The sequence below is a fragment of the Mucilaginibacter antarcticus genome, assembly GCF_042686155.1.
In the GTDB taxonomy this organism is placed as follows: domain Bacteria; phylum Bacteroidota; class Bacteroidia; order Sphingobacteriales; family Sphingobacteriaceae; genus Mucilaginibacter; species Mucilaginibacter antarcticus.
In genome coordinates this window covers 57,672-115,342 of record NZ_JBHUON010000011.1, presented here as the reverse complement: position 1 = coordinate 115,342, position 57,671 = coordinate 57,672, and the positions used below count along the sequence as shown (strand labels likewise).

General features: G+C 44.4%; 46 protein-coding genes and 1 tRNA gene (2 of these 47 cut by a window edge). 29 read left to right on the top strand and 18 right to left on the bottom strand.

The window, feature by feature from the left end:
- On the bottom strand, window positions 1-791 hold the beginning of the coding sequence (locus ACFSYC_RS11025) for a helicase-related protein (protein ID WP_377127150.1). The gene continues 2,518 nt to the left of window position 1, outside the view; 791 of the gene's 3,309 nt are visible here — the first part of the coding sequence; the start codon lies at window positions 789-791; its stop codon lies beyond the left edge, outside the window.
- A gap of 467 nt (window positions 792-1,258) precedes the next feature.
- Between ACFSYC_RS11025 and ACFSYC_RS11020 the strand changes: the two genes are divergently transcribed.
- Window positions 1,259-2,266, top strand: coding sequence for a YncE family protein (locus ACFSYC_RS11020; protein WP_377127147.1), 1,008 nt, complete (start codon window positions 1,259-1,261; stop codon window positions 2,264-2,266).
- Window positions 2,267-2,317: 51 nt separating this feature from the next.
- Here ACFSYC_RS11020 and ACFSYC_RS11015 read toward each other — a convergent pair whose 3' ends face one another.
- From ACFSYC_RS11015 to ACFSYC_RS10995, 5 genes are read right to left on the bottom strand one after another with little or no spacing between them, the layout of a single operon-like run.
- Window positions 2,318-5,380 (bottom strand): efflux RND transporter permease subunit, encoded by a 3,063-nt coding sequence (locus ACFSYC_RS11015; protein WP_377127144.1) that lies wholly within the window; start codon window positions 5,378-5,380, stop codon window positions 2,318-2,320.
- Window positions 5,377-6,312 carry an efflux RND transporter periplasmic adaptor subunit gene (locus ACFSYC_RS11010; protein WP_377127141.1) on the bottom strand — a complete coding sequence of 312 codons (936 nt, stop codon included), beginning with the start codon at window positions 6,310-6,312 and terminating at the stop codon, window positions 5,377-5,379. The genes ACFSYC_RS11015 and ACFSYC_RS11010 overlap by 4 nt, the downstream gene beginning before the upstream one ends.
- A gap of 1 nt (window position 6,313) precedes the next feature.
- Window positions 6,314-7,549 carry a TolC family protein gene (locus ACFSYC_RS11005; protein ID WP_377127138.1) on the bottom strand — a complete coding sequence of 412 codons (1,236 nt, stop codon included), beginning with the start codon at window positions 7,547-7,549 and terminating at the stop codon, window positions 6,314-6,316.
- 43 nt (window positions 7,550-7,592) lie between these two features.
- Complete coding sequence (locus tag ACFSYC_RS11000; protein WP_377127135.1) at window positions 7,593-8,843, bottom strand: sensor histidine kinase; 1,251 nt, start codon at window positions 8,841-8,843, stop codon at window positions 7,593-7,595.
- On the bottom strand, window positions 8,843-9,517 hold the full coding sequence (locus ACFSYC_RS10995; protein WP_377127132.1) for a response regulator transcription factor: 675 nt from the start codon (window positions 9,515-9,517) through the stop codon (window positions 8,843-8,845). The genes ACFSYC_RS11000 and ACFSYC_RS10995 overlap by 1 nt, the downstream gene beginning before the upstream one ends.
- An 89-nt stretch (window positions 9,518-9,606) precedes the next feature.
- Between ACFSYC_RS10995 and ACFSYC_RS10990 the strand changes: the two genes are divergently transcribed.
- The 5 genes from ACFSYC_RS10990 (at window position 9,607) to ACFSYC_RS10970 (ending at window position 13,522) form a co-directional block, all read left to right on the top strand.
- A complete protein-coding gene (locus ACFSYC_RS10990; RefSeq protein ID WP_377127129.1) occupies window positions 9,607-9,882 on the top strand; it encodes a hypothetical protein in 276 nt (91 codons plus the stop codon).
- 3 nt (window positions 9,883-9,885) lie between these two features.
- The gene (locus tag ACFSYC_RS10985; RefSeq protein ID WP_377127126.1) at window positions 9,886-10,185 is read left to right on the top strand and encodes a phosphatase PAP2 family protein; all 300 of its coding nucleotides are present in this window, start codon (window positions 9,886-9,888) and stop codon (window positions 10,183-10,185) included.
- A 97-nt stretch (window positions 10,186-10,282) separates the two neighbouring features.
- Window positions 10,283-10,717, top strand: coding sequence for a hypothetical protein (locus ACFSYC_RS10980; protein ID WP_377127123.1), 435 nt, complete (start codon window positions 10,283-10,285; stop codon window positions 10,715-10,717).
- A 102-nt stretch (window positions 10,718-10,819) separates the two neighbouring features.
- Window positions 10,820-13,300 carry a TonB-dependent receptor domain-containing protein gene (locus ACFSYC_RS10975; RefSeq protein WP_377127120.1) on the top strand — a complete coding sequence of 827 codons (2,481 nt, stop codon included), beginning with the start codon at window positions 10,820-10,822 and terminating at the stop codon, window positions 13,298-13,300.
- Between the two features lie 45 nt (window positions 13,301-13,345).
- The gene (locus ACFSYC_RS10970) at window positions 13,346-13,522 is read left to right on the top strand and encodes a hypothetical protein (RefSeq protein WP_377127117.1); all 177 of its coding nucleotides are present in this window, start codon (window positions 13,346-13,348) and stop codon (window positions 13,520-13,522) included.
- A gap of 7 nt (window positions 13,523-13,529) precedes the next feature.
- On the opposite strand, the gene ACFSYC_RS10965 is transcribed toward ACFSYC_RS10970, so the two are convergent.
- Genes ACFSYC_RS10965 through ACFSYC_RS10945 form a run of 5 tightly spaced genes read right to left on the bottom strand, consistent with a single transcriptional unit; the run spans window position 13,530 to window position 21,671 of the window.
- Complete coding sequence (locus tag ACFSYC_RS10965; protein WP_377127114.1) at window positions 13,530-15,167, bottom strand: alpha-L-fucosidase; 1,638 nt, start codon at window positions 15,165-15,167, stop codon at window positions 13,530-13,532.
- Between the two features lie 3 nt (window positions 15,168-15,170).
- Window positions 15,171-16,286 carry a Gfo/Idh/MocA family protein gene (locus ACFSYC_RS10960; RefSeq protein WP_377127111.1) on the bottom strand — a complete coding sequence of 372 codons (1,116 nt, stop codon included), beginning with the start codon at window positions 16,284-16,286 and terminating at the stop codon, window positions 15,171-15,173.
- A 21-nt stretch (window positions 16,287-16,307) separates the two neighbouring features.
- Window positions 16,308-17,168 carry a sugar phosphate isomerase/epimerase family protein gene (locus ACFSYC_RS10955; protein ID WP_377127108.1) on the bottom strand — a complete coding sequence of 287 codons (861 nt, stop codon included), beginning with the start codon at window positions 17,166-17,168 and terminating at the stop codon, window positions 16,308-16,310.
- 9 nt (window positions 17,169-17,177) lie between these two features.
- On the bottom strand, window positions 17,178-18,716 hold the full coding sequence (locus ACFSYC_RS10950) for an MFS transporter (RefSeq protein ID WP_377127105.1): 1,539 nt from the start codon (window positions 18,714-18,716) through the stop codon (window positions 17,178-17,180).
- Between the two features lie 15 nt (window positions 18,717-18,731).
- Window positions 18,732-21,671 carry a PVC-type heme-binding CxxCH protein gene (locus ACFSYC_RS10945; protein ID WP_377127102.1) on the bottom strand — a complete coding sequence of 980 codons (2,940 nt, stop codon included), beginning with the start codon at window positions 21,669-21,671 and terminating at the stop codon, window positions 18,732-18,734.
- A 146-nt stretch (window positions 21,672-21,817) separates the two neighbouring features.
- Between ACFSYC_RS10945 and ACFSYC_RS10940 the strand changes: the two genes are divergently transcribed.
- A complete protein-coding gene (locus tag ACFSYC_RS10940) occupies window positions 21,818-22,687 on the top strand; it encodes an AraC family transcriptional regulator (RefSeq protein WP_377127100.1) in 870 nt (289 codons plus the stop codon).
- 95 nt (window positions 22,688-22,782) lie between these two features.
- Here ACFSYC_RS10940 and ACFSYC_RS10935 read toward each other — a convergent pair whose 3' ends face one another.
- Entirely contained in the window at window positions 22,783-23,235 is a 453-nt protein-coding gene (locus tag ACFSYC_RS10935; RefSeq protein ID WP_377127097.1) for a pyridoxamine 5'-phosphate oxidase family protein, read from the bottom strand.
- Between the two features lie 142 nt (window positions 23,236-23,377).
- Here ACFSYC_RS10935 and ACFSYC_RS10930 point away from each other — a divergent pair, with 142 nt between their 5' ends.
- The 3 genes from ACFSYC_RS10930 (at window position 23,378) to ACFSYC_RS10920 (ending at window position 25,945) form a co-directional block, all read left to right on the top strand.
- On the top strand, window positions 23,378-24,661 hold the full coding sequence (locus ACFSYC_RS10930; protein WP_377127094.1) for an acetyl-CoA hydrolase/transferase family protein: 1,284 nt from the start codon (window positions 23,378-23,380) through the stop codon (window positions 24,659-24,661).
- Between the two features lie 17 nt (window positions 24,662-24,678).
- Window positions 24,679-25,521: a universal stress protein gene (locus tag ACFSYC_RS10925; RefSeq protein WP_377127091.1), complete on the top strand. Its 843-nt coding sequence runs from the start codon at window positions 24,679-24,681 to the stop codon at window positions 25,519-25,521.
- A gap of 76 nt (window positions 25,522-25,597) precedes the next feature.
- Window positions 25,598-25,945 (top strand): hypothetical protein, encoded by a 348-nt coding sequence (locus tag ACFSYC_RS10920; RefSeq protein WP_377127088.1) that lies wholly within the window; start codon window positions 25,598-25,600, stop codon window positions 25,943-25,945.
- A gap of 38 nt (window positions 25,946-25,983) precedes the next feature.
- Here ACFSYC_RS10920 and ACFSYC_RS10915 read toward each other — a convergent pair whose 3' ends face one another.
- From ACFSYC_RS10915 to ACFSYC_RS10905, 3 genes are all read right to left on the bottom strand, one after another.
- Window positions 25,984-26,409, bottom strand: a complete 426-nt coding sequence (locus ACFSYC_RS10915; protein ID WP_377127085.1) for a lactate dehydrogenase — start codon at window positions 26,407-26,409, stop codon at window positions 25,984-25,986.
- Window positions 26,410-26,475: 66 nt separating this feature from the next.
- The gene (locus ACFSYC_RS10910; protein ID WP_377127082.1) at window positions 26,476-27,522 is read right to left on the bottom strand and encodes a response regulator; all 1,047 of its coding nucleotides are present in this window, start codon (window positions 27,520-27,522) and stop codon (window positions 26,476-26,478) included.
- The gene (locus ACFSYC_RS10905; protein WP_377127079.1) at window positions 27,519-28,706 is read right to left on the bottom strand and encodes a PAS domain-containing sensor histidine kinase; all 1,188 of its coding nucleotides are present in this window, start codon (window positions 28,704-28,706) and stop codon (window positions 27,519-27,521) included. The genes ACFSYC_RS10910 and ACFSYC_RS10905 overlap by 4 nt, the downstream gene beginning before the upstream one ends.
- Window positions 28,707-28,862: 156 nt before the next feature.
- On the opposite strand from ACFSYC_RS10905, the gene ACFSYC_RS10900 reads away from it, so the two are divergent.
- The 11 genes from ACFSYC_RS10900 to ACFSYC_RS10850 all read left to right on the top strand — a co-directional run bounded on the left by ACFSYC_RS10900 (window position 28,863) and on the right by ACFSYC_RS10850 (window position 44,798).
- Window positions 28,863-29,732 carry a universal stress protein gene (locus ACFSYC_RS10900; protein WP_377127076.1) on the top strand — a complete coding sequence of 290 codons (870 nt, stop codon included), beginning with the start codon at window positions 28,863-28,865 and terminating at the stop codon, window positions 29,730-29,732.
- Between the two features lie 107 nt (window positions 29,733-29,839).
- Window positions 29,840-30,445, top strand: coding sequence for a YceI family protein (locus ACFSYC_RS10895; RefSeq protein WP_377127073.1), 606 nt, complete (start codon window positions 29,840-29,842; stop codon window positions 30,443-30,445).
- Window positions 30,446-30,476: 31 nt separating this feature from the next.
- Window positions 30,477-31,856, top strand: coding sequence for a hypothetical protein (locus tag ACFSYC_RS10890; protein ID WP_377127070.1), 1,380 nt, complete (start codon window positions 30,477-30,479; stop codon window positions 31,854-31,856).
- A 56-nt stretch (window positions 31,857-31,912) separates the two neighbouring features.
- The gene (locus ACFSYC_RS10885) at window positions 31,913-32,320 is read left to right on the top strand and encodes a hypothetical protein (protein ID WP_377127067.1); all 408 of its coding nucleotides are present in this window, start codon (window positions 31,913-31,915) and stop codon (window positions 32,318-32,320) included.
- Between the two features lie 10 nt (window positions 32,321-32,330).
- Complete coding sequence (locus ACFSYC_RS10880) at window positions 32,331-32,903, top strand: YceI family protein (protein WP_377127065.1); 573 nt, start codon at window positions 32,331-32,333, stop codon at window positions 32,901-32,903.
- Window positions 32,900-33,952: an alcohol dehydrogenase AdhP gene (gene adhP / locus ACFSYC_RS10875; protein ID WP_377127062.1), complete on the top strand. Its 1,053-nt coding sequence runs from the start codon at window positions 32,900-32,902 to the stop codon at window positions 33,950-33,952. Before ACFSYC_RS10880 ends, adhP begins: the two co-directional genes overlap by 4 nt.
- Window positions 33,953-34,132: 180 nt before the next feature.
- Entirely contained in the window at window positions 34,133-34,420 is a 288-nt protein-coding gene (locus tag ACFSYC_RS10870) for a hypothetical protein (RefSeq protein ID WP_377127059.1), read from the top strand.
- A gap of 310 nt (window positions 34,421-34,730) precedes the next feature.
- Complete coding sequence (locus ACFSYC_RS10865; protein WP_377127056.1) at window positions 34,731-40,337, top strand: alpha-2-macroglobulin family protein; 5,607 nt, start codon at window positions 34,731-34,733, stop codon at window positions 40,335-40,337.
- On the top strand, window positions 40,337-42,739 hold the full coding sequence (pbpC, locus tag ACFSYC_RS10860; RefSeq protein ID WP_377127053.1) for a penicillin-binding protein 1C: 2,403 nt from the start codon (window positions 40,337-40,339) through the stop codon (window positions 42,737-42,739). The genes ACFSYC_RS10865 and pbpC overlap by 1 nt, the downstream gene beginning before the upstream one ends.
- A gap of 419 nt (window positions 42,740-43,158) precedes the next feature.
- Window positions 43,159-44,562, top strand: a complete 1,404-nt coding sequence (locus ACFSYC_RS10855) for a YeiH family protein (protein WP_377127050.1) — start codon at window positions 43,159-43,161, stop codon at window positions 44,560-44,562.
- 2 nt (window positions 44,563-44,564) lie between these two features.
- Window positions 44,565-44,798 (top strand): hypothetical protein, encoded by a 234-nt coding sequence (locus ACFSYC_RS10850; RefSeq protein WP_377127047.1) that lies wholly within the window; start codon window positions 44,565-44,567, stop codon window positions 44,796-44,798.
- Window positions 44,799-44,969: 171 nt separating this feature from the next.
- On the opposite strand, the gene ACFSYC_RS10845 is transcribed toward ACFSYC_RS10850, so the two are convergent.
- Both ACFSYC_RS10845 and ACFSYC_RS10840 read right to left on the bottom strand, forming a co-directional pair.
- A tRNA-Cys gene (locus ACFSYC_RS10845) sits at window positions 44,970-45,041 on the bottom strand.
- 19 nt (window positions 45,042-45,060) lie between these two features.
- Complete coding sequence (locus ACFSYC_RS10840; protein ID WP_377127044.1) at window positions 45,061-46,518, bottom strand: S10 family serine carboxypeptidase-like protein; 1,458 nt, start codon at window positions 46,516-46,518, stop codon at window positions 45,061-45,063.
- Window positions 46,519-46,864: 346 nt separating this feature from the next.
- Here ACFSYC_RS10840 and ACFSYC_RS10835 point away from each other — a divergent pair, with 346 nt between their 5' ends.
- Window positions 46,865-48,199, top strand: a complete 1,335-nt coding sequence (locus ACFSYC_RS10835; RefSeq protein ID WP_377127041.1) for a Gfo/Idh/MocA family protein — start codon at window positions 46,865-46,867, stop codon at window positions 48,197-48,199.
- 478 nt (window positions 48,200-48,677) lie between these two features.
- Window positions 48,678-49,295, top strand: a complete 618-nt coding sequence (locus ACFSYC_RS10830) for an HAD family hydrolase (RefSeq protein ID WP_377127038.1) — start codon at window positions 48,678-48,680, stop codon at window positions 49,293-49,295.
- Here ACFSYC_RS10830 and ACFSYC_RS10825 read toward each other — a convergent pair.
- The gene (locus tag ACFSYC_RS10825) at window positions 49,292-50,008 is read right to left on the bottom strand and encodes a GntR family transcriptional regulator (protein ID WP_377127035.1); all 717 of its coding nucleotides are present in this window, start codon (window positions 50,006-50,008) and stop codon (window positions 49,292-49,294) included. The two genes, ACFSYC_RS10830 and ACFSYC_RS10825, sit on opposite strands and share 4 nt — an antisense overlap.
- Before the next feature lie 171 nt (window positions 50,009-50,179).
- Between ACFSYC_RS10825 and ACFSYC_RS10820 the strand changes: the two genes are divergently transcribed.
- The 6 genes in view from ACFSYC_RS10820 to ACFSYC_RS10795 are tightly spaced (at most 60 nt apart) and all read left to right on the top strand, a layout consistent with a single transcriptional unit that may run on beyond the window.
- The gene (locus tag ACFSYC_RS10820) at window positions 50,180-52,417 is read left to right on the top strand and encodes a GH92 family glycosyl hydrolase (RefSeq protein WP_377127033.1); all 2,238 of its coding nucleotides are present in this window, start codon (window positions 50,180-50,182) and stop codon (window positions 52,415-52,417) included.
- A gap of 60 nt (window positions 52,418-52,477) precedes the next feature.
- The gene (locus ACFSYC_RS10815; protein WP_377127030.1) at window positions 52,478-53,311 is read left to right on the top strand and encodes a class I fructose-bisphosphate aldolase; all 834 of its coding nucleotides are present in this window, start codon (window positions 52,478-52,480) and stop codon (window positions 53,309-53,311) included.
- A 27-nt stretch (window positions 53,312-53,338) separates the two neighbouring features.
- Window positions 53,339-54,484: a Gfo/Idh/MocA family protein gene (locus ACFSYC_RS10810; RefSeq protein ID WP_377127027.1), complete on the top strand. Its 1,146-nt coding sequence runs from the start codon at window positions 53,339-53,341 to the stop codon at window positions 54,482-54,484.
- Window positions 54,481-55,053: a D-lyxose/D-mannose family sugar isomerase gene (locus ACFSYC_RS10805; protein WP_377127024.1), complete on the top strand. Its 573-nt coding sequence runs from the start codon at window positions 54,481-54,483 to the stop codon at window positions 55,051-55,053. Before ACFSYC_RS10810 ends, ACFSYC_RS10805 begins: the two co-directional genes overlap by 4 nt.
- Window positions 55,054-55,056: 3 nt before the next feature.
- Window positions 55,057-56,073 (top strand): carbohydrate kinase family protein, encoded by a 1,017-nt coding sequence (locus tag ACFSYC_RS10800; protein WP_377127021.1) that lies wholly within the window; start codon window positions 55,057-55,059, stop codon window positions 56,071-56,073.
- A 20-nt stretch (window positions 56,074-56,093) separates the two neighbouring features.
- On the top strand, window positions 56,094-57,671 hold the 5' portion of the coding sequence (locus ACFSYC_RS10795) for an FAD-binding and (Fe-S)-binding domain-containing protein (RefSeq protein WP_377127018.1). The gene runs 1,260 nt beyond the window's last position; 1,578 of the gene's 2,838 nt are visible here — the first part of the coding sequence; the start codon lies at window positions 56,094-56,096; its stop codon lies off the right edge, out of view.

Genomic DNA, 57,671 nt, shown 5'->3' with positions numbered 1-57,671 from the left:
CCTTGATTGACGGCGTCAATTTGATACGTTAATTTTTTAAAATTTTTAGGTAAATCTCCAACCGAATCAGGATCGTACTCAATGTTTTTCCCGAAATATTCAATCAATAATTTGATGTAAATTTCGAATGGTTTATATAGCTGTCCAATGTGGCTACCATCTTTAACACGATTTACATCGATTGGCAAAACATCTTCCCCTTCTTCCCAAAGTTTTTGAAACTCTGATTCAGCGAAAGCAACTTCTTCATAATCTCTAAGCGCAACGTTAAATTCATAGTTGCCTTCATTTTTTATTCCTAACCCGGCATCGGTGAGATTTGACGAGCCTGTAATAACCTCACCACCGCTATACTCATTAAAATTTTTTGGTAAAAAAATGTAAATCTTAGCATGAAGCTTTTTTGTCTTATGTACTTTGATATGGATCTTTTTATCAATAATATCTTCCATAAAAAGCATAATACCGTCTTCGACTTCTTTACTGTATTCGGCCTCACGTATGTCCTGACGCATCAATTTAACAAACTCTTCTCTTGTACGTTCGGGATCGCCAAAAAAGAGCAAACCCCTTCGTTTAGATTCGGCACTAATTTGGTCTACGTTAATGCCGACTAATATTTTTACCTCAGGTACTTTGTGTAAATGTTCGCGAATGGGAAAATAACCTGAAGCGCGAAAATAGCCTACCACGGCATGAAAAGCATAAATATCAGCCATGTGTTCAACGGCTCCTTTAAACTTTTTGAATAAGCTTTTCTCTTCTCGATTTGTAAAAAACTTTGTTGGCATTAATAAATTATAACCTTAAGGTAAATGTCTGAATTGAATATGGAAAGTTAAGCAATAATAAGGTTTATAAAACATTATCCTTTTATTGATCCGAAATGCGATAAAGATAACAAGGCTAAGAGGTCGCCATACAAATTTTCATACAATATTTTCATTCTTCAATATTGCTGAATCTTCATAAATGAACAACTGGCTTCATTTGTCGGCATCAAGCTTTGTATAACTGTGTATAACTTTTTACAACATTGCATTGATGAAAATTCGAAAAGGAGAACCCTACGGGCTACATTAAAACAAATAGAAATCCTGTAAGTGAATAACTTACAGGATTTTTTGTTTTGTTTCGGACAAATGTCGCACCCTAATTTTTATTTCCCGGTAAAAAGAGCAAATCAGTCACATCAAGAATCCCTTCCAAGATCTCTACAGAATTAGTTTGTATATCGCTTTAAATTAAAATTATTTGCATGAAATACAACAAAATGGTCGCCATCTCATGGGCACTGGCAATAGCAGCAACTAATACCATTGCCCAAACTAAAACCGGCTTTCATATAATTAAAGATATCCCCATTGGCAGAACAGGCGGGTGGGATTATATTACTGTTGATGGTGAAAGCAAACGAATGTTTGTTTCGCATAGCACACAGGTTAATATATTAAGCACCGCCGGCGATTCAATCGGGGTGATCCCTAACACGGCTGGTGTACATGGTATAGCGGTGATCAAATCATTAGGGAAAGGTTATACCAGCAATGGAAAAGCAAACTCTGTTTCTGTGTTTGACTTGCAGACCTATAAAATATTGGCAGATATACCGGTTGGCCAAAACCCTGATGCTATCTTTTATGATGATTTTTCTAAAAAAATAATTACCTGTAACGGGCGCAGCAAGGATGCCACTATAATCGATCCGGCTACCAATAAAGTAGTAGGTACTGTGCCATTGGGTGATAAGCCCGAAACAGCGGTATCAGACGGTAAAGGAAAGATATTTGTGAACGGCGAGACCACAAATGCTGTTATTGTATTTGACGCTATTAATTACAAAGAGGTTGTCCGTTATAAAATTGACGGCGGTGAGGAGCCGACCGGTTTAGCTATAGATCGTGCTACTAATCGTTTATTTATTGCTTGCGCCGGTTCGCAAACAATGGTTGTAATGAATGCCGCTACCGGCAAAACGATAGCTAAATTTCCGATAGGCGATTCGGATGGACTGGTTTTCGATTCGCAAACCAAAATAATTTATACAGCTAATGCCGGGGGCACCATAAGCGCTATAAGGGAAGTGTCGGCAAATAAATATGAGTTTGTTGAAACGATCGCTTCTGAGCCGAGTGCCCGTACTATTGGTATTGATTATATTACACATCACCTGTTTTTGCCAGCAGCTGAAACTGAACCCGCAACAAATGGCGAAAGGCCAAAACAAATACCCGGTTCTTTTCATGTAATTGAGGTAGGGAAATAATAACCCCTAATAACAGCTTGAAAGCCGCTACTGAAACAGTAGCGGCTTTTTTTATAGTTTGATCTTAGCTGGCTCGAAGCTGTGATTGCGGTAAAACACCCGCATCATACTGGGTAGCACAATCAGTAACAAGGGTAAAGCAACAATAAAGCCGCCTATTACAGCAATGGCTAAAGGTTGATGTAATTGTGCACCAGCGCCGATACCAAGCGCTAATGGCATTAAAGCGATAATAGCGCCCAACGCTGTCATTAACTTTGGGCGAAGACGGGTTGATATAGAATAAATGATGGCTTCATCAACACTACTCTCGCGTGCACTTTCTCTGAACTGCCAGAACGTGAATATGGCGTTTTCGCCTATTATGCCTACTATCATGATTAGCCCGGTATAGCTGCCTACGTTTAGCGGGGTATTGGTTAAAAACAGCGCCAGGAAACTGCCGCCAATACCTAAAACGGCAATTACCAATATTAGTAAAGCAATACGAAACTGGCGGAACAGGAAAAGTATAATACAAAACACCAGTAAGCTTGCCGTAACTAAAATGATCAGCAATTCTTTAAACGACTGCTGTTGTTCGGCATAAGCACCGCCATATTCTATGTGGTAGCCGGACGGCAAGTGTACGTTTTGCTGAATTCCTTTTTGAATTTCGCTAACAGCGGTCCCCAGGTCGATGTTATCTAAACGGGCGCTTATTACACCCATGGATTGCAGGTTCTCGCGTTCAATTTCGGCATCGCCGCCACGCAGTTCAACTTTAGCTAACTGATCGATAGGCAACAATCGCCCGTCAGGTAAAAATATATTTAGTTTATCAAGCCCGTTTACATTTTGGGTGCGATTGCCGGGGTAAACTAAACGTATGGGGGATAACTGTTCTTTCTCAAAAACACTACCAACCACATTACCATCTAAGGCAGATTGTACCTGGGTTTGAAACATGGCAGGCGTAATATTGTATTGGGCAAGTTTGGCGTAATCGGGCACCATGGTTACCGATGGGCCGGCTATTACAATGCCATCAAATACATCAGCGGTACCTTTTACATTAGTAACAACTTCAGCTATGTCTTTAGCTATTTGTTGAAGCCCGGCCTGGTTATCGCCAAAAACTTTTATCTCAATAGGTTGGGTTGATGTCATCAAGTCGCCTAACATATCACCTATTACCTGTCCAAAATCAACCCGCAGTGCGGGTTGGGTGGCTTCTATTTCTGTACGTAGTTCACTGGTTACCTCTTCGGTAGTTTTTTGGCGTTTCTTTTTTAATTGTATCAAATAATCGCCGGTATTGGGCTCGGTAATAAAGAAACCCATTTGGGTGCCTGTTCGGCGCGAGTAAGCAGCCACATCCGGATTCTTAATAATGATCTTTTCTATTTCGCGCAGCATACGGTCGGTTTCATCAAGCGATGTACCGGGAGGTGATGTATAATCCAGTACAATACTACCTTCATCCATATCCGGCAGGAAACCTGTTTCCATTTTGCCCGGGATAATTATAATTACCGCTATTAACGCCACTATCATCACCAAACTAATTACGGGACGAAGGATAAAAAAGGAAACCCAACGCTGTTTTTTTACGTGATGCTCTTCTTCTTGTATTTGGTTAGGCTCTTTCTTTTTATGGCGGCTAAGCAGTAAATAAATTACGGGTAAACCTATCCAGGTTACAAGGAAAGAGCAGGTTAGGGTTACTATCATGGTGCTGGTCATTACCTGGAAATAAGCGCCCGCAACACCGCTCATCAACACAAAAGGAATGAAAATAACAATAGTACTCACTGACGAACCAACCATAGCCGGGAACAGGTAGCCTATTGCCTTTTGCAATAAGTTAAGTGTCGGTTCTTCGGGATGCTCCTCATGCGTCCGGTGGATCTGTTCGACCACCACAATGGCATCATCAATAATTAGCCCTATCGCCGCCGCTATTGCCCCCAAAGTCATGATGTTAAAGGTGTAACCTAAAGCGTATAAAATTATCAGTGTGAAACCGAGCGTGATAGGTATTGTTATTAATATAGCCGCGCTTGCTTTTAACGATCTTAAAAAAATAATAGCAACAATTATGGCCAGTGCCAAACCTATCCATAAACTATCGCTTACACTTTTGATAGATTCGTTTACAAAATCGGCTTGTACGTAATATGGTTTTATCGTGACCCCTTGCGGTAATACTTTTTGCAGGGCCGCCACTTTTTTTGTCATGTCGGCTGATAACGTAACCAGGTTAGCATTGGGCTGTTTAATAACGGCTATCAGCACACCGTCGTGTCCGTTAGCGTTGATCTTGGTGTACTCAATGCCGGGATTGATCTGCACCTCGGCAATATCCTTTAGTTGTACTACGCGTTTGCGGTTATTACTGATAACCAACGCTGATAATTGGTCGAGGGTAGTAAGGCTGGCATCCATTACTGTGAGATACAGCATTTTATAATCAGACAGGTACCCATTTGTTTTGATGAAGTTTGTTTGAGCCAGGGTGTTGCTTACCATATCGGGAGTTATACCTAATGAGCTCATTTTACTTGTATTGAGTATCAGCCAATATTCTTTGTTTTTACCCCCAATTACCCGTATTTCTGAGATCCCGGTAACTTGCGACAGGAAAGGCTTAACCGTATAAGTAGCCAGTTGCTTCAATTCAATAGGCGACAGGTTATGGCTCTCTAAAGTGTAACCACTCACCGGTAAAATAGAGGGGTTCATCTTCTCTACTGTAATATTTACATCAGGCGGCAGGGTGCTTTTGATTTCGTTGATGCTTGATTCTATTCGTTGCTGGCTTAGGTCGATATCAGCATTCCAGTTCATAAAGGCCGAAATTTCGCAGCTGCCGCGATTGGTAGTGCTGCGTACGTATTGCAGGTCGGGTACTTGTTTTACCGCGTTTTCTAATGGCTTGGTTACTGTTACCATCATTTTGTTTACAGGCTGCAGGCCGGCATCGGCAATGATCTTTATTTTGGGGAAAGTGATCTCAGGAAACAAAGATGTTTGCAGCCGTGAGTATGCAAAGCCACCGCCCAGCAGAATGATGAGCAATACCAGGCTTATTGGCTTTTTATGCGAAACAAAAAAATTGTTAAACTTACTCATGGCTTAACAATTTTAATTTTAGCAGTATCACCCAATCCATAATTGCCGGTAACTATAACGCGGTCGGCAGGTGCAAAAGTGGGAGATAAGATCTCTACCCTATCGCGCGTTTCTAAACCTTTTTTTACGGAAGTCTTTACAGCAGTTGTATCATTAATCAGTTTCATTACCCAAAAAATGGTTTGTGCTTCATCCGCCAGGATAGCTGTTTTTGGCAGGGTAGCAGCGTTGCTTTTAGCAGATTTGATAAGCCTTGCCTTTGCTATTAAATTTTCTGGCAGTGGCTGCGGGCTGTTTACGTTGATAACAACGCCTTGTGTTTGCGAAAGGGAATCGACTGTAGGCATGGTCGACCTTACCTGCCCGTTAAGTTGTCGCCCGTCCGGCAATGTTAATAGTATAGTTTTGTTAGTCGCCAGCAGGCCGACATATTCGTAAGGCAACTGCAACAGGAATGCAAAGCTGCCCTTATCGCTAATAGCGGCTAATTGCTCGCCATCCTGTACATAGTCGCCTAATTGGTGGTTCAATTGTGTAACATATCCACTGCTTGCTGCACGGATGTAGTTGACCCCCGAAAATTTAAAGGTTGTATCCAGCACATTTATAGCATTCCCTATACTTTGCGCTTCTTTGGTTTTGACTACAAACAATAACTGGCCCTTGTCAACCGATTGACCGGGCTTGATATTTACTTTGGCTATATACCCTGTAGCATTGGCTTTTACAAAGCTTTTTTGCTGAAACGTCGCCGTAGCGCTTAATACTATGGAGTCTGCCATTGATCCGTTGCTTATAGTTGCTACGGTTACCGGTGTTTGCGCTTGCACTGTTGCCTCCTCTTCGGTAGTAGCCGCCCCGCCACTGCAGGCGCATAGCATTAACAACGCTGCTATAAGGGCATGATTGTAATATTTATAAGTAAAGGCCATGTTATTTGCTCCAGTAGTTAAGTTGATTAATGAGGTGTAATTGGCTTATAATATTTTGTGTCAACAGATTTTTTACGGCGAAGTAACTGTTGATAGCCAGCACCAGGTCGGCAATTTTAAGGTCGCCGGTTTGCATGAGTTGAGTATCAACTTTAATAAGCGATTCTGAATATTTAAACTGATCTTGTATGCCGGCCAGTAAAGCATCATACCCACTTATTTGCTGTTGCAATAACTTAACCTGCTGATCATATTGGCGGTCATAAAAACTAAGGTAGTTGCGTCTAGTATCCTCTTTTAATTGCAGTTGTTTATGCGCGAGCTTTTTTTGCCCACCATCATATATCGGTATAACTAATCCAAAGCCCGCGCTTACACCAAAATGTCTATAATATTCGGCAGTCAGATCAGAGTTGTAACCGCCATCAGCAAACACATTCAGTTTCGGCTTGTAGTTGTAGTCTATTAGCATACGCTCGTTTTTTAACCGTAGGCTATCAATTTTAAACTGCTTAAAAAAAATACTGCTTTGTTTATCAAATATATTGCTGCGCGATAACTCGGGCTTTGCTATCGTCTGCATCGTAGTATCAGTTATTCCGGCTAAATAGTTTAAAGTAGCATAGTCGGTTTTATATTGTAAGCGCGATTGTGCCAATTGCAGCTGTGCCTGCTTTAAAGTAACTAGGAAAGTAAGATAATCGCTTTGGCGATAAACGTTGGTACGCGTTAGCTTTTTGAGCAGATCCTCTTCTTTAACTAATAAGTCTACTACATCCTGATAAAACTTTTGCTGCTCCATGCTGCCATAGGCGGCAATATATTGTGTGGTTATGGTTTTACGCAGGTCCTGCTCTAATAGTTTTATAACGTTGCGTAGCGAGTCGCGCTGAAAGCCGATACCCGCGTTTTGAGCATTTAAATAATTTTTACCAATTACAGTTTTATTTACCCCGATCAAAGCATTTAATGATTGCCCGTTGGTTATAGCCTGCGAATACCCAATGCCGTTAATAACCGGCGCATACAATCCACCAGCGTTAGCGGTAACAATAGGTTTAAAGCCCGCTTTTAAACGCACACTATCTAATTGGGCGGATAGTATTTGATTATTCAGGTCTTTGGTTAGCGGACTGTTACGTGATGCCGCCTGCATATAGTCGTCAAGCGCGCGTTGTTGTGCACTGGCTGTAGTAACAGTTAATATTGTTATCAGATATATATATAAATATCGCATAATGATATCTTAAACTAAAAAGTAAAATCTTTAGTAAATTGTGTTAAAAGCCTACAGTAAAAATATGCCTGTTTCCTGCAAAACCGTAAGCCAATGTGAACCCATGATTCGTACAAATTTGCTTTGCTAATGTCAATCCCAGGCCGCTGCCTTCTGATCCCGCAGATTTATAAAAGCGCTGAAAGATCTCAGCAGGTTCCAATGCTTCGGGAGACCCTGTATTTTGTATAACTAAACCTTCATTATTTAAAGTGATGTTTATGTCGCCGCCATAATTGTTGTGACGAACCGCATTCGCAAGCAGGTTGCTCAATAATATCTCCAGCGACACCTTGCTCATTTTAATATCAACAGCTGACAAGTTTAAGCCGATTGTTAATCCTTTATTGGTAAATAACTCCTGGAACTCATTGACAGCGGCTTCTGCAACTGGTTTAATAAGCACTTGTTCACTCTCATCAATCAGCCTATTTTCAATCTTGGTTAACAGCAGCATAGCTTTATTTAAACGGGTTAGTTTGGCCACCGTGTTATATACATCGCTTATTAGCTCACCTTGCTTTTGCGTAAGGCCATTGGTTTGTATAAGTGTGTCCAGCTTAGAGTTCATTACTGCTATTGGGGTCATTAGTTCATGCGATGCATTTTCGACAAATCGCTTCAACTCATCATAATCCTGCCTTACCCGGTCAGACATGGCCATTATTTCCTGGTTCATATCCTTAAATTCGGTAATGCTTGTTTGCAGATTGGTAATGTTGTTTTTATCTGTTAGGTTAAACAGCTTTATCTGGTGCAGCATATCGTAAAAAGGTTTCCAAAGCTTCCTGATGACCACCCGATTAATTAACGCCAATATTACAGTAAGGGCTACAATAATGCTTAATGTGATTACAAATATCAGCCTGATCAGGTCCTCAGCTTCTACCTTCGACGCAACAATGTTGACTTGATATAACGTCCCATTTACTTTTACCGACGTAACCAGGCCTCTGCTCGATTCAACCTCTTTTTCTTTATCATCCCGGTATTGGATATCAATAAATTCTCTTTTAACACTATTTGTGGTTGCAGGCTGGAAGCGGATAATTAATCCCTCGGATTTAAAGACCTGCGGAAGCCGATGGTTTACTTTAACGTAATCAAATATCTCACTTTCTTCTACTAACAACCCGTTATCAACTTGGCCGGTTAAAATGTAGCTGATGGTAAAGTAATATACAAAGCCGGTTATAGCCATTAATACAGCGGTAGCTACCAGGCTTATGCGGTTGTATTTATCGAGCAACTTCATTAATCAGAAAACTTATAACCCATTCCGTAGGCAGAATGGATATGGTCTTTACCACCCGCATCAATTAATTTTTTACGCAGGTTTTTAATGTGCGAATAAATAAAATCAAAGTTATCGGCCATATCAATGCCATCGCCCCAAAGGTGCTCGGCCAATGCATTTTTTGAGATCACCTTATTTTTGTTAGCGATGAAATAAAGCAGCAGGTCGTACTCACGCCGCGTTAGTTTAATAGCCTGATCATTAACAGCAACATTTTTTGCCTGTACATCAACGGTTATTTCATTAAATACTAATAGGTGGTTGCCGTCAAAAGATTTACGGCGAACAATAGCAATTACCCTGGCTCTTAGTTCTGATAAATGGAAGGGCTTGGTCAAGTAATCATCGGCGCCCATACCAAGGCCATCCAGGCGGTCGTCAAGCGAGTTTTTTGCCGAAATAATTAATACACCATCTGGGTGCCTGTTTTGCTTTAATGCACTTAAAATATCTAACCCACTGCCATGTGGTAAGGTAATATCCAGCAAAATGCAGTCATACCGGTACATGTTTATTTTTTGCATGGCGAGGATATAATTTGGTGCCGTTTCGCAAACATCGCCCGCATCGGTAAAATATTCCCGGATACTGTCACGTAAGCCGGCCTCATCCTCAACTATTAGCAGTTTCATTAATTCAAACTTAGCGTAAAAAATTGTAGGAAATCTGTTTAGCCTGTTTTCTACAGAACTTCTCCAGAATTGCCCGTTTCATTTGCGTCATGATAAAACGTCGGGCATATTTATTTATATTGCTATTTGCTGCTTTTTTTAAGGCAGAAGCGCAAACGGCCGACCTGCGTTTGCTGCAAAGCATTAACGGCCCTGCAGCAACTGCTGACCACGCTTGGGCGAATGTATCAAAAGTGACAGGCGTGGTAAGTATGTTAGCCCCTGTAACCATGTTAACTGTGGGCCTGGCTAATAATGATAAGGAACTTACTGTAAAAGCCTTTGAAACAGCGGGTGCCGTAATAATTGCCAAAGGCTTGGCTTAGGGCATGAAACAGCTTATTAAACGCCCACGGCCCTATGACGCCTATCCCAACTTTATTTTTCAAAAGGGGGATGCCTCAGGTTATTCTTTACCCTCGGGGCATACTTCGGTGGCATTTGCTACGGCAACTTCCCTGAGTTTATCGTTTCCTAAATGGTACGTTATAGTGCCAGCATTTACTTACGCAGGTGCGGTAGGTATGCGCGCATGTATTTGGGCGTACATTATCCCACTGATGTTTTGGCAGGCGCGGCTACGGGTGCTGCCTCGGCATTTATTAGCCGGGAGTTTCAAAAGTTATTGAACAAAAAATATCACTATCATTAATAATCCCAAATGCCTACAGAATGTGTCCAGTTTATCTCCAACATCATTAATTAACCTTGTTAAAAAAACAAACGATGAAGAAATTAATTTTTACCATTGCTGCGATCTGTGGGATACAGGGCGGCAGCATTTTAGTAGCACAAGACATTAAAAGCAGCAAGGTGCCTGCTGCAGTAACTGCCGCTTTAATGAAAAAATATCCGGTGGCAACTAAGATCACCTGGGAAAAAGAAAAAGGCAATTACGAAGGCAACTGGGGCGGTAAAAGCGGCGAAGATATGTCGGTGACATTTACACCGGCAGGCGCGTTTGTTGAGCAGGTAGAGGCTATAAAAACAAGCGCATTACCCGCTACTGTAACCAAATACCTGCAGGCTCATTACAAAGGTGTTAAAGTAGACGAAGCCGGCAAAGCAACTGCAGCAAATGGCACTATAACCTATGAAGCGATAGTTAAGCACAAAGAAGTTGTGTTTGATGCACAAGGCAACTTTTTAAAGGTTGAATAAATTAACCCCTATTATCATAAAAACCCGCAAAACTTTGCGGGTTTTTTTATTGCCATTCAGTATAAATCAAATTAATCCAAAGTTGTCCGTTAAGTTTGCGGTATGAATAACACTATTTTTAAAACACCTTTAATAATTTCGTTATTAATTTTCCTTATCAATATTGTTAATGCACAATCAAAGATCAATGGTAAAATAACTGGCAAGGTAACAGACTCGCTTACCAAGACACCTGTCGATTTTGCTACTATTAGCGTCTTTAAACAAGGCGAAACGGTCCCTTTTAACGGCGCGAGTGCCGATGCTAAAGGAAATTTTTCGGTAACCAATATCCCAGCAGGTACCTACCGTATCGCGATAGATTTTCTTGGCTATAAACGTACAACCATTAATCGAGTAACTATCAGCGCTTCGGTGACGGCAGCAGCTCTTGGCAATATTTTACTATCTCCATCGCAAACCCAACTTAATAACGTGGTCGTTACCGGGAAAGCCCCGATAGTTGAAAACAAAATAGATAAACTTGTATATAATGCCGCTAACGATCTTACGTCGCAAGGTGGCGTTGCATTGGATGTTTTGAAAAAAGTGCCTATGGTATCGGTAGATATTGATGGTAATGTCGAACTGCAGGGCGGCCCCAGCATCCGCTTCTTGATAAACGGCAAACCGTCGACAGTTTTTGGGGCAAGTCTGGCCGATGCCCTTCAATCTATCCCGGCAAGCCAGATCAAAAATATCGAGGTAATAACCAGTCCCGGCGCTAAATATGACGCCGCGGGTACCGGTGGTATTATTAATATAGTTTTAAAAGATAGTAAAGTACAAGGCTTTAATGGCAGTGCCAATATTTCAGCAGGGACCCGGTTAGAAAACGAATCGCTCAACCTTAACGCTCGTAAGGGTAATATAGGTATTAATGTTTACATAAGCGGTAACAAACAGCGGCATACCATTGGCAAAAATAATTCGCAGCGTACCTCTTACAACAACAACCGCGACACCATCACAGAATTTTTGCAGGATGGCAGCAATGGATTTGAACGTAGCGGCTACCAAACGGGGCTGAGTTTCAATTGGGCTATTACCAAAAAAGATGAGATCACTGCTTCAATAGGCTATGAAAACTCACGCAATTTAAACGACGGGATTAATAACCAGGACTTGAGCCAGCTTAACCTGTCAAATGCTTTACTCTCATCAATAAAAGGCTTGCGTAACTCAAACAGCAACTCGCATGACCATACTACCGATATCAATTTCGAATACAAAAAGACATTCAATAAAGACGGGCAGGAATTAAGCATACAGTATAATTCAAGCCTTGGTAATAATAAACTGGATGCCTTTCAGCAGCAAAATTATTTTACAGGCGGCTACAAACCATCAGGCACTCAAAGCTATAATCAGGGTGATGAAAATGAAACTAATATCTCTATAGATTACGCCCATCCAGTAACAGAAAGCTTTTTAATTGAGGGAGGTGCTAAAACCGTTATTGAAACTTTAAACAGCAATACACTAACAGATACTTTATTGACCAATGGCGCCTATGGGCGCAATGCTAACCAAACTTATGGCTTTAATTATAGCCGTAATGTATACGCCGCCTATCTGTCTGCGTCGGCAGATCTTTTTAACGATTTTCTCTCGCTAAAAGCAGGCTTGAGGTATGAACGTACAATTACCAAGGTTGATTTTGCGGGTACTAACATCCCCGCGTATAATATTTTCGCTCCATCTATCACCTTATTACATAAAATAGATAAGAGCCAATCCATAAAAACAAGCTACAGCTACCGTATTGAACGGCCGGACTATGGCGAGGTTAACCCATTTTATAATATCAGCGACCCGCGCAACGTCAGCACCGGTAACCCCAATTTAAAGCCCGAGCTTGGCTATAATTATGAGTTGGGTTATAATAAGAATTTCGAAAATGGCGGCAACATATACATTGGCGCCAACGTAAGGCACAACACGGACGATATACAATCATACACCACATTTTACCAGGTACTGCAAATAAACGGTACCACATATACCAATGTCTCTTTAAATCAACGGGCTAATATTGGCTCGCAAACATCTGTAGGGCTAAATGCATTTGGTTCTGTGCCGATAACCAGTATGCTAACCATGCGCAGTAATTTACAGGCAGGCAGCCGCAGTAATAGCAATCCGGGCCTGCCAACTGTTACTGCTTTTGCTTACCGTGTAAACATGAACCTTACTTACGATTTTGGGCATGGCATGGCCGCTGAAGTATTCGGTAATTATAACTCAAAGCAGAAAAACATACAGGGTACGAGGCCGGCGCAAGGCTCCTGTAATTTTGCTATCCGCAAGCAATTGTTGAACAAAAAGGCCAGTATAGGGTTAACCGCTACTAATCCGTTTAGCCAATATATTGATCAGCGCAACACAACCTATGGAAGCAATTTTAACCAAACTAATTTAAGGCAGGTGCCTTACCGCTCGTTCGGTATTAGTTTAAGTTACAAGTTTGGAAAACTTGAATTTAAAAAGGATAAAGAAGACAATAACAATTTTCAACAGGTATTGCCTGATCAGGGAAATTGATAACGCGATAGCAATTTCTCTAGAATTACATAGTAATAGCAGGTTATGGCCGGGGGAAATATTGGCGGCTCAGAACGGCAAAATGATTTTGCTAACTTGCCTGACTATTACCAAACGTTCGTTAGAAATTATGACCAGGCCCTTGGTAGGGTTGTAAGCCTTGACCCTGATACCGAAGTGGCAGAATCGCTGTCTGGTTATCATTATGCGGGTAACAACTGATAATGGGTTAGGTAATTGATCCTTCTATTTTCAGCACAAAAGCGCTTTTTCCCGTTTCTTTTTCCGGTAAGGTTACTTTCAAACCAGTGGCGGTTTGGTCAAAAACAAGATTGTCTGAATTGCCCAGCAACTTAACCCTTTCAACCTTCCCCGACACATTGCTTCTTAATGTTTTTATTAGTGCCGTTTGGCCGGCCGGCCAACCAAGTAATGTAGCGTACAAGGTTTTTCCTTTGGTAACAAAACGTATGTCTTCCCCGGTAAACGGTTTGCCCTTACCTTCGTTAAAGCCTTGAGCGCTTAATGGCGCTACCGATTCCATTGCAGGGCCTTCGCCAAATGTTTTCCAAGGCCGGGTGCTGTAAATACTTTCGCTATTAATTTTCATCCATGCAGCTATTTCCTCAACCACCGCCCGTTCTTTATCATCGACCGTACCGTCGCCCCGCACCGGAATATTGAGCATCAGGTTGCCATTTTTACTTACTACATCTATAAGTGTATGTATCACTGTTTTTGCGCTTTTATACTGGTTGCGATCATAAATGCGACGGTCATAGTGCCAGCCGCCAATACAGGTGTCGGTTTGCCAGGGTTGCGCCTCTATCTGGTTGCTTTGGCCGCGCTCAATGTCCCATACCATGCATTTGCGTTGCTGCTCATCTAATATTTTACCAAAGATGACGGCTTCCAATTTGCCATGTTTTTTAATGTTTGTGTTGTACAAACGCGCGGCAATATGTAGGCCGACATCGCTTGCCGGCCACAATGGTAGTGCGGTGTCATCATAATATATCACTTCCGGCCCATATTTATCAATCAGATCAATGGTGCGCTTGTAAAAGTTTTCGCAATATTCTTTTGATGGTGGTGTTACACCGTTACCCCAATTCCATTGACGGTGGATCATGCCATTGTCCTGACTCTTTTCACTCAAGAGGTGGTTCTGCGCATACAATTCCTGCGGGTTCTCGCCGTTCCACCACTTACCAGCACCTTCAGCCTTGGTAACTTTGCCATCGTAAGGAATGCCTGCCATTGGGCCGTTTTTGTCTGCGCGTTGGGCCGTCTCTAGCCAGCTCCAGGCATGGGCGGCATGTACACTTACGCCAAACTTTAACTCATGGTGTTTTGCGGCCTTAGCCCAACCGCTAACCAAGTCTTTTTTTGGCCCCATCCGGGTGGAGTTCCATTTTTGATATCTGCTGTTATACAGATCAAAATTGTCATGGTGATTTGCCAGGGCCATAAAATATTTGGCACCCGCTTTTTTATAAAGTCCAACCAACTCTTCGGGGTTCCAGTTTTCTGCTTTCCACTCATGGATAACATCTTTAAATCCAAATTTTGAGGGGTGACCGTATTTTTGTACATGATATTTATACTGCGAACTCCCCTCCATATACATCTCTCGCGCATACCAATCGCCATACTCTGGCTGGCATTGGGGGCCCCAGTGCGCCCACATGCCAAATTTGGCATCGCGGAACCAATCCGGAACCTTGTATTGCGTTAAAGAATCCCAGGTGGGTTTAAAAGGGCCGGAGACGTATGGCGCTTTCAAGAGTTTGCCGGCATAACTACTCGAAAGGCATAAAGATGACAGGCCGGCAGCCATTCCCTTAAGTAAGGTTCTTCTTTCCATAATTTAATCAATTAAGGTAAAATCAGGCAGGTTTATCTTTTTACCCCCATCCATTGCCGACTCATGGGCTAAAATACCTACACACGTGATGTTAGCGGATTGCCTCGCATTTGGAAAAGGCTGACGTGTATTAACCAGCGCCTGTACAAACTCATTAACCAAATGCGGGTGCGAACCACCGTGGCCAGATCCCTGTATGAATGACAAATGCTGGTTGCTATTGGCATCGTAAACGCCACCCGTTGTAAATGCCTGGATCTCGGCAGGTAACAGGTGCGCATAATCCGGGATAGTTACCTTTTCAGGGGTTTCGCCGGTGTGGATAACAGATTGCTCATGTTCAACCAGCGTCCACTCAAATGTTTTCTTTGATCCGTACACATCAAAGCTTTCGCGGTATTGGCGTGCAGTATTAAACAGCGACCGGGTAACTTCGGCGGATAAGTCTGAATTTGCAAACTTGATATGGCAGCTTTCCACTGCAAATGGCGATCCGTATTTTGCTATCAATGGCTCATCAATACGGCCCGATCCGAAACAAGACACGTACTCGGCATCGGCCTTAGCCAAAGCCAGCACAGGGCCTACGCAATGGGTGGCATAATGCATGGGTGGCAAACCTTCCCAATATCCCGGCCAGCCAGCCATTTCCTGCTGGTGCGACGCACGCAGGAATTGTAACTTACCCAGTTCGCCATTTTCGTACCGTTCCTTCACAAATAAAAACTCGCGGCTGTATATCACCGTTTCCATCATCATGTAGGTAAGGCCGGTTTCTTTAACTGCTTCTACTATTTGACGGCACTCTTCAACAGTGGTGGCCATGGGCACAGTGCAGGCAACATGTTTGCCGGCACGCAGCGCTTTTATAGATTGCTCTGCATGGCTTTGTATAGGTGTGTTGATATGCACAGCGTCCACTTCAGGGTCGCGCAGCAACTCATCATAATCTGTATATCGTTTAGCTATGCCAAAAGCATCGCCAACCTGGTGCAGTTTGGTATGATCGCGTTGGCAAATAGCATACATATTTGCGTTGGGATGATGCTGGTAAATGGGTATAAACTCGGCCCCAAAACCTAAACCCACAATGGCGATATTTATCTTTTTATTTTCCATGTTCTTACTGATGTATTGAGCTTATTGTGCCCATTGTTTTAAAAATGCTAAACCTTCGGATGCAAACTTGTCCTGGCTTTGTGCCAGCGGGTGCCAAATGCAAACAGCCTGCGCCAGTTCTTTATTATCGGGCGTAAAACTCTCTATAGATACTGTGCCTGTATAATTGATGGCTTCTAACCCGCGGCGATAGGCGGCCCAATTTGTTTGGCCGGTGCCGGGTGTACCGCGATAATTTTCTGCAACCTGAACGTGGATCAATTTATCGCCGGCCAGTTTTATGGCGGCCTCAATATCAGGTTCTTCAATATTCATGTGGAAACCATCCAGTATGATCTTAGCGGCCGGGTGATCAATTTCGTCCACCATCCGTACAACATCCCAAGCCGTATTTACCAGGTCAGATTCAAACCTGTTTAAAGGTTCTAAGGCTATCTCTAAGCCACGTTCGGCAGCCATGATGCAAACTTTACGCAAGTTGGTTACTGCCAGGTTCCACTCCGCTTTACGTTGATCGGGTGGCAGCATACGCGCTTTGCCAACTGCCGAGTACATTGGCCCTGCAAAGAATTTAATATCCCATAAAACACATAGATCCAAGCAATCCGCTATGTATTTAAAGCAGATATCGTGTATGGCAGGGTCCTCATTGGTCAAATCGCGGGTTGGGCCAAAGGCACCGCAAATAATGGCCTTGAGCTTGTATTTGGCTAACGCTAATTTCACCGCTTGCCCGTCTATCAAAGACGGATCCTCGACCGCAATTTCCACGGTGTCGAACCCCATTTGGGCAATTTTTGGAAACAGCTCTGCTATTGACGATGTTTGAAATGGCGAGGTAAAGAGCCAGGTGCTTACACCGAATTTTATTTTTAATGACATATATTTCGTTTAGTAGGGGGTAGACGCTGGTTCGGTTTCTTTAGTAAGCAACACGGCTTTATAACCACCCTTTGATCTGAAATACAAGATGAGCAGGATAAAGCTTACCAGCATAATAAGCGGAAAGGCGACAATGTATCGTAATGCCTCTTTCTTTGCCGCATCGCGGATGGTGGTTACGGTTAATTGCTGCTGAGGATCGGCACTGGATAGTTTGGTTTGGTCGAGCGCTTTATAGTTGCCAAACAGGCTGGTTTTTTGTTCGGTAATATAAGTGCTGTGAATAGCAGTGTTGTTTTGGGCATCATAGGCAGAAACTTTTTGATCTACAGATTTATCCTGAATAAAGCCGAGTATACCCGCGCCGATAACCCCGGCGGCTATCATACCCAAGCCACCTGTAATATTTAGCGTAAGTGCGCCGCCTTTTGGAAAACGCTCTGATACCATGCCCAGCATAGCCGGCCAAAAAAAGGACTTACCCAAACCATACACGGTAGCCGCCAACAAAATCATTGATCCGGATGAGAACGACATCATATATAAACCTACCGCGGCAACACCCGAGCAGATAGCCAGTAAACCCGGCGATGAAAATTTATGCGATATTGGCCCGGCGAAAAACCGCAGGCCAAACATAATAGCAGATGTATACACCAATACCCAACCCGCCTGGAAACCTATTTTGTTCATTTCGGGGGTCATTAGGTCGGTTATCCAACTGTCTGTACCCAGTTCCGTTGTGGCAAGCGGGATCATGATCAGCAGTAGTACAATAAACAACGGCTGCCCGAAACTGCGGGTGTAATATCCAAACCCGGCGGTAATTATTAGGGTTATGGCGACGTTAGCGGTGGTGCTCCAGCCAAATACAGCGCCTAATTGAAAAATGATTAACGCCACAATTATCAAGGCACCTCCAGCACCAACTTCCTGCAACATCTCTTTATAGGATACGCCGGCCTGCACCCTTTCATTCAATGGGAATTTGCGCGAGATCATCATTAAGGCGTAGGTAATGGTTGGGATTAATATCAACGCTATTTTGTATTCCCAACGGGTGTCAACACCCAATAACAAGGCCATTATTCCTCCTAAAACCAAGCCACCAGCCCAGCCTGCATGTAAAATACTTAGCCACTTGATTTTTTGTTTAGGGAACATGGTAGCTACCACCGGGTTTGCTACCGCTTCAACAGTGCCGTTACCCAGGGCGCAAATAAACGAACCGATGTAAAGCATCCAGTAGCCACTGGCAAAAATGGTAAGCACAGCCGATGTGAGGTGGCAAATTACCGCAAAGATCATGGCAGTTTTGTAGCCTATCTTGTCTATCACCAAACTAAACAACACAATGCTTATGGCAAATGGCCATAAACCTACGCCTGCAATTTCGCCCAATTGGGTTTGCGTGAGGTTGAAGTCATGACCCCACTGCGGCAGAATTAACGCGCGTAAAATAAAACCGAACGCTGTTGTTACCAGGGATATAAAACAGGCATAAAATAATTTCATGTCTGGTGCGGTGCCGTTTGCTGTTGTGCTCATAATTTTGGTTTAATATTATTTAACAACCTTCATTATACCGTTCATAATGCGCCAGTGACCGGGGAATGAGCAGATAAACGGATAATCGCCTGTATCAGCCGGAACCCTGAATTTAAGTTTTACGGTTTCTTGCGGATTAATAAGCCTGGTGCCAGCTAATACCTCGGGCATTTTTGGTATGTAGTTTTGATCGATGCCTTTTGGGTCCTGCGCTAGTTTGTCCGCAGCGGCGCCCACTTTCTCAAGGCTGCCTTTTTGCAGCACCAGCAGGTTATGCTGCATAAAATCCGGATTAAAAAGCTCAACTTCAACCATACTGCCGGCTTTTACAGTGAAGGTTTTGGTGTCAAATTTCATGGCGTTTTGCACTACCGTTATTTTAACCGTTTGGTCAACTCTTGCGCGTGATATGTTTGCCTTTTCCATAGCCGCCAGGTTTGCGGCTTTAGTTTCCTCGCCATAACCTTTTTGGTGGGTGGCCATTGCAATAGGTATAGCACGCTTTATCCAGTAATCGTTAGCGTTTTGGGCCACTTTTTGTGCCGAGGCAAGAAAACTACCCATATCTGCAGATGCAGGCATATCAGCAATAGCTAAGAAAGCCGCCAGCCGAGTATTTAGGTTGATATCATTAAGCAACCCCGTTTGTTGAATTGCCGCCATTGACCGTGGGGTTAACGGTAAAACCTGCAACGCGGCCTTGCGTACTCCTGCGGATGGATGCTTCAACGCCTCCTCGGCAACGGTTAATGCTTCTGCATTTGTGCCGTTTAATAGTCCTAATCCATTAAGCGTCCATAAAGCATGGATGGCGGGGGCGTTAATACCAATTGCATCGATAGACCGGTTACGAACTAAGCCGAATAGTTGCTGAGCAAGTTGTGTATAACCACCCTCCACTATCAGACGCTGCGCAGTTGTGCGCCAAAACATATTATCGCTTTGCAGGCCGGCTATTAGTTGTTCAGGCTGGTTTTTATCCAGTTTGGTTATGGTTGATGGTTTTGCACCATTATAAACAATGCGGTAAATACGGCCATGTGTTCTGTCTCGCAGCGGATTGATATAGGCGTTGCCTTTGCCGTTTTGAAAGCCTCTGGGAGTTGGATTGTGCTGGATGATAAAGTTATACCAGTCGCTCACCCAAACCGCGCCATCCGGGCCAACTTCGGCTTGTACCGGGCCCATCCATTCATCGGCACTGGCTAAAAAGTTCCACCCGTCTTTTTCTTTAAAACCAGAGCCGTCAGGCTCTAAAATAGCGCGATGTATGACACGGCCGGTTGGTTCGTTCACAAAACCTACTTTGTTCCAATACTCTTCAGGGAAGTTGCGGGCGGTATATAAGTTATGTCCTGCAGCGGCGGTAAAGCCATTAAATACATCAACCTGACGCAAATTTTTGGTAACCACATGCATGCCATAATGGCCTTCAATTTTTTTAACTGACTCCATGCCCGGCATTGCCAGCCTTTGTAAATAGGGTAGTGGTATGCCTAAATAATCGCTATGCGAGTTATTAGCAGTAGATACAAATACATCGTTATTTTCAGAGAAACCAAGCCCCCAGGTATTGTTACTGGTAGAGCCTAAATGCTCCATCTTTTTTCCGTCGGGCGTAAAGTGGTAAACAGCCTGGTTAAAGTTGAATCTTTGATCGCCGACTCTTCCGTTGAAGCCAGAGTAACCAACGGTTCCCCAGATTTTGTTGTCTAACCCGTATTTTAAGTTTGATGGGCCGGCATGGGTATCGAACGTACCCCAGCCGCTGATCAGCTTTTCGCGAATATCTGCTTTATCGTCGCCATTGGTGTCTTTTAAAAATAACAGATCAGGTGCTTGCGAAATGATAACACCGCCACGGGCAAAAACAATGCTGGTTGGGATATTTAAGTGCTCGGCAAAAATAGTGAACTTATCGGCCTTGCCATCGCCATTGGTGTCTTCGCAAATTTTAATGCGGTCTAAGCCTTCGCCTTTATCTTCTCTAACTGTGTTGGGGTAGTCAATGGTTTCTAAAACCCAAAGTCTTCCTTTTTCATCCCAGGCCATGGCAATTGGTTTTTCAATATCAGGCTCAGCTGCAAATAGCTGCATGTTAAAGCCCACGGGAATCTGTGTGAGTAATTGTGATTCGGCAGTCGATAATGGTGCCTGCAACTTGGGTATGGGGTTTCGGTTCTCATAATTAGGTATCTCCGCAACGGTATAAGCCGGATCGGGTTTGAGTAATTTAGTTAGATCTTTTTCGGCTTTTTTGCCGATAGCCCATCTAACGCCATTCTCTAGTAGCTTTAAAAACTCAGGATTCTTCCACGTGCGCTCGTCGTGCCCATAAGCGGTGTAAAAAACACGGCCCTTGCCATAAGTATTGTTCCAGGTGTACGGTTCATGATGGTCACCTTCAATACGCTCGGTTAGTACATGTATTTCTTTGTTGATCTTGGTGTGCACATAGGTTTCATCCCAGGTGTTAAAGGGGATAACATCTTTCATGATGGGATGCTTTTTATCGGTCACAACCATATCAAAAGTGCCGGTTTTATGGGTGCTGAACTGGCCCCCAATTAATTTTACGACCTCGTCAGAATTGCGGAAGCAGAATGATGCGCAGTGCACCGGGATAAAGCCTTTGCCGCCTTTAACAAATTGAAGCAAAGCCTGCGCTTGCGATTTTGAAATGGTATCGTAATTGGCGTAAAGCATCAGGCCATCATATTTTGATAGTACGGCATCATTCAAATCATCAGGATTAGTTGTATAGGTTATATTAATCCCCTTTTTGAAAAATGCTTGCTGTACAATCTCAGCCAGTTTATCAGACTGGTGATGCGCGGCTGTATGCCCCATAAATAAAATTTCTAACCGGCGGGGTTGCGCGCTTTTGTAAAAGGTGCCTTTAATATTCACAAGGGCCACAATGCACATTGTAGCCAGGACTATATATTTTTTCATGAAAATTATTTAAACAGGTTTATACTATCCAATGGATTGGGTATAGACAAATATGGCTATCAAATCCTTTCCTTTTTTATCAATATCCGACTGTATTTTGTCATTATTTCATTAAGTTTATATTTTTTGATGCAAATAATAACTTAATGAAAGCCGCCATACACAAATCTTCTATCCCCGAATCGCAGATCTTTATGATCAAGTATCTGGAAGATCAATATTTCGATCCGGTCTGGCACTCGCATTCAGAGTATCAACTTTTTGTACCACTAGAGGGTACGGGAACAAGATTTATTGGTGACAGCATTAAAGCCTTTGGCCCTAACGAATTGATTTTAACAGGCTCAAACTTGCCACACCTTTGGCGCAGCGATGACGCTTATTTTGAAAAAAACAGCCAGTTAAAGGTCAGCGGGATTGTGGTTTATCTACAAGAAAGCTTATTGGGTGAACACCTGATGGGTAAAGAGGAGTTGGTACAGCTGTGCAAGCTTTTTAAAAGATCGCAACGCGGATTAGAGTTTTATGGCGATGTAAAACAGAAAGTGGTTAAACTGATGTATGAGTTGATGCAGCTAAACGGGTTAGAAGCGGTGATCCATTTACTAAGGATCCTCCAATTATTGACCACCACGAAAGATTATCACTGTATATCGCATAACGAGTACATAGACCCTTTCAGGAAAGATCAGACTGACCGCATGAGCAGCGTTTACGAATACATCCTAAAAAATTATCGTAAAAAGATCCACTTGAATGAACTTGCCGATTTGTTGTGCATGACCCCAAGCTCCTTTAGCCGATATTTCGCAACGGTAAATAACAAAGGGTTTGCCAAATTCATCAGCGAATTAAGGATTAAGCATGCCTGCAAATTGCTGACCGAAACAGATCTTAGCGTAGCTGTGATATCCGAAAAATCGGGGTTTAAGACGTTGTCGAACTTTAACAAACAGTTCAAAGACGAAATGAAAAAGAAACCGTCGGATTATAAAAAGGAGTTTTTGGGTATATAATAAAGTCGAATATCTTCGATTTGATTATAGTTATATGCTATCAACTAGTTCACCCGGTGGTCGCCAATAGTTGTTAATTCTGACGGCCCCTGTAGTTATTCCTTCTCAAACCGCCCCGTCTTTTTACTTAACACGATCTTATAAAGGATTAATTCGATAGTGTCACCCACATTGCTTGCATCGCCGGTAAACCCGTGCGAGGGTTGAGCATCCTCGCCTCGCATTAAGGGCATTACTTTGTTAATGATCTTTTGCATTACATCCTGTTTCTCTATCATGTCTGTAATTTCCTCAAATCTTCCCCAGGCAATTACACTTTCCCAATTGGTTAAATTAGTTATAGCATCTGCCTGAAAACATACCTCAGGATTTTTACGCATGATATCTATTTTCATTCCCTCGGCCGAGTGGGTGTAAATGTTTACACCATCATAGGCATAATTTACGGGGACAATATAAGTAACACCATCCGCGTGGCAGCCAATACGGCCAATTGGCAGATCGTTTAATAAGTCGTCTATTTGTGTTTCGCTTAACGTTCCTAACATGTATCAAATCTCTTTAATAACAATGCCAGGCTGGTGACGGCAAACACTATTTATAGTGATGGATATCATTCTTTTACACGCTATGTATAAGCAGCTTTGTAAGAACTGTAAGCCAATTTAGGTAAGCAGTATTACCGCGTTTATGATTGATAATAATTATACAACTGCCGACGAAGCGGTAAAGTGCATTAAGCCCGGAAACCGGGTGTTTATTCACGGCAGCGCGGCTACCCCCGTTTGCCTGGTAAGAGCCATGCAAAAAAGGCATCATGAATTGTATGATGTTGAGCTGGTTAGTATTACAACTTTGGGGGAGGTCAATTTTAACAGACCGGAACATAGAAAATCATTTTACTTTAATTCGCTGTTTGTATCGGCAGCAACAAGGGCCGTCGCCAATAGCGAGGACGGCGATTATGTGCCGATATTTTTAAGCCAGATCCCGCAGCTATTTCGCAGAAATATTTTAACTATAGATGTCGCGCTCATACAGGTTTCGCCGCCGGACGCTCATGGTTATTGTTCGTTGGGGACATCGGTTGATGTGGCGCGAGCCGCAGTCCAAATGGCTAAACATATTATAGCACAGGTTAACCCACTGATGCCGCGCACTCACGGGGATGGCTATGTGCATATCAGCCAAATTAACGCATTGGTTTGGCATAGCGCCGAATTGCCGGAGGTTGATTATTCTACCGATGTTAGTGATGCTGTTAAAAAGATTGGCTACAATGTAGCCTCGCTGATAGAGGATGGCGCAACACTGCAATTAGGAATTGGCAGCATACCAGACCAGGTATTGTTTAATTTAACTACACACAAAAACCTGGGACTGCATACCGAAATGTTTTCGGACGGTGTTATGCCGCTGATTGAAAGGGGCATCATTAACAATAGCCAAAAGAAATTAAATACCGGGCATTCGGTAACCTCCTTTATTACCGGCACCCGGAAGCTATATGATTTTGTTAACGACAATCCAGGCATACGGGTAATGGATATTAGCTATGTAAATGATACCAGCATTATTCGCCAAAACCCAAAAGTAGCAGCCATTAACAGCGCTATCGAAATTGACCTTACCGGGCAAATCTGTTCTGATTCTATAGGCACCTATCAATACTCAGGCATAGGCGGGCAGATGGACTTTATACATGGTGCGTCGCTGTCAGAAGGTGGCAAGCCTATCATTGCTCTACCATCGCAAACTAATAAAGGCATAAGCCGGATAGTTCCCTTTTTAAAAGAGGGGGCCGGTGTGGTAACTACCCGGGGGCACGTACATTGGGTGGTAACCGAGTATGGCATGGTAGATCTGTTTGGTAAAAGCTTAAAGCAAAGGGCACAGGCTCTGATAGAAATTGCACACCCAAATCATCGCGAAATGCTTGAAAACTCCTTTTTTAGAAGGTTTGAGAAAGCATAAGTACAAAACAAACAATCATGAAAACTTTTCTTTTCCCCACCGATTTTTCAGAGAATGCAACGCATGCTTTAGATTATGGCTATTCCCTGGCTAAACAGGTTAAAGCAAATGTGATTATCTGTAATGCTACAACCCTGCTGGCAGAAATGCCACAGGCGGGGTTTGTTACTTTCCCGGCAGAAGTAGCAGAAAACCTTTTAAACGATAGCGAAAAGGAACTTGCGCGGATTAAATGCGACTTGCAAAAAGATGAAAAAGATACGAGCTTTAACCCTGTCATCACTTCCGTAAATACGGCCGCAACCGTAATTGGACTAACCAATCATTTAAGCAATTACCATGATATTGGCCTGGTTATTATTGGCACACATGGCAGTAGCGGTTTAAGTACGTTGTTGTTAGGCAACCACAGCCGCGAGATGATAGATGAGATAAGCAGGCCTTTATTGCTTGTTCCACCGGCAGCTAATATAGCACCGATAAAAAAGATAGCTTTTGCAACGGATTTTAAGAACCCGGCCGAAGACCTGGAATGCATTTATAAACTGATAGAATTGGCTCGGCCCCTACATGCTGAAATATTAATTACCAATATTTTAACTGACGATCAGCATGACCCCAAAAGCTTAACAGATGAACTATCAAACAAGGCTAATTACCCTTTGATTTACTACCGGGTAGTAAAAGCCCGTACACCCATAGCAGGTTTAGATTGGCTATGCGAGCATGGACATATAGATATACTGGCCATGGTACACCGCAGTCATAATTTTATTGATAGCATGTTTAGAGGCAGCCAGACCCAGAAGATGGCCAAACATATACCTATTCCATTATTGGTTTTTCCGTCAAATGACTAAAGTCACTTTTTAGGTGATATTAGTCATTCTTTAAGAGCGTCATGTATAGCACCTTTGAAGTATAAGAACAATCAAAATGGAAACCGCAATACACACCCACAGCCTTCAGTTGGGTAGCAATGCTACTCACAGAAACCCGGCACATCTATGGAATAAAATACTAGCAAACGTTGATGCCCAGGCCGATAGTATAACCGCCTGGTTCCTGGTATCATTGGTCTTTCAGGGTGTGTTATTTTTGCCGATACCGGCCGTGCTGATGTATTATTATCACGCGCCTATAATCGTATTACCCATTACCCTGGGTTTGTACCTGGCAAATATCATTGCCGGCATGGGCGGCTCAGGTATTAGAACCATTGCCGGCCTTATAGTTTTTAGTGTAGTGGCTAATTTAATAATGCTTGCAATCTTTATATTATAGTAATTCCCTTCCCCCTTTAATTTAAAAGAACCGCCCGATTAACTCGTAGCGGTTTTTTTATGAACTCTGCAGCCGTTAGCACAAATACAGGCTTGGCCTACACACTTGTTTTGCTCCCACTGGTCAAGGTTTTTGACGGTTTGTGTTGCTATATCCTGCAGTTGCATATAGTCAGGCACATTGGCTAATTTGATGCCGTAGCCGGCTGCAGCTTGCTGGTCTATATGAGCATACCCGGTGGACCGGGTGGTGATATATTTAACGCCTAAGTCGGCTAACTTTTCTATTACCGCTGCCGACACATCGTCGCTGGTAAAGACGATGATAGCCTGTTTCCCCGAGGCGAAGGCGACGGTGTCCAAACTAAGCGAATTAAAGATCAATGTGATGTCATGTTTTTTCTGATTGGCTTTCGCCAGGAATTCCTTCTCGTAAGGTTTTACGCTATATGCTACAACTTTCATCCTGCAATAGTAACCCTAAGCGCGATGCTAGGCCATGAGCGCGGTCAAACAGAAAAATGATTTTTGTCAATTTTTCATTTTCGTCAGGCGAGACAGGTCGCGGATGGTGATAGTGCTTCCCTTTTTGTCTATTAGCGCCTCCTCCTTAAAATCAGACAAAGTGCGGCTTACCGTTTCGGTAGCCATCGCTGCCATTGCTGCAAGGTCTTCGCGGGCTATTTTAAAAGTATCACTACCTGCCTGGCGTTGTAAGCGCAACAGCGCTTCGGCCATTTTTTTCCGGACAGAATGATAAGCCATTTGCAAAAGCTGTTCTTCTTTTTCGCGTATATCATTTGCTAAAAGCTTGATAAATTCGCGCGCTATTTCGGGGTATAGGTTTAACAGGTCATCCAGTTGTTCTTTGGGGATCAGGCACAGCATGCTATCCTCTAATGCCGTTGCGGTGTCTGCGTAAGCATCGCCCGACAACATGGCGTTAATACCCAGGTAATCATCGGCCGAATAAATGCCGGTCATCAATTCACGGCCATCCTCGGCCAGCTTAATGGCCTTTACTTTGCCGTTTAATAACACGTATAAACCGTTACCCTTATCGCCCTCGTAATAAATAACCTGGTTCTTTTTAAATAAACGGGCCTTGCGCTCGTCAATTATTTTTTTCAGGGCGGCAAGTCCGTCCTTTTGAGCTACCAAAGTATTTAAGCGGTCTAACGATTTACTGTAATAGGCTTGCTGGCCCTCCTTTTTTTTCAGGCGGCTCTCAATAGCACTTAATAGTTCCATGTCATCAAAAGGCTTGGTCAGGTAATCATCGGCCCCCATTTCCATTCCCTTGCGGCGGTCAAAGTGCTCTGCCTTGGCGGTTAAAAAAATGAATGGTACAGCAATGGTTTCCGGGCGTTTAGACAGCAGGTATAATACACCATAGCCATCCATCTCCGGCATCATAATATCGCAAAGGATGATGTCTGGCACATCCTGAAACGCAAGTTCGACGCCCGTTTTTCCGTTATTGGCAGATGTAACGGTATAGCCGGCAAGCTCTAATATTTCTATTACGTTTTCGCGGATATCGTCGTTATCCTCTATGATCAGTACTTTTTTACTCATGGCATTTGGAAAGTTATAATAAATAAGGTGCCTTTGTTAACCTCGCTTTTAAAATCAATTTTTTCGTTCATCAGGCTGGTGTAACGGGCAACTATGTTTAGCCCCAATCCCGTACCCGGGATAGTCCCGGTGTTGTGCGCTCTGAAAAAAGCTTCAAATAAATGTTTTTGGTCTGCCTCTGGTATGCCAATACCATTATCGCTAATGGTGATGATGCATTCCTGTTTATTAATCTCGGTGGTAAAGCCAATAAAAGAATTTTCGCCCGAGTATTTGATGGCGTTATTGATGAGGTTGACGATGCAGTTTTTCAGTAAATTATGATCAAGGCTGACTAAACTTTGGGTGCCGGTATGCTGATAAATTATATTTTGGTTTTGTTTGGCCAATCCCTGCATTTCTTCGGTAATGGTTTCGGCAAATTGCACCAGGTTAAACTCATGATAGGTGGGTTCCTCTTTACCCGATTCCAATTTTTCTAAGGATAAGAAATCATTCAGTATCGAAGTTAGATTACCTACCGCCCCTTTTATCTTGCCGACATGTTTAACAATATTTGGGCTATTAAACTGCTCGGCATATTTTTCTATTAATGAAGCCGATAGCTGAACTGACGTTAAGGGCGTACGAAACTCGTGCGAGGCGATTGATACAAAGCGGCTTTTTAACAGGCCGAGCTCTTTTTCTTTTTCAAGCGATAAGCTCAATTCTTCTTTAGTAAGTTGCAGCTTTTCAACAGTGGCATTTAAAGATTTAGTTCGCTCAGTAACCAATTCTTCTAAATGGGCAGCGTATTCTTTTAATTTATCCTCCGCTTCTTTTTCGCGGGTAAGGTCATGGATAAATCCGGTATAAATTTTTCGCCCGGAGTATTGCACCTCGCTAATGCCTAACCTGAAGGGAAACAATGTTCCGTCTTTCTTTTGACCAACAACTTCGCGCCCTACGCCAATGATATGTGCGCGCCCGGTTTGCTGGTACCGGCTCAGGTATTCATCATGTTGTTCCTTGTCAGGCGGCGGCATTAATATCGAAACATTTTTACCTATCGCCTCTTCAGGCGCGTAGCCAAAAAGCAAGCATGCCGATGGATTGATGCTTTCAATTTTTCCACGCTCATCAATGGTAATAATACCATCTATGGCATTTTGAATGATAGCAATCAGCAGCGCGGCATTTTCCATGTTTCAAATATCAACATTGAAAGATGGTAATAGATGATCTGTTTCAAGAGAAAAAGTGACGGTGGTCACTTTTTTATAAATATTGATGATGCTTATCATTATATAGGCTGATGCTAGTCACCGTGCAGCGCTTTTTTAAGCCGCAGCTTTACCGCTATGAAAACCATATTAATGTTAACAGATTTTTCTATCAATGCGGGGTATGTGGCGCAATATGCATTGGCATTGGCACAAAAAATTGAGGCCAATTTATTGGTTTGTAATATTTATCAGGCCGGGGCGCTTGAAGAAAGGGCTGTGGGAGAACACTTACCCATATGCCTTGAGGAGCAGAATAGCATTTATGATATTGATGCGGTAATAGCGCATTTAACAGCGAGGTTAGACGAAGACGATCAGAAAGAAGCTTTCAGGCCTGTAATTACCCAATGCAGCGAAGAGGGTTTGCCCGGCGAAGAACTGGCGCACCTAATGTCGAAATATAACATTCAACTGGCGGTTATAAGCGCTCACAGCAAACATAACTTAAACGGTTATTTCGAAAAGGACCATGCCTGGGATATTGTAGAAAAAGCAAACTTCCCGGTTCTAGTTATCCCGTACCAGGCAAGGTTTGAGCCCTTTAAATTAATGGCTTTTGCTACGGTGATGAATTATACAGATATAACTGTACTTGAATCATTAACCGGTTTGGCCAAACACACCAACTCAGAGATATTGATCTCCAATATCGCTGCCCAACCCGAAGAGGACGACGACATCGAAAAATTCTTTAACCAAATTCCTTTTAAAATCACCTACCCTAAGATCCTCTATCATAATATTAAAGGCAGGGACGTCATCAGCAGCTTAAAACACTTATGCTCTTTTATAGATATTGACCTGCTTGTGATTGTGCACCGCCGCCGCAATTTGCTTCAAAAAATGTTCAGCACCAGTATAACACGTAAAATGATGAGCCGTCAGGAAAAGCCTTTGCTGGTATTTCCATGCGCAACCGTTACCGAATCACTTGTTGTTTTATAGTTAAAAATCTATTAGCGTAATTTATTGATTATCATCACTTTTTGCGTTAACACTCGTCACTATTCATCGCATGATGTAGCAATACATTTGACCTAAATCACACAACTATGAAACAGACAAACAATCCCCTTGCCGCTATCAGGTTTATTATAGCCGCAATCATTTTATTGGCCGCACCACAATTGGTAATGGCCCAGGTAACTTACAAACTTGCTGATGGCGCAGATACCTATTTAAAAGTGTCGGGCACATCAAACATTCACGATTGGACAATGACCTCATCATCGCTTGAAAGCCAGGGCACATTTGTAAAAGAGGGCGATGACCTGAGTGCTATTCGTGCCTTCACTTTTCAGTTCGCAATTAAAACGCTTAAAAGCGAACACTCATCTATGGATAGCCGAATGAATAAAGCGGTTAATGCCAGCAAATATCCTACAGTAAGTTACAAGCTTACATCAGTAACAGTTACCAACATCCTAAAAGGCAAATACCTTTTAAAGACCAAAGGCGACCTAACCTTTGCCGGCAATACACAAGCTATTAGTATGGATGTAACCGCTAAAGTAAACGCGGATAATACAATAACCTGCAGTGGCACTAAAAAAATACAGCTAACAGATTATGGTATTAAACCACCAAGTTATATGCTGGGCACCATGAAAGTGTATAATGATCTGACCATTCAATTTAATCTTATCTACAAAAAATAATCTGCTTCCCTCACTCTTTAAATAATACATCATGAAAACTAACTTTTACAAAATAATCGGCTTGTTATCTATAATAGGGCTAGGCCTTATTCCAATAGCAGCAAGCGCGCAAGAAGGACAAATACAATATTTTCGCCCCAATAACAAACAGGGTATAAATGTATTTGAAACCAGTAAAAAAGACACCGTTAAATTTACAGGACTGAAAGTAAAGGTTGGCGGGGGATTTACCCTGGCTTACCAAACTTTAAAAGCTTCAAACGCGGCCACACCGGTGGTAAAAACGGTTGGCACAGCAACAGGTAATGTAAATGCCATTACGCCCATATATAATGGCTTTAACCTGCCCATGGCTAATATGATATTTGATATCCAGTTAGCCGATGGTATCCGTTTAAACCTGACATCGTACTTGTCGTCAAGGCACCATGAAGATACCTGGGTAAAAGGTGGGTATTTGCAGATAGATAAATTAACGTTTCTGAAAAGCCCGCTAATTGATGATATCATGCAGAATGTAACGTTTGTAATTGGCCAGTCAGATATTGATTATGGCGATCAGCATTTCCGCAGATCAGATGGTGGTAATACCATTTACAATCCTTTTGTAGAAAATTATATTATGGACGAGTTTGCTACCGAAATTGGTATGCATGTTTACTATAAAAGCGAAAAAACCGGCCTTTTTGCAATGGGTGCAATTACAGACGGCGAACTGAATGCCGTTACCCTTGCCCCAACAAAAATTGACGCAAAAACAGGTGAAACCAACAAATATCCGCCGGCATTTTTAGGCAAACTAGGCTTCGACAAACAATTAAGCCCAGACTTTAGAGTGCGTGTATCAGGTTCATTTTACACGGTAAGCAGTGCTAACAGCAGCACCTTGTTTGGTGGCGACCGTACCGGTTCAAACTATTACAACGTAATGTCAAACCCAACAACTGCCGCGGGTACAACACTTAGCCAGGCGGTAGATTATAACGCCTTTTCGGGCAGATTTAACCCGGGCTTCAGTCAGGAAAACCACAGCTACATGGGCAACTTGTTCTTGAAATATAAAGGACTTGAGTTTTTTGGAACAGCCGAAACTGCAAAGGGCCGCACCATTACAGAAGTATCAACACGTGGTGCCAAACAATTTGCCGGCGATATCATCTACAGGTTCCCTGAAGATACAGAGAATTTCTGGATAGGCTACCGTTACAACACAGTGTCTGCCAAAATAGTAGGCAATACTACTGACGTTACCGTCAATCGTTCTGCGGCCTCTGCAGGTTGGTTTTTAACCAAAAACATCATGATGAAAGCCGAATATGTAAGCCAGCAATACAAAGACTACGACGCTACCAATATCCTAAGCGGCGGCAAATTTAGTGGCTTGGTAATGCAGGCAGCTATCTCATTTTAATACCCTTTAACAAGCCTCCTTTTAATTACCCTAAGGAGGCTTTTATACATACAAAAATGAAAAAGATACTTATCTCCGGATTAATCACAGGCTGCATCCTGTTTATAATAAGCTATGGCGGCTTGTACCTGGCTGTACGTTTTTTTCCATCGTTGTTTGCAGATTATAATAATCCCTTATTCAACTCGGACGGTAACAGGGATATGCTTTTTTACCTGCACGCTTTTATCTTCAGCTTAGCATTATCGTGGTTTTGGGACAGGTTTAAAAGCCTTTTTCACGGCGTATTTATGCTACGGGGATTAGAGTTTGGATTGGTATATGCAATTGTAGCATTATTACCCGTAATGTGGATCTCTTTCAGCGCGCTCGATGTTACCATAGTGATGGTAGCAAGCTGGTTTGGCTACGGATTGATACAGGCAACCATTGCCGGGATTGTGCTGGCTAAACTTAACCCTTAATAGCAGCGCCATGTTTTATTTAAATATACTTTGGCTGGGCCTGTTGCTATTGTGGCCACCACAAAAAGGGCGTTGGATAATTAACCAGAACAGCAACCTAAGCGTTAACGGTACCACCAATATCAACAAATTCACTTGCGACATCCCGTCTTACGGCCAAACAGATACGCTGATGATTAGCAAAGCAGCAGGCGATATCATGCTGTCCGGCATGATAGGGCTAAAGGTGTTGAGTTTTGACTGCCATAACAAAATGATGACGGCCGATTTACGCAAAACCTTAAAAGAAAAAGAATATCCGCTCCTTTACATCCGCTTTTTAACGTTAGATGGGGTTGGCGATTTAACCTTAAGCCCAAAGGCTATTAACGGGCTGGTCAACATCAAACTTGCCGGGATAACTAAAAGATTTGATGTTAACTACCAGGTATCTGTTGATGCAGATAATGTAATTCACTTACTGGGATCTAAGGAGATAAAGTTTTCAGATTTCAATTTAACACCCCCCCGCAAATTAGGCGGCATGATCAAAACAGACGATCAATTGTCCGTTACATTTCACCTTAAAATTAAATCGATATGATACCTAAAACCATGAAAGCCGCCGTTATCCGCGAATTTGGACAACCGCTGCAAATTGAAGAAATGCCGGTTAAAGAACCCGGCGAAAATCAAATATTGGTTAAAGTAATTGCCTGCGGCGTTTGCCATACTGACCTGCATGCTGTAACGGGCGATTGGCCGGTGCAGCCTAAAATGCCGCTTATCCCGGGGCATGAGGCTTTAGGCTATGTGGTGGCATTAGGGCGTGGTGTTAAAAATGTACACGAGGGAGATGTTGTTGGCGTGCCCTGGCTATATAGCGCCTGCGGTGGCTGCGAGTTTTGCATCACCGGGTGGGAAACACTTTGCGATACCCAACAAAATGGCGGCTACAGCGTAGACGGTGGATTTGCCGAATACGTGATTGCCGACTCGAGATACATAGCGCATTTCCCCCCAAACATTAATTTTACGCAAATGGCACCTATCATCTGTGCCGGTGTAACTGTTTATAAAGGACTAAAAGAAACCGAGGCTAAACCCGGCGAATGGGTAGCTATATCAGGCATTGGCGGTCTAGGCCACCTTGCCGTACAATATGCTAAAGCAATGGGTTTGCACGTTGCAGCTATTGATATATCAGACGATAAACTGGCCCTTGCCAAAAGGCTGGGAGCAGAACTTGTAGTAAACGCTAAAGAGCAAGACCCCGGCGAATTCCTGAAAAAGCAAACCGGTGGTATGCATGGAGTGTTGGTTACTGCGCCATCGCCCATAGCATTTAAACAAGGCTTATCGGCCCTACGGCGCAAAGGCACTATTGCGTTAAACGGTTTGCCAAAAGGTAGCTTTGACTTACCAATATTTGAAACCGTGTTAAATAGATATACTGTTCGAGGTTCGATAGTAGGTACCCGCAAAGACATGCAGGAAGCCATTGAATTTGCACTGGACGGTAAGGTAAAAGCAACAGTTCACCCCACCAAGTTAGAGGATATAAATGCTGTATTTGATGAAATGAAAAAAGGCGAGATAGAAGGGCGGGTAGTTTTAGAGATAGCAAAGCCGGAGCATTATCATCGGAGTTAAGTGACGGGGTTGGATGGATGGGTCGATCCGCTCCTCAACTCGCCAAACGTTCTATTTTTCATTTTCAATATACAATGAGCTATAGATTCAAATGGCAAAGACTACAAGGTCGCTTTAGGAAACTAAGGCGGCTTTTGTAGCTTTACAGCATTACGTAATGTTTGTGTACATTAGTTCTCTATGAAAACTTTAGCCGAATTCAAAGAATCATTGAAGTCAGATTATCCTACTAACGAATGGTCAGCGCCGTTAAAAAGTCTGTGGTATGACGGCAAAGGCAATTGGCAGCAAGCTCATGCCGTGGTTGATCATTTAACCGATAACGCTTCGGCTTGGGTGCATGCCTACCTGCACCGTAAAGAGGGAGATAACTGGAACGCCGACTACTGGTACAGCAAAGCAAGACAAAAACGCCCAAATGTTTCTTTAAATGAAGAATGGGAGCAGTTGGTAACACACTTCCTTTAAAGGCTAATAGGCCTTACTAATCATGATAACTTAACATTGCGCATTTATCTTTGATCCGTCTGTGCAGGAATACACATGGATAACTGGAAATTATCTTCACCGTGCCGTTGTTTGATAAATAGACGTTATTAAGTTTATTATAGTGCTTTGCCTTCGCTTTTTTATTATCGCCCTGTATGTAATGATTGAAGGCTACTAAGCCAATTACCTATAGGCTGATTGATTGCAGTCGATGATTATCATCTGCATAAAGTATTTAAGCCATTTCAAGGATTTTATTTGATATTTTTAGATCAATAAATCATCACCTATGTTTAACCGCTTATCACGTACCCAGGTCATCCTGATCTCCGTACTCCTTATTGCTCTTATTGCCGGCTTTTTCATTTGGAAAAGTCGCTCAAAAAAAGCTGATCCTACAGAATATGCCAAATATATTGAAGCATACACCTCGGGCGTAATCTCGAAAGAGAGCGTCATTCGCATAAAACTGGCCAGCCAGGTACAAACCGCGCATGAGCAAAATGAGGAACTGAAAAGCGGCACCTTTAGCTTTTCGCCGTCAATAAAAGGCAAAGCTTACTGGTCCGATGCGCAAACTATAGAATTTAAACCCGACGGAAAGCTTGACCATGATAAGGTTTACGAAGCTGATTTTGATCTGGGATCGGTAGCCAAAGTATCGGGCGGATTAGAACACTTTGAGTTTGAGTTTAAAACGATCAAGCCCGATTTTTCTATCGATTTTGAAAGTATACAAACCGCCACAGCTACATCGCTTGATAAAATGAAAATTACCGGCGTTATACAAACCGCTGATAATGAAGAGGCTGCCGTGGTAGAGAAACTGATCTCCACCCGGGCAGAAATGCCTGTAAAAATAACCTGGCAGCACAATGCCGCAACGCACCTGCATAAATTTGTGCTTAATAATATAGCACGCCCCACTAGCGGCGCATCAAAAGAAGTGGATGTTGATTGGGATGGAAGCCTCCTTAATAGTGATAAAAAAGGCAACCAGGATTTTGAGATTCCGGCTGTCGGCGTGTTTAAAGTGATGGGCATAAAAGCGGTGCAGGATCAGGAGCAATACTTGTTGTACCAGTTTTCGAACCCAATACGTGTTGGACAGGAGCTAACCGGCCTGCTGGGCTTGAGCAACCTGCCCGAAATGGCTTACACCATTGATGGCAGCACAGTGAAACTCTATCCATCTGAGCGATTGAACGGCAACTACGCCGCCTTCGCCAACGCCGGGGTGCAGGATATTACGGGTAAGAAGATTGTAAAAGGCTACTCGGCCAATGTTTATTTTGAGAACCGATTGCCTGCGGTAACCGTACCGGGCAAGGGGGTGATTCTGCCCGATTCGGGCAAGCTGATGATGCCGTTTGAGGCCATTAATCTTAACGCGGTAGATGTAACCATTATCAAGATCTATGAAAACAATGTACCGCAATATTTTCAGAATAACGGCTTTAATGGGCAGGAACAGCTAAGGCAGTTGGGTAAGCCGATCATCGAGAAAACCATCCGACTGGATAACGATAAGAGCATAAATCTATCAAAAAAGAACAGGTTTATGCTGGATATCGACCACCTGATTCGTACCGAACCGGGGGCAATTTACAGGGTTTTGATAGGTTTCCGCAGATCGTATTCACTGTTCAATTGTTCCACCCAAAAGGTAGCAGATAAAACTGACGGTGACAGTAGTGTTGAAGAAGGAGATAATGAAGAAGGCGGCGATTACAACGAAGAAGGCAACGGTTTATGGAAAGCGGGTATTGACGAGGATGATGATTTTTGGAGCCGCTATGATAACTATTATCCACAGGGGTATAAATGGAACGAACGTGAAGACCCATGCACAGACTCATACTATAGCCGCGACCGCTGGGCCACGCGTAATATCATTGCCTCAAACATTGGCCTGATAGTAAAACGCGGCAACGACAATAGCATGCTGGTAGCCGTAACCAGTATTATGGATGCCGGCCCGCTTAAAGGTGTTGAGCTTGAACTGCTGGATTACCAGAAACAAATAATACAAAAAGTCACCTCGGACGATGATGGCTTTGCGACGTTCACGCTGAAAAGACGGCCTTATCTGCTCATAGCCAAAAAGGGTAGCGAGCGGGGTTATTTAAAGCTGGATGATGGCAGCTCATTGCCGCTATCGCGGTTTGATGTTGGGGGCGAAACAGTGCAGAAAGGCCTTAAGGGTTTCATATATGGCGAGCGCGGCGTATGGCGCCCCGGCGATTCGATATTTGTATCGTTCATTTTGGAGGATAAACTGAAATCATTGCCCCCGGATCATCCGGTTGATTTCGAGTTGTATAACCCGCAGGGCCAGGTGTACAAAAAAATCACCAGCACACACCCGGTTGATGGGTTTTACAGGTTCAGCACGGCTACCACCCTCAGTTCCCCAACCGGCAACTGGATGGCTAAGGTTAAAGTGGGCGGCGTAACGTTTGAGAAGCCTATTAAGATAGAAACCATTATGCCTAACAGGTTAAAACTTAGCCTGTCGTTTGGTAACCGTGAGTCGCTTACCAAAGGTAATAGCGATGGTGTGCTGAACGCCCGCTGGTTGTTTGGCGGTATAGCTCAAAACCTGAAAGCTAAGGTTGATGCTTTTATGTCGTCGCAAAACACGGCGTTCAAGGGTTTTGAAGGTTATACTTTTGATGACCCGACTTTGAAATTTGGTACACAAACACAAAACGTTTTTGATGGCAGGCTTGATGAAAACGGCAATGCCAAAGTAAACGCCGACATCAACCTTGAAAAACAAGCCCCGGGACAGCTACGCGCTAACTTTGTGGTAAAGGTGTTTGAGCCTGGGGGTAATTTCAGTATTAACCAGGTATCGTTACCTTATAATGTTTACCCGGGCTACGTGGGTATCAAGGTCCCCGAAGGGAAACAAATGAGCGGCATGCTCACTACCGATGATACGCATAATATTGACCTTGCCGACGTAAACGTAAACGGCCAGTTATTTGCCGGTACGCGCGATGTGGAGGTGCAGTTGTATAAAATTCAATGGCGCTGGTGGTGGGATCAGAGTGGCGATGAAATGAGCAACTTTACGCAAGATCAGTTAAATAAACTGATACGCACTGACCGCGTTCAATTAGTTAACGGCCGGGGTAAATGGGGCCTGCGGATCCCGAAAGAAGATTGGGGCCGCTACCTGATAAAAGTTAAAGACAATGCTACGGGCCACAGTACCGGCAAAATTGTTTATGTAGACTGGCCAAACTGGGCTGAGCGTTTGCAGCAGGATAATGCTACCGAAGCGGCAATGCTATCATTTACATCAGACAAAAAGAATTACAAAGTAGGTGAGCAGGCTACACTAACCATACCAACAGGCAGTAACGGCCGCGCGCTGGTAAGTTTTGAAAACGGCAGTAAGGTGATAAAGTCTTTATGGATTGATACCCGCAAAGGCGAAACCCGCTACACTTTTAAAGTGGAGCCGGGCATGGCGCCAAATGTGTTTGTTAACGTAACGCTGCTGCAACACTATTCGCAAACGGCTAATGATTTGCCCATACGCATGTACGGCGCTATCCCGATAAAGGTGGATGACCCGGAAACGGTGTTGAAACCAATAATTACCATGCCGGACAAAATAAGGCCGCAAACGCCATCTAGCATTACGGTTTCAGAAACATCGGGTAAAGAAATGACCTATACCGTGGCATTGGTAGACGAGGGCATACTTGACCTTACTAACTTTAAAACGCCAGACCCACATTCGGTATTCTACGCCCGCGAAGCACTGGGCGTTAAAACCTGGGATCTGTTTGATTACATCATCGGCGCCTATGGCGGTGGCCTTGAGCGGATACTCAGTATTGGCGGCGATCAGGGCTTGTTGAACAATCAAAATGCTACCATCAACCGCTTTAAACCGGTAGTGAAATTTATGGGGCCGTTCCATTTAGCCAAGGGCGATAAGCAAACGCATAAGTTTACGCTGCCGCAATACATAGGCTCTGTTAGGGCAATGGTGGTTGCCGGGCACGGCGGTGCTTACGGGCAAGCCGAGAAAGCCGGGGCTGTTAAAAAGCCGTTGATGGTACTATCAACTTTACCGAGAGTACTTGGTCCGGGCGAGAAGTTCCAGCTGCCGGTCACGGTGTTTGCCATGGAGAGCAACATTAAAAATGTTAACGTACAGATACAAACCACTGCCTTTACCAGTACCACTGGCATGCAAAAGACGATCAGCTTTGCTAAACCCGGCGACCAGGTAGTGACATTTGATATGGACGTTAAAAACTTTGTAGGCGTAGCCAAGGTGCGCATTATAGCCAAAAGCGGCGGCGAAACCGCAGTTGAAGATGTTGAGCTAAGCGTACGCACGCCTAACCCGCCAATTACCCGCACTATCGAAAAAGAATTGCAGCCCGGCCAAAGCTGGACCGGAGCTTATGCTGCCATAGGTATGCCCGGCACCAACTCGGCCACGCTGGAGGTGTCGGCCATACCGCCGCTTAATTTGGCTGACAGGCTGAGTTATTTAATGCACTACCCATATGGCTGTGTGGAGCAAACCACATCGTCAGGGTTCCCGCAGTTGTATTTGGACCAGCTGCTTAGCCTATCGCCAAAACAAAAGGCCGAGGTGCAGCAAAACGTTAAGGCTACCATTAGCCGCTTAAACGGTTTCCAGATACCCAGCGGCGGCCTAAGCTACTGGCCTGGCGAGGGTAATGCCGATGACTGGGGCACCAATTATGCCGGCCATTTTATGCTGGCTGCCAAGGCAAAAGGGTACAACCTGCCGGTTGGTTTCCTTGATGCCTGGAAACGCTATCAAAAACAAAAGGCCCTAAACTGGTCGCCTAAGCCGGCTGCCTATTTTAATGAAGACATGACACAGGCCTACCGCTTATACCTGCTGGCAATGGCGGGTGCTCCTGAACTGGGCGCCATGAATCGTTTAAAAGAAACGCCTACGCTAACCAGCGGGGCAAGGTGGCAATTAGCGGCGGCCTACAAACTAACCGGCCAGCCCGAGGTTGGTTTACAAATGATCCGCGGGTTAAGCATGATGGTTGGGCCGTACAAGCAATTATATGGCACCTATGGTTCTGATTTGCGTGACGAGGCCATTACTTTGCAAACACTGATCTTATTAGGTCAGCAGCAAAAGGCATCTGTCATGATGCAAAAGGTGGCGTCAAGTTTATCGCAGGATGATTGGTACAGCACGCAAACCACCGCTTATGCCTTGATGGCTATTGCGCAATATTGCGGGCAAAACCAGTCGGGTAATAAGCTGTTGTTTAACTACCAGTCGGGCACCAGCAAAGGCAATATAACCAGCACAGCAAATATATGGCAGGGTAATTTGGCAGCCAATGGCGGGCAGGCATACCTGAAAAACAACGGTAAAAACCGCTTGTATATTCGCCTGATACAAAAGGGCCAACCCGCGCCGGGCCAGGAGCAGGTTGCTCAGAACAAACCGGAGGTACTGCAAATGCAGGTAACTTATTACGGTATGACCGGCAAGCCGGTGAATGTAGCATCCATTAAACAAGGTACCGACTTTGTGGCCCAGGTTACCATAAAAAATCCGGGCGCACGTGGCCGTTATGATAATGTAGCGCTAACGCAGATGTTCCCTTCGGGATGGGAGATCCTAAATACCCGGATGCTCAATAACGATGAAGTGTTTAAATCATCGCCGTCGGACTATCGCGATATCAGGGACGACAGGGTGTATACTTATTTCGGGCTAAATCCGCACGAGTCGGCCACTTATACAGTAATGCTAACTGCCGCTTATGCGGGTAAGTACTACCTTCCGGGCACATATTGTGAGGCGATGTACGACGCATCCATCAACTACTTTGAAAAAGGACAGTGGGTTGAGGTGGTAAAATAGTGCGCAAGTTTTTAGACAACATAACAGCAGGCCTAAAATGGTTTGCCAAAACCAGGCTGCGGCTGGCGGGGAGTATCATCGCCCTGTTGCTGTTGCTTGGTTTTAGCTTTTGCCTGCCCCGGCAATTATTCGACGCGCCAACATCGTACGTGTTAAATGACAGTGATGGCGCGCTGATGGGCGCGTCTATCGCATCGGATGGGCAGTGGCGTTTCCCTTATAATGAGGATGTGCCCGATAAGTTTAAGCAATGTATCATCACTTTTGAGGATAAGCGCTTTGAGCAGCATTTTGGGATAGACCCCCTGGCTTTCGGCAGGGCGATAAGGCAAAATATCCGATCAAAACGAATCAGCAGCGGGGGCAGTACGCTTACCATGCAGGTCATCCGGCTATCCACCCGCCACAAGCGTAACTTTTGGAACAAGCTATTGGAAATGGTGCAGGCCTTACGGCTGGAAATTACCCACAGCAAAAAAGAAATTATCGCGTTGTACGCCAGTAACGCACCATTTGGCAGCAATGTGGTTGGATTGGACGCCGCATCATGGCGATATTTTGGGCGGGGGCCTGATAAGCTTTCCTGGGGCGAGATGGCTTCGCTTGCGGTTTTGCCTAACGCGCCCTCGCTGGTGCACCCCGGGAAAAACAGGCTGACGCTGCTGCGCAAACGCAATGCCCTTTTAGACAAAATGTATAGGGCTAAGATTATAGACAGTATTACCTGCCTTTTATCAAAATTAGAACCTGTGCCTGATAAGCCAGTCGCCTTACCCAATCTGGCGCCGCACCTTTTGCAGCGAATAGTAGCAGGGAAAGAGCTTACCAACGACACCCGCGTTAACAGCACCGTGCGCTCAACACTGCAAACACAGGTAAGCCAAATCCTGGAGCGGCATCATCAGCGGTTAAAAGCTAATCATATTAATAACATAGCCGCCATTGTGCTTGATGTTGAACACGGCTCGGTGCTGGCCTACGTAGGTAATATCAATCACCCCGAGGATAAATTGATGGAGAGCGATGTGGATGTGATCAATGCGCCACGCAGCCCGGGCAGCACTTTAAAGCCTTTGTTATATGCCGCTATGCTGCGCGATGGTTTTTTATTGCCTAACAGTTTGGTGCCCGATATACCTACGCAAATAGCCGGTTACCAGCCAGAGAACTTTGATTTAGGCTATGACGGCGCGGTGCCTGCCTCGAAAGCTTTAGCGCGGTCGCTTAATGTACCTGCAGTAAAAATGCTGCAGCAGTACAAGTACGAGCGGTTTTATGACTTGCTTAAAAAAACGGGCATCACCACCTTAAAGCAACCGGCGGATTTTTACGGGTTATCATTAATTTTGGGTGGCAGCGAAAACTCACTTTGGGAGCTAACAGGCGTTTATGCAAATATGGCCCGGGCTCTTAATCATTACAGTAAATACCGGGGGCGGTATGACGCGGCAGACTATCATATGCCCGTATACACCCCTGCTGAGAAAATCAAACCCGACTTGGAAAAATCCGGCATGATAGATGCCGGGTCAATTTATTACACTTTTGAAGCCATGCAGGAAGTTATGCGGCCCGGCGAGGAATTGCTTTGGCAGCAAATGGCATCGTCGCAACGCGTAGCCTGGAAAACAGGCACCAGCTTTGGTTTTAGGGATGGTTGGGCCATTGGGGTAACGCCAAAGTATGTTGTTGGGGTTTGGGTAGGCAACACTACCGGCGAGGGCCGCCCCGGCCTTACGGGTGTAAGCACTGCTGCCCCGGCGATGTTTGAAATCTTCAGGCTGCTGCCCGTAACCCGCGATTGGTTCGGCGTACCGGTTAACGACATGGTGAAGCTAAAAATTTGTAAGCAAAGCGGCTACCGGGCGGGCCAGTATTGCGACAATACCGAAGATAGGTGGATGCCGCAAGGCGGTTTGCGTGCGCCCGTTTGCCCATATCATCAATTAGTACATTTAGACAAAACAGGGCAATGGCAGGTAAATGCCGATTGCGTGCCGGCTGATGAGATCGTAAACAAAAGCTGGTTTATACTACCGCCGGCCATGGAGTATTACTTTAAAACTAAAAACTACCAGTATAAAACTTTACCCCCTTTTAGGGCCGATTGCAACGTAAGCAATGCCACAACGCAAATGGAACTCATTTACCCTAAAAATGGCGCCAGGGTGTATGTGCCGATAGAGGCCGATGGTGCGCGCGGGCAAATGGTTTGCAACGCCGCCAATCGCCAGGCAGGCACAAAAATTTTCTGGCACCTGGATGGAGCTTATGTCGGGGTGACTAAAGATTTTCACCAGATAGGTCTCTCTCCATCGCCGGGCAACCACGTGCTGACATTAGTAGATAGTGATGGGAATACCATTAAAAGCACGTTTATGGTGATGCAGAAGGATAAATAAGATAACCTACAAGCAGCCTTTTCGTCCAAAAAAGCGGCAAAAGAAAATACGAATAGTATACGCCTAAAATGGCTAGGCTATCCGTCCGGAGCAATGCCCGGAGAATCAGTATTGTAAAGTAAGTACCGGTGTCGGCCAAATCTGGGTAACAACAAATTTACAGGGGCCTGTATTGGGCAAAGCACATCTCTGTCTTTCAGTATTTGTGAGATCGGGACGGCCTCCCCTGCGAGATATTGAGCCGTGCCACAGACGAAACCTTCTATTTACAGCCCACCTTAACACAATTTAATGATAGCACGCCGACCGCAACCGGCGGTTGCCACATGGCCTATAACCGCAACCGGCAGATAAAAACCGAGAGCTTGGTATTACATAAATCAGAATAAAAACTAATTTTATCCACCAAATAAACTGTAATGGCAAAGAACATCAATTTAGACAACGCGCTTGAAGAAACTTCAAACGAACAATCATCTTTAAAAACGCTCACGGAAGATTGGTGGGCTGTAATACTAGGCCTTAGTATTGTTATACTGGCCTATATCTTTTATCTATCCGGTTCAAGTATATCCTGGATTGCGGTATCTCCTGCTAAATGGTCAACATTTTCGCAGTTTACAGGGCAATTTGCCAAGAACGGTGTAAAGTACATCGCTTTATTAGGCGTATTACTGGTGCTGTTTACTTTTGTAACATCACGTATAGGGCAAAAGCCTAAGCATTTTATCCCGGCATTTACTTTTGTATTTGTCGTTTCGGCTATCATTTATGCCCTGGGCAGCTGGGATCAGGCCAGCAAGTATACATTAGAACCGCCGTTAGTAGCATTAGCTTTGGGCCTGCTGATATCTAACATAGCCAAACTGCCGCGTTGGTTTGATGCCGGCTTTAGGGTTGAGTTTTATATAAAATTGGGTATTATCTTGTTAGGCGCCACGTTGCCCTTTACGTTGATACTATGGGCCGGACCAGTCGCTATTTTACAGGCTTCCATCGTTTCGCTCGCTACATTTTTAACCATCTTCTTTGTTGGCCGTAAATTGGGCCTTGATAGACGGTTAGCAGCGGTTTTGGGCGCTGGTGGCGCGGTATGCGGGGTATCAGCATCAATTGCTATTGCAGGTTCTGTAAGGGCAAAAAAAGAGCATCCGCCGGTGGCAATAAGCCTGGTAGTAATCTATGCTATTATCATGATCTTTTTATTGCCTTTAGTGTGCCGGTTACTTCATCTGCCTGCCGGGGTAGGTGGCGCCTGGATCGGTACTTCAGAATTTGCAGATGCAGCAGGCCTGGCCGCCGCACAATCATATGGCGGTTTGACAGCCGATCCGCACCTGGGTATCAGCGGCACCCCAGAGCAGGCAATAGCGTCGTATACACTAATCAAAGTTATTGGCCGTGACATTTGGATTGGCATTTGGGCCTTTGCGCTTGCACTAATCTCTGTTACTTATTGGGAGCGTACAGAAACCACTTCAAAAGTGCAGGTGGCGCAAATCTGGTGGCGTTTCCCCAAATTTGTAATAGGCTTTTTGGTAGCGTCTATACTTACATCTTTAATTATAAAAGGTAACACCCTGGCAGAATACAATACAGTAGTTAAACCGGCGCTTATTGCCCCAATTACCGCTTTACGCACCTGGGCGTTCACATTTAGTTTTTTTAGTATTGGCTTAACTACCCGTTTCCGCGAACTGGCATCAGCCGGAAGCAAACCGGTAATAGCTTTTACAGCAGGTGTAATTGTTAACGTTGTTTTGGGTTATATACTTTCAGTGCTGGTATTTGGCGATTACTGGGCTGCTATTGTAACACATTAATTATGGGTATTTTTGATATCATAGGCTTCCGCAACACGGGCAATATATGTCAAAAGTGTGCGCATTTTCAAAACCAGCCCTCGGTAATTGAACAAACCTATCCCGGGCTTACATCAATGAGCTCTGGTTATGCCTCTGTACGAGACAGAGATGGCTTGTGCAGCATCAATAATATATATCTTTCGGCAGGGGATACCTGCAGGCACTTTACGTTGGCGAATCAGCCAGGGAAATAACTGATCACAATATCAAATTAGCTTTACAAAAACCGCCGGTTTCTTATTCAAGAGACCGGCAGTTTTGTTTGTGCCTAATTTATCTCGCTTTGCAAAAAAACGTAAAGCCCCTGATGGGCAGGGGCATTTACGAACCAATTATAAACCAAATGAAGAGAGAGAATTTTATAGAGGCGTGAGAACGGATTCGAACCGCTGTTTGGCGTTTTGCAGACGCCCGCCTAACCCCTCGAGCACTCCGCCTTATATCTTATTTTTGTTATCATGGTTTTGTATAAAATGTTTCAGTGTCTTTACGCCATTGATGATTTGCCGCATCATCGGTGTAAACCATGTGGCCGGCGTTGTAGCGGTTAACAACAACTTTGCTACCTGCAGCACCTAAACTAGCTACCAGTTTATCAACGCTGGCCGCCGGTGTTGCAAGGTCATAATTGCCGCTTACAATTTGTACCTGCAGGTTACTGTCGGCTGCTATGAGCTTTTTCAGCTCGGGTGTTACATCTAAAAAGCCGTTGGTTACAGCCTTACCATAGTTCCAGTTTGGGGTAGCTACCGTGGCAAGATATGGTAGCTTGTTTTCGTAACCCAGTACCTCTTTGTTAAAAGCTGCAAAGGCCTGCGGAAATATATCGCGCATCTTTTTCTCGCTGGGATCTGTGGCGCCCGCAAATGCCGTGTCGCGGCTATCATACGTACCAGTGGTTTTTTGTGCCGATGCAAATAGCAGGCGGGTAAATTGGGTGTCGGTGATCCTGCCGTTAAGACGTTTAATTACAGTTGTATCTAAGCCGGTGTACAGGCTCAGTGAGTCAATTACAGCGATAGGTAAAGCAGCTTGGTCTGCAAGGGCCGCTTGATAAATGCCAAACGCAAAGCGGTTAACCTGGGCCGCTAATTGCTGCTGACTTAAAGACTGCAATTGCGGCGACAAACGTTTGTGGTATTGTGCTGTGGCTGCATAGGCTGATAGATAGTAGGGGTATGGTGTATCGTTATTTTTGCGAAATGATATCAGCTTATAATCCAACGCCGGCGATATCAGCGTCAGGCCTTTGGTGCTGATGTTTAACGAGTCTTTTAAATATCCCGCCAGGCCAACTGCGCGCGCCGCGCCGTAGCTTTCGCCAGCTAAAAATAGCTTGCTTTGTTGGCGATTGTTTTGTGTAAGAAATTGCTTAATAAACTGGCCAACAGAATGGATATCTGCCTGGTAGCCATAAAAACGGCGGACATCAGTACCATCTTCCGGCCGGCTGTAACCTGTACCAACAGGATCGATAAATACCAGGTCGGTAAAGGTTAGCCAAGTGTCGGCATTGTCTTTATACCCCGCTTTGCCGCCCACGGCGCGCACCGGGCCAAACGAGCCCATGTGCAGCCATATAGACGAAGAACCAGGCCCGCCGTTAAACACAAATGTAATAGGGCGGTTTTGCTTGCCGCTGGTGTAGGCCGTATAAAACATTTGGGCGGTATGGGCATTGTTGCCGCCTACTTTAAGGTAGCCCGCCGTAGCCGTATAATTAATACGCAAATTACCTGCCTGCAACTGCTTAGCCACCGTTGTTGTGGTAAATGCCGCTTTACCGGCTAAGTTATACAAGGCGTTTTTTGATGAGGCATTTTCCCAGGAGCTAAATGATAGCAGGGTAACAATACCTATTAGCAAAGTAGCCAGTGATAAGCGTGTTATTTGTTTTTTATGAGATGTAGACATAGGTAATCAAAAAAATGTAATCAGTAAACTGTTGTAAATTAAGCGGCCCCAAGGGGGTTATAAGCAACAGCAACACATGACTGCCCTTGCCGGCGACACGCACATTATAAACTGATTTTTGATACCTTTTAGTAGCATAACGGCAACAAACGTAAGACAAAGAATTGTAAAAACAAAATAAATCTACAAAATCTATAGACTTTATATTAATTGCTAATATTTTGACGGTTTTAAGCCCGGAAAAAAGATCGGGGTATTGCAACAATTCAACCTATTTATTTAAAAAAACCTTACATTAGTTACTGAATCAATGTAATTTCCACCCCGAAGCATTTATCCAATTATTATGGAAAGAAGAGAGTTTATAACCACAAGCGCCATTGCTGCTGCCGGCTTAACCATTTTACCATCAGGCAGCCTGTTTGCAAAACCGCTGAACAAGGTACGTTTGGGCTATATTGGCGTTGGCGATAGGGGCATGACCCACATATCGGCAGCTATACAACATACCGATACTGAAATTGTAGCTATTTGCGATACACAAGAGCGCTCCTTAAAACGCTGCCGCGAATATATAGCGCAAAAAGGCCGGGCGGCAGCTACCGAATATACAGGCGGAATAGATGCTTATAAAAAGCTTTTGGAGCGTAAAGATATTGATGCCGTGATTATTGCTACACCGTGGCAGTTTCATCACCCGCAAGCTATGGATGCCATGAAAGCGGGCAAATATGTAGGCTGCGAAGTGATAGCCGGTTTAACCGTACAGGAGCATTGGGATATTGTAAATACATCAGAAAAAACCGGCATGCCTTACATGACGCTGGAGAATGTTTGCTATCGCCGGGATGTAATGGCGACCCTGAACATGGTGCGCCAAAACCTGTTTGGCGAGATACTGCACGTAGAAGGCGGCTACCAGCATAACCTGCGCCCGGTACTGTTTAACGGCGCCGGCGGTGCCGAATTTGGCGCTAACGCAACCAGCGAGGCGCAATGGCGCACGCAATATAATATTGACCAGGTGGGCGATCTTTACCCTACACATGGCGTTGGCCCGTGTATGAATTATATTGATATTAACAGGGGTAACCGTTTTACCCGAATGACATCATACACCACCAAAGCACGCGGACTTGCGGCCCATGTTAACGAAGTTTCTCCGGGACATAAAAATGCTAAAATAGACTACAAAAATGGCGACATTACCCAAACGCTTATCAGCTGTGCTAATGGCGAGACGGTGATGTTGACACATGATACGCACCTGCCAAGGCCATATTCTTTAGGCTTCAGGATAGACGGCACCACAGGCATTTGGATGGATGTTAACCAAAGCATTTACATTGATCATCAATCAAAACAACATGATGTTTGGGAGCCTGCAAAACCATGGCTTGATAAATATGATCATCCCCTGTGGAAAAAATATGCTGCCGACGCTGCCGGCGCGGGCCATGGCGGTATGGATTGGTTTGTATTTAACGCCTTTATATTAGCTGTTAAAGAGAAAAAACAAACACCGATAGATGTTTACGACTCCGTTACCATGAGTGTAATAACGCCGCTGTCAACAAAATCTATCAAAGAAGGCAACATGCCGCAGGAGTTCCCGGATTTTACCCGCGGAAAATGGAAAGGTCGTAAAAACACTTTTGCTCTGGATGATAGTGGGTTTTAAGGGAAAACCAGACAAGTAAGAGGGTTAACCAAGTGCCGGGAAACACCTTCCAAGGACTAACATTTTGATAGCCTATTGATCATGAAATACACCTTTCTACTGCTATTTTCCTATCCGCACGGTCTCCCCGCGGAGGCCGGGGAAAGGAAACCACCATCGATTGCTGATTTTGTTTAATCTACCTAAAATCAGTTTCCAGTTGGTTGATTATGAGTTTATTGATTAAAAATTAAGTATAATAAAACTGACGTAAAGGTTGTTGCAGTTTTAATCAAATTGATAAATTGTAATGCATTGGTAATAAGTTATTTGCGTAAATTTTTTGTTTCATCTTGTTTCACTTGATTTTATAGAATGGCTGATTATTAGCGTATTAAGTCAAAATCTTGTTTCACTTGTTTCATCTGTGTCACACAGGCGTGAAACAAACACGTTATTTGAGCCAGGCTTTGCGCTTATTTGCTAATTTAGCCGCGCTATGGAAAACACCGTTCTAACAAAATATAACCAACTATTAAAACGCAGCACCGGCCACTATAAGGCTTTCTTGTACGATTGCGACGGCACGCTGGCGGACAACATGCCCCTGCACGCCCTAACCTACATACAGGTTGCTAAAGACAAAGGGATAACCATTACCGGCGAGATCATTGATGAGTTTGCCGGCCTGCCGGTGCCCGCCGTAGTGCAAGAGATCAACAAGCGCTATAACTGCGACATGGATCCGGAGGAGTTTGCCGAGATAAGACTGGAGTTATACCACGATGAGTACATAAACCGCTTGACACCTGTGGAGCATGTAGTCGAGCACCTTAAAGCGCACGTTGGCAAGGTTAGGATAGCGGTCGTGTCGGGCGGTACGCGCGATGCTATTGAAAAGACGCTCAGTGTTTTAGGCATCGCCGACCTGGTTGAAACCCTGGTGTGCGCCGGCGAAACCGGGCGCGGCAAACCCTACCCCGATCCGTTTTTGGCCGCTGCCGAAAAGCTGGGCATAGACCCTAAAGACTGCCTGGTGTTTGAAGACGGCGACCCGGGCGTACAATCAGCCATCGCCGCAGGTATGGACTGGGTGCGGATAGATCAGCTTGGTTAAAAGCTGTCCCTCAAAAAGTTCTCTTCGGTATTGCAGTATAAAGACGAATAGATTCTCAACCCACTTACGTTGGTTTGCATTTTGCGCTGCATGTGCACCACCGGGTGGGTTGTCTTTATTTGAAGCAGGTTGCTGATCGTTTTGTCTGCATGGCGGGCCCATATCTTTTGCTCGCCCTCTTTTACCTCAACTTTGTAGTGCTCTTTAAGTATGTTGAACAGGGAGCGGTTCTCGAGGTTCCTTGACGAAAAGCGTGGCAGCTCTATATTGGTAATATAGGTTTCCTCGTACAAAACCGGTGTGTTATCAATATGTCTTAACCTTGATAGAAAGATACAGCCTGCCTTCGTCTCGACCTGATCTAGCTGAAAAAAGAAATCATCCGGCCAGGCTTGTTTAACAGGTTTTTGCAATATAGAGGTGGTTAACTTCTGCGTGCCAATGCCAGCAGTTACACCGCTGAGAGACAAGATGCCCAAACCAGCCTTCGGCTCAGACACAATGCTGCCTTTACCGTGCTTGCGGGTAATGTATCCCATGTTAGTCAACGCTGATAGCGCCTGCCTGATGGTTACCCGCGTGGTATCGTAAAGTTTACAAAGATCGTTTTCAGAAGGCAGCAGATCGCCCTTTTTAAAATCACCTTTCTCTATCTGCTGTTTAAGGTCTTGTATTACTTTTTTGTAGAGATGAATTACTTCTTTTTTACTCATTGATTTAGGTGATGGGTAACACAAATATAGAAAATATCGGCTTTAAACTACGTATACAGCGTTTTAAAAACTTTCGCACCAAACTTGTATATACAAGATTAACTTTTTATGTTTGGTGCAAAACAATATTCCTAAGCCGTTTCACGCCGGTATGTAGGATACAACAACGTTATGCAGAAATTGCTTTTTACAATCGCATTTTTTTTGGTTGTAGTTCAGTTGTACGGGCAGGATAAAAACCTTTTGCGCTACGTTGATCCCTATGTTGGCACGGCTCCAAGCACTACCCTCTCTACCAAAAAACATAGCGGCGGTACAGAGCAGCGGGCCAATACCATACCCGCGGTTTGTACTCCGTTTGGTATGACCCAATGGACACCACAAACCCAGCGCACGGAAGCTAAATGCTTACCGCCATACCTGTACAAGGACACATTAATGAGCGGTTTTAGGGGTGCCCACTGGTTAAGCGGATCATGTGTGCCGGATTATGGTAGCGTAACTATTATGCCCATCACTGGCAAGTTATTTACTGGACACAAGGACGTTTCGGCTGCTTTCTCGCATGCTGACGAAATTACCCGTCCTGACTATTATCGCACAAAATTTACCAATAATCAGCTAACGACAGAAATTACCGCAACGGCCCGTTGCTCCATGATGCAGTTTACAGCGGCAGCGGATGATAGTTTGTATTTACTGGTAACCCCAAACAGCGACAAAGGCAAGGGCCATGTTTATATCAACAGAGCCGATAATGAAATCAGCGGCTATAATCCCGCCTACCGCATTTACATAGGCGGCGGCAAGCCTGCCGGCTTTAGCGGCTATTTTGCGATGCGTATAGAGCGTACCATTAAAGAGGCCGGTGTGTTTAATGGCGCAGAGCATTTTGCGTTGGACAGTATTGGCGATAAAAAAGATATAGGCGGCTTTGTAGGGTTTAAAGTTACCAAAGGCGAGATTTTAAAAATCAAGATCGGCACATCGTTTTCCAGCATTGCCGAGGCTCGCCTTAATCTTGAAACCGAGATCCCTCATTGGGACTTTGATGCTATACGTGCCAAGGCTGCTAATGCCTGGCAAAAGGCGCTAAACAAAATACAGATCACTGATAGTAACGAGAAAAACAAGCACATTTTTTATACGGCAATGTACCATAGCCTGATTATGCCGCGGTTGATGAATAATGTGAGCGGCACTTATCCAAAATTTTCGAAGCAGTATCAAACCGAAAAATTGAAGCCAGGGTCTAACTATTATGATGACCTGTCTATGTGGGATATCTACCGCGCCGAATTGCCTTTGCTGGAGATATTACATCCTAAACTAACCGGCGATATTGTAAACTCACTTATACTGAAAGGCCAGCAAGGTGGCTGGATGCCGATCTTCCCGGTTTGGAGCAGCTATACCAGCGCTATGATAGGCGACCATACTATGCCATTCATCGCTTCGACATATTTAAAAGGCATAAAAGGTTATGATGTTAACGAGGCTTACCGCCTGTTGCGCCAAAATGCCTTTGATGCTGCGCCTTTGGCCGACTATAAAGATGGAAAAGGGCGCCGGGCTATCCAATCTTACCTAAAATATGGCTACATCCCCTTAGAAGATTCTGTTAAAGATGCCCCCCACCGCGCCGAACAAGTATCGCGTACATTGGAGTATGCTTATGATGACTACGCGCTGGCCTTAATGGCGCAAGGCATGGGTAAAAAATCAGACTATCAGCAACTGATGGCCCGCTCAAAAAACTATAAAAATGTGTTTGACCCTGAAACTGGCTTAATGCGTGGGCGACATGCTGATGGAAGCTGGATTAGCCCATTCTATCCTGACAAGAAAACTTCGTTCATAACAGAAGGTACTGCCCGCCAATATACTTTTTATGTGCCGCAAGATGTGCCGGGTTTAGCCGGACTAATGGGTGGAAATGGAAAGCTGGAAAGCGCCCTTGATAGCGTTTTTATAAAAGGAGAATATTGGCATGGCAATGAGCCGGGTCACCAAACGCCATACCTATATAATTTCACTAATTCGCCCTGGAAAACGCAGGAGACTGTTGCGACGATCCGTGACGGAGAGTATAGCGATGGCCCCGGCGGTTTAAGCGGGAATGACGACTCGGGACAAATGAGTGCCTGGTACATATTTTCTGCCCTAGGCTTTTACCCGGTCGATCCGGTATCAGGCAATTATCAACTGGGTACGCCGTTATTTAAACACGCAGTTATAAATATGGATAACGGCAAGAAGTTTGTTATCAAAACTGTAAAAAACTCACCGTCATCTATTTATATTACGGCGGTTAAACTTAACGGTAAAAGCCATCAGGCAACTACTATTTCTTACAAAGATTTACAGCGCGGCGGGATATTAAGTATTACACTTGCTGATAAGCATTAAAAGAGCCTGAATTAATACTAACTTGTATATACAACCTATAAAAACACCTATATTTGAAACATGAAATCTTACAGATTAAACAGATTATTTAACAGCCGGTCGGGCAATTGCTTTGATGTAGCTATAGATCACGGATTTTTTAACGAGTACGGCTTTTTAAGCGGTATCGAAAATATTCAAAAAGCCGTTGAAGTTTTAGTAGATGCCGCTCCCGATGCTATTCAGTTAACCATTGGACAGGCGCAGTATTTACAGTCAATTGCCGGTCGTCAAAAACCATCGTTGGTTTTACGTACAGATGTTGCCAATGTTTACGGTAAAGACCTGCCGCGCGCTTTATTTAGCCGAATGATTGAAAACCCGGTTGAGCAGGCTATTCGCCTTGATGCTACTTGTGTGGTGGTCAACCTGTTCAGTATTCCCGGCGAGCCTGAAGTGGCCGATCAGTGTATCCAAAACATCCTTAAAATAAAACCGGTGTGCGAACAGTATGCCATGCCGTTAATGATAGAACCATTGGTGTTTCGCCCAAATACAGAAGCGGGTGGGTACATGGTAAACGGCGATCCGGAAAAAATCATCCCTTTGGTAAGACAAGGTGTTGAGTTGGGTGCCGATATTATTAAAGCCGACCCGACCGACGATGTTAATCAATATCACCGTATTGTAGCGGTAGCGGGCAACATCCCGGTACTGGTACGTGGGGGCGGCAAAGCCAGCGACCAGGAAATTATGGACCGTACGTACGGCTTAATGCAGCAAGGGGTTAGGGGCATAGTTTATGGCCGCAACGTTATACAGCATGCTAACCCGGCAGGCATGACTAAGGCTTTAATGGCCCTGGTACACGAAGGTGCAAAACCTGCCGATGTAATGCATCTTTTAAACAGTTAATTTTATTATATTTATCATACTAAATTAATGAAAACAATAAACATCGGGATAATTGGTGGCGGCCTTATGGGCCGTGAGGCTGCCAGCGCGTTTGGTCGCTGGTTTGCGCTAAATGATTTCCCGGCGAAGGTAGAGCTGAAAGCGGTTTGCGATTTGAACGAGCAGGTTTTGGCCTGGTACAAAAACATCAGCTCAGTTGATTTGCTTACCGCCGATTACAAAGAACTGTTGGCGCGAGAGGACATAGATGTAGTTTACGTTGCGCTGCCCCACAACCTGCACAAAGATTTTTATATAGAGGTGCTTGAAGCAGGTAAAGATTTATTGGCCGAAAAGCCTTTCGGTATTGATCTGGAAGCTGCTTTGGCTATCCGTGATAAGGCCGAAGAGCTTGGCCGCTTTGTAAGATGCAGCTCTGAGATGCCGTTTTTACCCGGCCCGCAGCGTGTTATTGAGGAAGTGAAATCTGGCCGTTTAGGCGAGATTATTGAAGTGAAAGCAGGCTTTTTACACTCGAGCGATTTAGATTTTAACAAACCCATTAATTGGAAAAGACAGGTTAAATATTGCGGAGAGATAGGTGTAATGGGCGATCTGGGTATGCACGTTTTGCACGTACCATTGCGTTTAGGCTGGAAACCCGAGACCGTTTATGCTAATCTGCAAAAAATTGTGCACGAACGGCCGGATGGTAAAGGCGGCATGGCCGTTTGCGACACCTGGAACAACGCAACGTTAAACACGCAAGTTACCATAGACGGTAAGCACGTGCCGATGCTTTTAGAAATGAAACGCATTGCGCCGGGCGAAACCAATACCTGGTATATTGAAATATTTGGAACCAAAGGCGGCGTTAAATACAGCACCAAGGATACCAAGGCGCTATGGACATTTAAGATAGACGGCGACCAATACTGGCAACGTACCGATCTTGGCTTTAAAGGCGTACCGTTCCCGGTTATTACCGGGGGTATATTTGAGCCTGGCTTTGCCGATTGCTTTATGCAGATGCTGGCCGGTTACGTCGCTGAGCGCGAAGGGGCATTGAACGGCCGTTTTGGGTGCGTAACGCCGGATGAGGCGGTAGAGAGCCACTATGTATTTGCAGCAGCGTTAGAATCGTTTGCCAATACATCAGTAGAGAAGATAAATTATCAACAACAACCTGCATGAAGAGATCAGAAATAAACCGGGCCATCATGAAATCGGGCGTGTTTTTTATAAACAATGGCTGGGCTATGCCTCCGCAACCTAAATGGGATGTGACAGATTTTGGCCTTGGCGATTTCGAAAAATTTGGCCTGATACTGATTAACCTGGCCGAAGAGGTTGAGTATTGCGAGAAGCTGATGTATGCCGCTAAAGGGCAAACAACCCCATCGCACACACATAAAAAAAAGAAAGAAGATATTATTTGCCGTACTGGTGAACTGGTGGTGCAGCTTTGGGCTAACGACCCGGCTAACAACGACAGTATGGATACCTTTGAAATGAAGGTGAACGGCTCTTTTCAAACCATAACATCAGACGATAAGATAACCCTTAAAGCCGGCGAACGGATAACGATTGAACCGGGCGTCTGGCACGCATTCTGGCCCGAGTCTGACGAATGTATTATTGGCGAAGTATCTACCGCTAATGACGATTTGAATGATAACTTTTTCTCGAACCCTGATATTGGCCGCTATGCCCATATTGACGAGGACGAAAGTCCGTTGGTTAAACTGCTAAGTGATAAATAAGTCATGAGGAACGGTATTTTAGTTGGAGGCAACTGGATAGTTGATCAGGTAAAGCTTATTGATGTTTTCCCGGAAGAGGAGAAGTTGGTGAACATTTTTTCTGAGAGCAGCTGCAATGGCGGATCTGCTTATAATGTTATCACTGATCTTGCCAAGCTGCAAGCCAATTTCCCGCTTAGCGGGGTTGGTTTGGTTGGCGATGATGAGCGTGGCGATCAAATTATACAGCATTGCCAAAGTGTTGGGATAAATACTGAACAGATACGTAAAACCAAAGAATCTTACACCTCATATACAGATGTAATGAGTGTTAAAGAAACCGGACGACGTACTTTTTTTCATCAACGTGGCGCAAACGCCTTACTTGATATCCCCGATTTCAATTTTTCAATATCCCGGGATAAGATATTTCACCTGGGCTACTTATTATTACTTGATAAGCTGGATGTTATTGAGGATGATGGCACTACCCGTGCATCAAAGGTGTTGAAGAGTGCAAAGCAACATGGTTTAATAACCTCTGTTGATATAGTGAGTGAGCGGTCAGACCGCTTTAAAGATGTTATACCATCGTCATTACCTTATATTGATTACCTGTTTGTTAACGAGTATGAAGCCGGCATGATAACCGGTATAAAAACTATTAATGATAATGGCAGCATCATATTAAAAAGTTGTTATGATGCCGCTTTAAAGCTATTGGCGTTAGGAGTAAATAAATGGGTGATTCTGCATTTCCCCGAAGGAGTAATAGCAATCAGTAAGTCGGGTGAGTCGCATCGCCAGCCAAGTTTGCTGGTGCCTGCCGATAAAGTTGCCGGAGCATCAGGCGCGGGCGATGCTTTTGCTGCGGGGGTACTTATGGGTATACACAATGACAAAGATATGAGCTACTGCCTTGAGCTTGGCGTGGGAGCGGCGGCATCAAGTTTATTTGAATCAACTTCGTCAGATGGGGTGCTCCCATCAGAAGAATGCCTTAAATTAGCAGCGCTTTACGGATATCGTGAGGCCATCTAACAACCAAATTAACAGAAACATTGGAGCAAAGCATTGGCAATTTACTGCAAAGTATATTACCTGCCGATAGGGTCAAGACCGAACTTATCGATGTGGTAGCATCTGCTTCGGACGCGGGGTTTTACTACCTGCGGCCCAGGGCGGTAGTGTTGCCTGTTAACGAAGATGAGGTAGTTAAACTTTTCGCTTTTTCTAAGCAGCATCGCATACCGCTGGTATTCCGTACTGCCGGTACCAGCTTATCGGGTCAGTCTGTCACCGACGGTATTTTGGTTGATTTGAGCCAGCATTGGAGCAAGGTAGTAGTAGAGCAAAATGGCGAGCAGGTGCGCGTAAGGCCGGGTGCCATAGGTAATGTAGTAAACACCTACCTTAAGAAATATCAACGCAAGATAGGCCCAGATCCGGCGAGTATTAACTCGGCCATGATGGGGGGCATTATATCAAACAATGCGAGCGGCATGTGCTGCGGGGTGAGTAAAAACTCGTATCACACCGTGAAGTATATCCGCTTTATATTAACTGATGGTAAGACCTACAACACTGAGATTCCGACAGATTACATTCGGTTTAAACATGAGTCGGGCCAACTGTATGAGACATTGAATAACCTGCGGGACCAGATAGTAAGCAACCCCGAGGTTTATGACAGGATCCGCAGAAAGTATAAGACTAAGAACACAGTCGGGTATTCGGTAAACGCCTTTATCGATTTTGAGGACCCCATGGATATACTGGCCCACCTGCTGGTTGGCGCCGAGGGTACACTGGGTTTTATAGCCGAGGCGGTGCTAAACACTGTAAACGACTATCCGGAGAAACTAACCGCCATACTATACTTTAACGATATCTACTCGGCTTGCAAAGCCATAATGCCATTAACTGTATCAGGTGCCGAGGCTGTAGAGCTCATGGACCGGGCTTCGCTGCGATCAATAGAGAACACGGTGGGCATGCCGGCCATTATCAAGACCCTGCCTGAAACCGCTTCGGCGCTACTGGTGGAGTACCAGGGCAACACGCAAGACGAGCTTCAAGCGCGGATGGCTAAGTTCTTGGCCATAGCCGATGATTTGGGCTTATTAGAGCAGGCTGCTTTTACCGCCGTACCATATGAACAGGCGCTGTTCTGGAAAGTACGTAAAGGCATGTTCCCGGCGGTTGGGGCGGTTAGGGCCAGCGGCACCTCCGTTATTTTAGAGGACGTGGCGTTCCCGGTAGATAGGTTGGGCGATGCGATATCTGATTTGCAGGTGATGTTTAAAAAGCATGGCTATACCCGTGCTATCATCTTCGGCCATGCTAAGGACGGCAACATACACTTTGTGGTAACCCAGGCATTTGATACCCCTGCCGAGGTGGAGCGTTACAGCATCTTCCTGCAAGAGGTGGTAGACCTGGTAGTAAAGAAATACGACGGCGCTCTCAAAGCCGAACACGGTACCGGCCGCAACATGGCCCCCTTTGTTGAAACCGAATGGGGCGGTCAGGTCTACCATATAATGAAAGCGGTTAAAGAGGCCATAGACCCTGCCAATCTGCTTAACCCCGGTGTTATTATCAATGCTGATAAGCATGCGCACATTAAGAACCTCAAG

What these genes read in the sequence shown, in the direction of transcription:
- ACFSYC_RS11020 (WP_377127147.1), top strand. Translation starts at nt 1,259, where the DNA reads ATGAAATACAACAAAATGGTCGCCATCTCATGGGCACTGGCAATAGCA.
- ACFSYC_RS11015 (WP_377127144.1), bottom strand. Translation starts at nt 5,380, where the DNA reads ATGAGTAAGTTTAACAATTTTTTTGTTTCGCATAAAAAGCCAATAAGC.
- ACFSYC_RS11010 (WP_377127141.1), bottom strand. Translation starts at nt 6,312, where the DNA reads ATGGCCTTTACTTATAAATATTACAATCATGCCCTTATAGCAGCGTTG.
- ACFSYC_RS11005 (WP_377127138.1), bottom strand. Translation starts at nt 7,549, where the DNA reads ATGCGATATTTATATATATATCTGATAACAATATTAACTGTTACTACA.
- ACFSYC_RS11000 (WP_377127135.1), bottom strand. Translation starts at nt 8,843, where the DNA reads ATGAAGTTGCTCGATAAATACAACCGCATAAGCCTGGTAGCTACCGCT.
- ACFSYC_RS10995 (WP_377127132.1), bottom strand. Translation starts at nt 9,517, where the DNA reads ATGAAACTGCTAATAGTTGAGGATGAGGCCGGCTTACGTGACAGTATC.
- ACFSYC_RS10990 (WP_377127129.1), top strand. Translation starts at nt 9,607, where the DNA reads ATGATAAAACGTCGGGCATATTTATTTATATTGCTATTTGCTGCTTTT.
- ACFSYC_RS10985 (WP_377127126.1), top strand. Translation starts at nt 9,886, where the DNA reads ATGAAACAGCTTATTAAACGCCCACGGCCCTATGACGCCTATCCCAAC.
- ACFSYC_RS10980 (WP_377127123.1), top strand. Translation starts at nt 10,283, where the DNA reads ATGAAGAAATTAATTTTTACCATTGCTGCGATCTGTGGGATACAGGGC.
- ACFSYC_RS10975 (WP_377127120.1), top strand. Translation starts at nt 10,820, where the DNA reads ATGAATAACACTATTTTTAAAACACCTTTAATAATTTCGTTATTAATT.
- ACFSYC_RS10970 (WP_377127117.1), top strand. Translation starts at nt 13,346, where the DNA reads ATGGCCGGGGGAAATATTGGCGGCTCAGAACGGCAAAATGATTTTGCT.
- ACFSYC_RS10965 (WP_377127114.1), bottom strand. Translation starts at nt 15,167, where the DNA reads ATGGAAAGAAGAACCTTACTTAAGGGAATGGCTGCCGGCCTGTCATCT.
- ACFSYC_RS10960 (WP_377127111.1), bottom strand. Translation starts at nt 16,286, where the DNA reads ATGGAAAATAAAAAGATAAATATCGCCATTGTGGGTTTAGGTTTTGGG.
- ACFSYC_RS10955 (WP_377127108.1), bottom strand. Translation starts at nt 17,168, where the DNA reads ATGTCATTAAAAATAAAATTCGGTGTAAGCACCTGGCTCTTTACCTCG.
- ACFSYC_RS10950 (WP_377127105.1), bottom strand. Translation starts at nt 18,716, where the DNA reads ATGAGCACAACAGCAAACGGCACCGCACCAGACATGAAATTATTTTAT.
- ACFSYC_RS10945 (WP_377127102.1), bottom strand. Translation starts at nt 21,671, where the DNA reads ATGAAAAAATATATAGTCCTGGCTACAATGTGCATTGTGGCCCTTGTG.
- ACFSYC_RS10940 (WP_377127100.1), top strand. Translation starts at nt 21,818, where the DNA reads ATGAAAGCCGCCATACACAAATCTTCTATCCCCGAATCGCAGATCTTT.
- ACFSYC_RS10935 (WP_377127097.1), bottom strand. Translation starts at nt 23,235, where the DNA reads ATGTTAGGAACGTTAAGCGAAACACAAATAGACGACTTATTAAACGAT.
- ACFSYC_RS10930 (WP_377127094.1), top strand. Translation starts at nt 23,378, where the DNA reads ATGATTGATAATAATTATACAACTGCCGACGAAGCGGTAAAGTGCATT.
- ACFSYC_RS10925 (WP_377127091.1), top strand. Translation starts at nt 24,679, where the DNA reads ATGAAAACTTTTCTTTTCCCCACCGATTTTTCAGAGAATGCAACGCAT.
- ACFSYC_RS10920 (WP_377127088.1), top strand. Translation starts at nt 25,598, where the DNA reads ATGGAAACCGCAATACACACCCACAGCCTTCAGTTGGGTAGCAATGCT.
- ACFSYC_RS10915 (WP_377127085.1), bottom strand. Translation starts at nt 26,409, where the DNA reads ATGAAAGTTGTAGCATATAGCGTAAAACCTTACGAGAAGGAATTCCTG.
- ACFSYC_RS10910 (WP_377127082.1), bottom strand. Translation starts at nt 27,522, where the DNA reads ATGAGTAAAAAAGTACTGATCATAGAGGATAACGACGATATCCGCGAA.
- ACFSYC_RS10905 (WP_377127079.1), bottom strand. Translation starts at nt 28,706, where the DNA reads ATGGAAAATGCCGCGCTGCTGATTGCTATCATTCAAAATGCCATAGAT.
- ACFSYC_RS10900 (WP_377127076.1), top strand. Translation starts at nt 28,863, where the DNA reads ATGAAAACCATATTAATGTTAACAGATTTTTCTATCAATGCGGGGTAT.
- ACFSYC_RS10895 (WP_377127073.1), top strand. Translation starts at nt 29,840, where the DNA reads ATGAAACAGACAAACAATCCCCTTGCCGCTATCAGGTTTATTATAGCC.
- ACFSYC_RS10890 (WP_377127070.1), top strand. Translation starts at nt 30,477, where the DNA reads ATGAAAACTAACTTTTACAAAATAATCGGCTTGTTATCTATAATAGGG.
- ACFSYC_RS10885 (WP_377127067.1), top strand. Translation starts at nt 31,913, where the DNA reads ATGAAAAAGATACTTATCTCCGGATTAATCACAGGCTGCATCCTGTTT.
- ACFSYC_RS10880 (WP_377127065.1), top strand. Translation starts at nt 32,331, where the DNA reads ATGTTTTATTTAAATATACTTTGGCTGGGCCTGTTGCTATTGTGGCCA.
- adhP (WP_377127062.1), top strand. Translation starts at nt 32,900, where the DNA reads ATGATACCTAAAACCATGAAAGCCGCCGTTATCCGCGAATTTGGACAA.
- ACFSYC_RS10870 (WP_377127059.1), top strand. Translation starts at nt 34,133, where the DNA reads ATGAAAACTTTAGCCGAATTCAAAGAATCATTGAAGTCAGATTATCCT.
- ACFSYC_RS10865 (WP_377127056.1), top strand. Translation starts at nt 34,731, where the DNA reads ATGTTTAACCGCTTATCACGTACCCAGGTCATCCTGATCTCCGTACTC.
- ACFSYC_RS10855 (WP_377127050.1), top strand. Translation starts at nt 43,159, where the DNA reads ATGGCAAAGAACATCAATTTAGACAACGCGCTTGAAGAAACTTCAAAC.
- ACFSYC_RS10850 (WP_377127047.1), top strand. Translation starts at nt 44,565, where the DNA reads ATGGGTATTTTTGATATCATAGGCTTCCGCAACACGGGCAATATATGT.
- ACFSYC_RS10840 (WP_377127044.1), bottom strand. Translation starts at nt 46,518, where the DNA reads ATGTCTACATCTCATAAAAAACAAATAACACGCTTATCACTGGCTACT.
- ACFSYC_RS10835 (WP_377127041.1), top strand. Translation starts at nt 46,865, where the DNA reads ATGGAAAGAAGAGAGTTTATAACCACAAGCGCCATTGCTGCTGCCGGC.
- ACFSYC_RS10830 (WP_377127038.1), top strand. Translation starts at nt 48,678, where the DNA reads ATGGAAAACACCGTTCTAACAAAATATAACCAACTATTAAAACGCAGC.
- ACFSYC_RS10825 (WP_377127035.1), bottom strand. Translation starts at nt 50,008, where the DNA reads ATGAGTAAAAAAGAAGTAATTCATCTCTACAAAAAAGTAATACAAGAC.
- ACFSYC_RS10820 (WP_377127033.1), top strand. Translation starts at nt 50,180, where the DNA reads ATGCAGAAATTGCTTTTTACAATCGCATTTTTTTTGGTTGTAGTTCAG.
- ACFSYC_RS10815 (WP_377127030.1), top strand. Translation starts at nt 52,478, where the DNA reads ATGAAATCTTACAGATTAAACAGATTATTTAACAGCCGGTCGGGCAAT.
- ACFSYC_RS10810 (WP_377127027.1), top strand. Translation starts at nt 53,339, where the DNA reads ATGAAAACAATAAACATCGGGATAATTGGTGGCGGCCTTATGGGCCGT.
- ACFSYC_RS10805 (WP_377127024.1), top strand. Translation starts at nt 54,481, where the DNA reads ATGAAGAGATCAGAAATAAACCGGGCCATCATGAAATCGGGCGTGTTT.
- ACFSYC_RS10800 (WP_377127021.1), top strand. Translation starts at nt 55,057, where the DNA reads ATGAGGAACGGTATTTTAGTTGGAGGCAACTGGATAGTTGATCAGGTA.